This is a genomic window from Arthrobacter sp. GW460-12-1-14-TSB2 (genome assembly GCF_059423525.1).
Window position 1 is genome coordinate 1 of record NZ_JBWKYC010000019.1, and the last position, 52,146, is coordinate 52,146.

The 52,146-nt window shown below is 66.9% G+C and carries 45 protein-coding genes; 20 read left to right on the plus strand and 25 right to left on the minus strand.

Annotation, left to right across the window (positions count from 1 at the left end; all coding sequences use genetic code 11):
* Positions 1 to 116: 116 nt before the first annotated feature.
* Positions 117 to 788, minus strand: a complete 672-nt coding sequence (locus tag AC07YR_RS18830) for a GntR family transcriptional regulator (RefSeq protein ID WP_055798219.1) — start codon at positions 786 to 788, stop codon at positions 117 to 119.
* A 186-nt stretch (positions 789 to 974) separates the two neighbouring features.
* Between AC07YR_RS18830 and glyA the strand changes: the two genes are divergently transcribed.
* From glyA to purU, 7 genes are read left to right on the plus strand one after another with little or no spacing between them, the layout of a single operon-like run.
* The gene (glyA, locus tag AC07YR_RS18835; RefSeq protein ID WP_494734861.1) at positions 975 to 2,330 is read left to right on the plus strand and encodes a serine hydroxymethyltransferase; all 1,356 of its coding nucleotides are present in this window, start codon (positions 975 to 977) and stop codon (positions 2,328 to 2,330) included.
* Positions 2,327 to 3,547 (plus strand): sarcosine oxidase subunit beta family protein, encoded by a 1,221-nt coding sequence (locus AC07YR_RS18840; protein WP_055798173.1) that lies wholly within the window; start codon positions 2,327 to 2,329, stop codon positions 3,545 to 3,547. The genes glyA and AC07YR_RS18840 overlap by 4 nt, the downstream gene beginning before the upstream one ends.
* A gap of 40 nt (positions 3,548 to 3,587) precedes the next feature.
* Positions 3,588 to 4,019, plus strand: a complete 432-nt coding sequence (locus AC07YR_RS18845) for a sarcosine oxidase subunit delta (protein WP_494734862.1) — start codon at positions 3,588 to 3,590, stop codon at positions 4,017 to 4,019.
* The gene (locus AC07YR_RS18850) at positions 4,016 to 6,958 is read left to right on the plus strand and encodes a sarcosine oxidase subunit alpha family protein (protein ID WP_494734863.1); all 2,943 of its coding nucleotides are present in this window, start codon (positions 4,016 to 4,018) and stop codon (positions 6,956 to 6,958) included. Before AC07YR_RS18845 ends, AC07YR_RS18850 begins: the two co-directional genes overlap by 4 nt.
* Positions 6,951 to 7,586 (plus strand): sarcosine oxidase subunit gamma, encoded by a 636-nt coding sequence (locus AC07YR_RS18855; RefSeq protein ID WP_436058847.1) that lies wholly within the window; start codon positions 6,951 to 6,953, stop codon positions 7,584 to 7,586. The genes AC07YR_RS18850 and AC07YR_RS18855 overlap by 8 nt, the downstream gene beginning before the upstream one ends.
* Positions 7,586 to 8,959 (plus strand): L-serine ammonia-lyase, encoded by a 1,374-nt coding sequence (locus tag AC07YR_RS18860; RefSeq protein ID WP_055798163.1) that lies wholly within the window; start codon positions 7,586 to 7,588, stop codon positions 8,957 to 8,959. The genes AC07YR_RS18855 and AC07YR_RS18860 overlap by 1 nt, the downstream gene beginning before the upstream one ends.
* 3 nt (positions 8,960 to 8,962) lie before the next feature.
* Entirely contained in the window at positions 8,963 to 9,868 is a 906-nt protein-coding gene (gene purU / locus AC07YR_RS18865; RefSeq protein WP_494734864.1) for a formyltetrahydrofolate deformylase, read from the plus strand.
* Positions 9,869 to 10,039: 171 nt separating this feature from the next.
* Here purU and AC07YR_RS18870 read toward each other — a convergent pair whose 3' ends face one another.
* On the minus strand, positions 10,040 to 11,629 hold the full coding sequence (locus AC07YR_RS18870; protein ID WP_494734865.1) for a PucR family transcriptional regulator: 1,590 nt from the start codon (positions 11,627 to 11,629) through the stop codon (positions 10,040 to 10,042).
* Positions 11,630 to 11,737: 108 nt separating this feature from the next.
* Between AC07YR_RS18870 and AC07YR_RS18875 the strand changes: the two genes are divergently transcribed.
* Entirely contained in the window at positions 11,738 to 13,273 is a 1,536-nt protein-coding gene (locus tag AC07YR_RS18875; protein WP_055798154.1) for a purine-cytosine permease family protein, read from the plus strand.
* A gap of 14 nt (positions 13,274 to 13,287) precedes the next feature.
* On the plus strand, positions 13,288 to 14,253 hold the full coding sequence (locus AC07YR_RS18880; RefSeq protein WP_494734866.1) for a polysaccharide deacetylase family protein: 966 nt from the start codon (positions 13,288 to 13,290) through the stop codon (positions 14,251 to 14,253).
* Positions 14,254 to 14,426: 173 nt separating this feature from the next.
* Here AC07YR_RS18880 and bcp read toward each other — a convergent pair whose 3' ends face one another.
* The 7 genes from bcp to AC07YR_RS18915 all read right to left on the minus strand — a co-directional run bounded on the left by bcp (position 14,427) and on the right by AC07YR_RS18915 (position 21,910).
* Complete coding sequence (gene bcp / locus AC07YR_RS18885) at positions 14,427 to 14,906, minus strand: thioredoxin-dependent thiol peroxidase (RefSeq protein ID WP_494734867.1); 480 nt, start codon at positions 14,904 to 14,906, stop codon at positions 14,427 to 14,429.
* Positions 14,907 to 14,992: 86 nt separating this feature from the next.
* Positions 14,993 to 15,712 carry a winged helix-turn-helix domain-containing protein gene (locus AC07YR_RS18890; protein ID WP_436058842.1) on the minus strand — a complete coding sequence of 240 codons (720 nt, stop codon included), beginning with the start codon at positions 15,710 to 15,712 and terminating at the stop codon, positions 14,993 to 14,995.
* A gap of 11 nt (positions 15,713 to 15,723) precedes the next feature.
* Complete coding sequence (gene allB / locus AC07YR_RS18895; protein WP_494734868.1) at positions 15,724 to 17,067, minus strand: allantoinase AllB; 1,344 nt, start codon at positions 17,065 to 17,067, stop codon at positions 15,724 to 15,726.
* A complete protein-coding gene (locus AC07YR_RS18900; RefSeq protein WP_494734869.1) occupies positions 17,060 to 18,265 on the minus strand; it encodes a glycerate kinase in 1,206 nt (401 codons plus the stop codon). The genes allB and AC07YR_RS18900 overlap by 8 nt, the downstream gene beginning before the upstream one ends.
* A 2-nt stretch (positions 18,266 to 18,267) precedes the next feature.
* Entirely contained in the window at positions 18,268 to 20,046 is a 1,779-nt protein-coding gene (gene gcl, locus AC07YR_RS18905) for a glyoxylate carboligase (protein ID WP_436058839.1), read from the minus strand.
* 128 nt (positions 20,047 to 20,174) lie between these two features.
* Positions 20,175 to 21,053 carry a 2-hydroxy-3-oxopropionate reductase gene (locus tag AC07YR_RS18910; RefSeq protein WP_436058838.1) on the minus strand — a complete coding sequence of 293 codons (879 nt, stop codon included), beginning with the start codon at positions 21,051 to 21,053 and terminating at the stop codon, positions 20,175 to 20,177.
* A gap of 56 nt (positions 21,054 to 21,109) precedes the next feature.
* A complete protein-coding gene (locus AC07YR_RS18915) occupies positions 21,110 to 21,910 on the minus strand; it encodes a hydroxypyruvate isomerase family protein (protein WP_436058837.1) in 801 nt (266 codons plus the stop codon).
* Between the two features lie 260 nt (positions 21,911 to 22,170).
* Here AC07YR_RS18915 and AC07YR_RS18920 point away from each other — a divergent pair, with 260 nt between their 5' ends.
* Positions 22,171 to 23,028 (plus strand): hypothetical protein, encoded by an 858-nt coding sequence (locus AC07YR_RS18920; RefSeq protein ID WP_494734870.1) that lies wholly within the window; start codon positions 22,171 to 22,173, stop codon positions 23,026 to 23,028.
* An 87-nt stretch (positions 23,029 to 23,115) separates the two neighbouring features.
* On the opposite strand, the gene AC07YR_RS18925 is transcribed toward AC07YR_RS18920, so the two are convergent.
* The 4 genes from AC07YR_RS18925 to AC07YR_RS18940 form a co-directional block, all read right to left on the minus strand.
* Positions 23,116 to 23,292, minus strand: coding sequence for a CsbD family protein (locus AC07YR_RS18925; protein WP_055798117.1), 177 nt, complete (start codon positions 23,290 to 23,292; stop codon positions 23,116 to 23,118).
* 54 nt (positions 23,293 to 23,346) lie between these two features.
* Complete coding sequence (locus AC07YR_RS18930) at positions 23,347 to 24,933, minus strand: sensor histidine kinase (protein ID WP_494734871.1); 1,587 nt, start codon at positions 24,931 to 24,933, stop codon at positions 23,347 to 23,349.
* A gap of 13 nt (positions 24,934 to 24,946) precedes the next feature.
* Entirely contained in the window at positions 24,947 to 25,618 is a 672-nt protein-coding gene (locus AC07YR_RS18935; RefSeq protein ID WP_436058833.1) for a response regulator transcription factor, read from the minus strand.
* A 459-nt stretch (positions 25,619 to 26,077) separates the two neighbouring features.
* Complete coding sequence (locus tag AC07YR_RS18940; protein WP_436058832.1) at positions 26,078 to 26,545, minus strand: hypothetical protein; 468 nt, start codon at positions 26,543 to 26,545, stop codon at positions 26,078 to 26,080.
* Positions 26,546 to 26,986: 441 nt separating this feature from the next.
* On the opposite strand from AC07YR_RS18940, the gene AC07YR_RS18945 reads away from it, so the two are divergent.
* Positions 26,987 to 28,357 (plus strand): cation:dicarboxylate symporter family transporter, encoded by a 1,371-nt coding sequence (locus tag AC07YR_RS18945; RefSeq protein ID WP_494734872.1) that lies wholly within the window; start codon positions 26,987 to 26,989, stop codon positions 28,355 to 28,357.
* On the opposite strand, the gene map is transcribed toward AC07YR_RS18945, so the two are convergent.
* Positions 28,329 to 29,111, minus strand: coding sequence for a type I methionyl aminopeptidase (gene map, locus AC07YR_RS18950; protein ID WP_494734873.1), 783 nt, complete (start codon positions 29,109 to 29,111; stop codon positions 28,329 to 28,331). The genes AC07YR_RS18945 and map overlap by 29 nt on opposite strands.
* Positions 29,112 to 29,177: 66 nt before the next feature.
* On the opposite strand from map, the gene AC07YR_RS18955 reads away from it, so the two are divergent.
* The gene (locus AC07YR_RS18955; RefSeq protein WP_436058829.1) at positions 29,178 to 29,480 is read left to right on the plus strand and encodes a helix-turn-helix transcriptional regulator; all 303 of its coding nucleotides are present in this window, start codon (positions 29,178 to 29,180) and stop codon (positions 29,478 to 29,480) included.
* Between the two features lie 18 nt (positions 29,481 to 29,498).
* Here the strand turns inward: AC07YR_RS18955 and AC07YR_RS18960 are convergent, their stop codons facing one another.
* From AC07YR_RS18960 to AC07YR_RS18970, 3 genes are all read right to left on the minus strand, one after another.
* Complete coding sequence (locus tag AC07YR_RS18960; protein ID WP_494734874.1) at positions 29,499 to 32,150, minus strand: exo-rhamnogalacturonan lyase family protein; 2,652 nt, start codon at positions 32,148 to 32,150, stop codon at positions 29,499 to 29,501.
* Between the two features lie 180 nt (positions 32,151 to 32,330).
* A complete protein-coding gene (locus tag AC07YR_RS18965; protein WP_494734875.1) occupies positions 32,331 to 33,347 on the minus strand; it encodes an aldo/keto reductase in 1,017 nt (338 codons plus the stop codon).
* A 103-nt stretch (positions 33,348 to 33,450) separates the two neighbouring features.
* Positions 33,451 to 34,902 carry an MFS transporter gene (locus AC07YR_RS18970; protein WP_494734876.1) on the minus strand — a complete coding sequence of 484 codons (1,452 nt, stop codon included), beginning with the start codon at positions 34,900 to 34,902 and terminating at the stop codon, positions 33,451 to 33,453.
* Between the two features lie 102 nt (positions 34,903 to 35,004).
* Here AC07YR_RS18970 and AC07YR_RS18975 point away from each other — a divergent pair, with 102 nt between their 5' ends.
* Both AC07YR_RS18975 and AC07YR_RS18980 read left to right on the plus strand, forming a co-directional pair.
* Positions 35,005 to 35,886 (plus strand): helix-turn-helix transcriptional regulator, encoded by an 882-nt coding sequence (locus AC07YR_RS18975; RefSeq protein WP_436058825.1) that lies wholly within the window; start codon positions 35,005 to 35,007, stop codon positions 35,884 to 35,886.
* The gene (locus tag AC07YR_RS18980) at positions 35,883 to 36,041 is read left to right on the plus strand and encodes a hypothetical protein (RefSeq protein WP_494734877.1); all 159 of its coding nucleotides are present in this window, start codon (positions 35,883 to 35,885) and stop codon (positions 36,039 to 36,041) included. The genes AC07YR_RS18975 and AC07YR_RS18980 overlap by 4 nt, the downstream gene beginning before the upstream one ends.
* Positions 36,042 to 36,064: 23 nt before the next feature.
* Here AC07YR_RS18980 and AC07YR_RS18985 read toward each other — a convergent pair whose 3' ends face one another.
* Together AC07YR_RS18985 and AC07YR_RS18990 are read right to left on the minus strand one after the other, a co-directional pair.
* Entirely contained in the window at positions 36,065 to 36,436 is a 372-nt protein-coding gene (locus AC07YR_RS18985; RefSeq protein WP_494734878.1) for a VOC family protein, read from the minus strand.
* A 14-nt stretch (positions 36,437 to 36,450) separates the two neighbouring features.
* Positions 36,451 to 36,852, minus strand: a complete 402-nt coding sequence (locus AC07YR_RS18990; protein ID WP_494734879.1) for a ribonuclease E inhibitor RraB — start codon at positions 36,850 to 36,852, stop codon at positions 36,451 to 36,453.
* Positions 36,853 to 37,021: 169 nt separating this feature from the next.
* On the opposite strand from AC07YR_RS18990, the gene AC07YR_RS18995 reads away from it, so the two are divergent.
* Positions 37,022 to 37,942 carry a 2-hydroxyacid dehydrogenase gene (locus AC07YR_RS18995; RefSeq protein ID WP_436058822.1) on the plus strand — a complete coding sequence of 307 codons (921 nt, stop codon included), beginning with the start codon at positions 37,022 to 37,024 and terminating at the stop codon, positions 37,940 to 37,942.
* Between the two features lie 38 nt (positions 37,943 to 37,980).
* On the opposite strand, the gene atzF is transcribed toward AC07YR_RS18995, so the two are convergent.
* From atzF to AC07YR_RS19020, 5 genes are read right to left on the minus strand one after another with little or no spacing between them, the layout of a single operon-like run.
* On the minus strand, positions 37,981 to 39,852 hold the full coding sequence (gene atzF / locus AC07YR_RS19000) for an allophanate hydrolase (RefSeq protein ID WP_494734880.1): 1,872 nt from the start codon (positions 39,850 to 39,852) through the stop codon (positions 37,981 to 37,983).
* Positions 39,849 to 43,508, minus strand: a complete 3,660-nt coding sequence (gene uca, locus AC07YR_RS19005) for an urea carboxylase (protein ID WP_494734881.1) — start codon at positions 43,506 to 43,508, stop codon at positions 39,849 to 39,851. Before uca ends, atzF begins: the two co-directional genes overlap by 4 nt.
* Positions 43,505 to 44,209, minus strand: coding sequence for an urea amidolyase associated protein UAAP2 (locus AC07YR_RS19010; RefSeq protein ID WP_494734882.1), 705 nt, complete (start codon positions 44,207 to 44,209; stop codon positions 43,505 to 43,507). Before AC07YR_RS19010 ends, uca begins: the two co-directional genes overlap by 4 nt.
* The gene (locus tag AC07YR_RS19015) at positions 44,206 to 45,108 is read right to left on the minus strand and encodes an urea amidolyase associated protein UAAP1 (protein WP_494734883.1); all 903 of its coding nucleotides are present in this window, start codon (positions 45,106 to 45,108) and stop codon (positions 44,206 to 44,208) included. Before AC07YR_RS19015 ends, AC07YR_RS19010 begins: the two co-directional genes overlap by 4 nt.
* 54 nt (positions 45,109 to 45,162) lie before the next feature.
* The gene (locus AC07YR_RS19020) at positions 45,163 to 46,674 is read right to left on the minus strand and encodes an amino acid permease (RefSeq protein WP_055798053.1); all 1,512 of its coding nucleotides are present in this window, start codon (positions 46,672 to 46,674) and stop codon (positions 45,163 to 45,165) included.
* Positions 46,675 to 46,905: 231 nt separating this feature from the next.
* On the opposite strand from AC07YR_RS19020, the gene AC07YR_RS19025 reads away from it, so the two are divergent.
* From AC07YR_RS19025 to AC07YR_RS19035, 3 genes are all read left to right on the plus strand, one after another.
* Positions 46,906 to 47,619: a TetR/AcrR family transcriptional regulator gene (locus tag AC07YR_RS19025; protein ID WP_436058816.1), complete on the plus strand. Its 714-nt coding sequence runs from the start codon at positions 46,906 to 46,908 to the stop codon at positions 47,617 to 47,619.
* Between the two features lie 76 nt (positions 47,620 to 47,695).
* Complete coding sequence (locus tag AC07YR_RS19030; protein WP_055798047.1) at positions 47,696 to 48,022, plus strand: ArsR/SmtB family transcription factor; 327 nt, start codon at positions 47,696 to 47,698, stop codon at positions 48,020 to 48,022.
* Positions 48,019 to 48,852: a cation diffusion facilitator family transporter gene (locus tag AC07YR_RS19035; RefSeq protein ID WP_494734884.1), complete on the plus strand. Its 834-nt coding sequence runs from the start codon at positions 48,019 to 48,021 to the stop codon at positions 48,850 to 48,852. The genes AC07YR_RS19030 and AC07YR_RS19035 overlap by 4 nt, the downstream gene beginning before the upstream one ends.
* Before the next feature lie 203 nt (positions 48,853 to 49,055).
* Here the strand turns inward: AC07YR_RS19035 and AC07YR_RS19040 are convergent, their stop codons facing one another.
* Positions 49,056 to 50,306: an Nramp family divalent metal transporter gene (locus AC07YR_RS19040; protein WP_436058814.1), complete on the minus strand. Its 1,251-nt coding sequence runs from the start codon at positions 50,304 to 50,306 to the stop codon at positions 49,056 to 49,058.
* Between the two features lie 246 nt (positions 50,307 to 50,552).
* Between AC07YR_RS19040 and AC07YR_RS19045 the strand changes: the two genes are divergently transcribed.
* Together AC07YR_RS19045 and AC07YR_RS19050 are read left to right on the plus strand one after the other, a co-directional pair.
* Positions 50,553 to 51,476 (plus strand): hypothetical protein, encoded by a 924-nt coding sequence (locus tag AC07YR_RS19045; protein ID WP_494734885.1) that lies wholly within the window; start codon positions 50,553 to 50,555, stop codon positions 51,474 to 51,476.
* 90 nt (positions 51,477 to 51,566) lie between these two features.
* Positions 51,567 to 52,146 (plus strand): hypothetical protein (locus tag AC07YR_RS19050; RefSeq protein ID WP_494734886.1); only part of this gene is annotated, 580 nt, incomplete at its 3' end.

The window sequence follows — 52,146 nt, forward strand, 5'->3', positions numbered from 1 at the left end:
GAACTAAACGAACGCATAAAACTGCTCCCCGGAAGTCGGAACTGAATTTCTCAGTCCAACTTCCGGGGAGCAGTTCAAAGTGAGAGAGCGTTTCGTCTTTTTGTCGCGGGAGCTGCTTAGAGCACCTTGCGGATGGTCTCTTCGAAGCTCGTGACGTGGTGCAGGGCCAGCTCGCCCGCTTTGTCGGCGTCGCCGGCGGCCACGGCCTTGAGCAGCTCGACGTGTTCGGTGACGTGGCCGCTCACCGAGGGCACCTTGTCCAGGACCAGGCACCAGATGCGGGTGGCCAGGTTGTCGTAGCGGATCAGGGTGTCTTCCAGGTGCGGGTTGGCTGCCGCCTTGTAGATCAGCCGGTGCACGGTCAGGTCGTAGCGCATGAGGTCGCGGGACTCGCTGGGATTCGGATCCAGCCCGGCAATGGTGTCGGCGACGTGCAGCAGCTCGCGGCGCATGGCGGCGTTTGCCCGGGTGGCCGCGCTGCGTGCAGCCAGGGGCTCCAGCAGCTCCCGGACCTCGGAGACGTCGGCCAGTTCGGTGAAGTCCACGTTGGTGGCGAACGTTCCCCGACGCGGATAGGACACCACCAGGTGGTCCACTTCCAGACGCTTGATCGCCTCGCGCACGGGGGTGCGGCCAAACCCGAGCTCGGCCGCCAGCTGTCCGTCATTGATGGGTTCGCCCGGCCGGATCTCCAGCATGATCAGCTTGTCGCGCAGCTGCCGGTAGGCGGCCTCCGCCTGGGACAGGACTTCGTCCTCGGCGGGTGGCAGGGCAGGAAGTGCATTCAAGGTGCCGCTCCGTTCATCGCTACTCAGTTCTTCACCGCTCAGCTTCACCACTGAGCGATCGGGTTACAACCGGAAGCTCAGTGCCACTTTGCTTCCCGCTATTGACTCTCTTGTGATCCCAATCATACCATTGACCTCACACTGATATATCAGTCATAGCAATAGTGGTATTTCAAAGGAGCATCCGTGGTTGAGCAGTTGAACGAGCGACTTTCCGTAGTCGATCCCGAGGTCCAGCAGGCCATTGCCAATGAGCTGGGCCGCCAGCAGTCCACCCTGGAAATGATCGCCTCGGAGAATTTCGCCCCCTCCGCAGTCATGGAGGCACAGGGTTCGGTCCTGACGAACAAGTACGCCGAGGGCTACCCGGGCAAGCGCTACTACGGCGGCTGCGAGCACGTTGACGTCGTCGAGCAGCTGGCCATCGACCGCGTGAAGGCCCTCTTCGGCGCCGAGTTCGCGAACGTCCAGCCGCACTCCGGCGCGCAGGCCAACGCCGCCGCCATGTTCGCGCTGCTGAACCCGGGCGACACCATCATGGGCCTTGACCTGGCCCACGGCGGCCACCTCACCCACGGCATGCGCATCAACTTCTCCGGCAAGCTTTACAACGTGGTCCCGTACCACGTCCGTGAATCCGACCTCCGCATAGATATGGCCGAAGTCGAAGCGCTGGCCCTTGAGCACCGCCCGCGGCTGATCGTCGCCGGCTGGTCCGCTTACTCCCGTCAGCTCGATTTCGCCGAGTTCCGCCGCATCGCCGACCTTGTAGGCGCCTACCTGATGGTGGACATGGCGCACTTCGCCGGCCTGGTGGCAGCAGGGCTGCACCCCAATCCGGTGCCGTACGCCGACGTCGTCACCACCACCACCCACAAAACCCTCGGCGGTCCCCGCGGCGGCGTCATCCTCGCCAAGGAGGAATACGCCCGCAAGATCAACAGCGCCGTGTTCCCGGGTCAGCAGGGCGGCCCGCTGGAGCACGTCATCGCAGCCAAGGCAGTGGCCTTCAAGCTAGCCGGCACCCCGGAATTCAAGGAACGCCAGGAACGCGTCCTGCAGGGATCCAAGCTGCTGGCCGAACGGCTGCTCCGCGACGACGTTGCAGCAGCCGGCATCTCGGTGGTCAACGGCGGCACGGACGTGCACCTGGTCCTGGTGGACCTCCGCAACTCCGAACTGGACGGACAGCAGGCCGAAGACGCCCTGCACCGGATCGGCATCACCGTCAACCGCAACGCGGTACCATTCGATCCCCGCCCGCCGATGGTGTCCTCCGGCCTCCGGATCGGAACCCCGGCCCTGGCCACCCGCGGCTTCGGCGCCGACGAATTCGCCGAAGTAGCGGACATCATCGCGACGGCGCTCATCGCCGCGGCGACCGGCGGCGAAACCGCCGGCTCATCGCTCAGCGAGGACACCGCCGTCGAACTCCGCGCCCGGGTGACCGCCCTTGCCGAACAGTTCCCCCTCTACCCCCACCTCAATAGCGGCACCGACACTGCCGCCTTCGAAGCAGACCTGATTGGAGCAGCCCAGTGAGCACCCAACAGCTTCCGGAGCACCCGGATTTCCTCTGGCGCAACCCGGAGCCTAAGTCCTCCTACGACGCCGTGATTGTGGGCGGCGGCGGGCACGGCCTGGCCACGGCCTACTTCCTCGCCAAGAACCACGGCATGACCAACATCGCCGTCCTGGAAAAGGGCTGGCTGGCCGGCGGCAACATGGCCCGGAACACCACGATCATCCGTTCCAACTACCTCTGGGACGAGAGCGCGGCCATCTACGAGCACGCCCTGAAGCTGTGGGAAATCCTGCCCGAGGAACTTGAATACGACTTCCTGTTCAGCCAGCGCGGCGTCATGAACCTCGCCCACACCCTGGGCGACGTCCGCGAGAGCATCCGCCGCGTCGGCGCGAACAAACTCAACGGCGTGGACGCTGAATGGCTGGAGCCGGACCAGGTCAAGGAACTCTGCCCCATCCTGAACATCAGCGACAACATCCGCTACCCCGTCATGGGCGCCACGTACCAGCCGCGTGCAGGCATCGCCAAGCACGACCACGTGGCCTGGGCCTTTGCCCGCAAGTGCGACGAACTGGGCGTGGACATCATCCAGAACTGCGAAGTCACCGGCTTCGTCAAGGACGGCAACCGCGTGGTAGGCGTCAAGACCAACCGCGGCACCATCAACACCGAAAAGGTGGGCCTCGCAGCGGCCGGCCACAGCTCGGTCCTCGCGGAAATGGCCGGCTTCCGGCTCCCCATCCAGTCCCACCCGCTCCAGGCCCTGGTGTCCGAACTGCACGAACCGGTCCACCCCACCGTGGTGATGTCCAACCACGTGCACGTCTACGTCTCCCAGGCCCACAAGGGCGAACTGGTGATGGGCGCCGGCGTCGACTCCTACAACGGCTACGGCCAGCGCGGGTCCTTCCACGTGATCGAGAACCAGATGGCTGCCGCCGTCGAGCTCTTCCCCATCTTTGCCCGGGCGCACGTGCTCCGGACCTGGGGCGGCATTGTGGACACCACCCTGGATGCCTCGCCGATCGTGGGCACCACCCCGGTGGAGAACATGTTCGTGAACTGTGGCTGGGGCACCGGCGGCTTCAAGGCCACGCCCGCTGCCGGCCTCACGTTCGCCCACACTATCGCCACGGGCACCCCCCACAAGCTGAACAAGCCGTTTGCGCTGGAACGCTTTGAAACCGGAGCCCTGATCGACGAACACGGCGCAGCCGCCGTGGCCCACTAGCCGCCGTCAGCGACCCTGCACTCATAGAAAGAAGACGCACATGCTGCTTATCTCATGCCCCAACTGCGGCTCGCGCGACGAGACCGAGTTCCACTACGGCGGCCAGGCCCACGTGGCCTACCCGGAGAACCCGAACGACCTGACCGACCGCGAGTGGGCCGAGTACCTGTTCTACCGCGACAACACCAAGGGGACCTTCGCCGAACGCTGGCTCCACAGCACCGGCTGCCGCCAGTGGTTCAACATGCTCCGCGACACGGTCACCTACGACATCCAGGCCGTCTACCCGATGGGCACGCCCCGTCCGGCAGCGGCCGGTGCTGCCGCCGTGGCGGCCCCGGACGCAGGAACTGCCAGCACCGCCGCTAACAGCACCACCACCGGCACCGCTGCGCCCAGCACCTCCGCAACCAGCATCTCGCCAACCAGCACCGCCTCCAGCACCACCGCCCCGGAAGGAGCAACCAAGTGACTTCCCAGAACGCCCGCCTCGCCGCCGGCGGACGCATCGACCGCAGCATTTCCTGGCGTTTCACCCTGGACGGCGAGGAATTCTTGGGCCACCCCGGCGACACGCTCGCCTCGGCCCTGCTCGCCAACGGCCGGATCGCCGCAGGCAACTCGCTCTACGAGGGCCGCGCCCGCGGCATCATGTCCGCCGGCGTGGAGGAATCCAACGCGCTGGTACGCGTCGAAGCACGCTTCCCGGGCCACGTGGCCGAGTCCATGCTCCCCGCCACCACCGTCACCCTGGTGGACGGCCTGAAGGCGGACCTGCTCAACGGACTGGGCCGCCTGGACCCCGAGGAGGACCGCGCCGAGTACGACAAGAAGTTCGTGCACACGGACGTCCTGGTGATCGGCGGCGGCCCCGCCGGCCTGGCCGCGGCCCGCGAAGCAGTCCGCACCGGCGCCCGCGTCATGCTCCTGGACGATCAGCCCGAACTGGGCGGCACGCTGCTGTCCGGCTCCACCGCCCCCGAGCTGGCCGAGGCCATCGAAGGCAAGCCGGCCCTGGAATGGGTGGCGGATGTGGAAGCCGAACTCGTCTCCGCAGCCGAATGCACCGTCCTGAACCGCACTACCGCCTTCGGCGCCTACGATGCCAACTACGTCGTCGCGGTCCAGAACCGCACCGACCACCTCTCCAGCCCGGCCGCGCCCGGCGTCTCCCGGCAGCGTATTTGGCACATCCGTGCCAACCAGGTGGTGCTGGCTCCCGGCGCCCACGAACGCCCGCTGGTGTTCGAGAACAACGACCGCCCCGGCATCATCCTCGCCTCGGCCGTCCGCACCTACCTCAACCGCTACGCCGTTGCCGCCGGGCAGCGCGTTGTCATCAGCACCACCAACGACAGCGCCTACGCGGTGGCCGCGGACCTCCGCGCCGCCGGCGTCAAGGTCGCCGCCGTCGTGGACGCCCGCCCCCGCCTCACCGGGGTGGCCGCCGCCGCCGTCGAATCCGGCACCCGCGTGCTGATCGGCAGCGCCGTAGCCAACACGTCGGCCGACGGGGCAGGCCGGCTGAGCAGCGTGACCGTCCGCAGCATCAACGACGACGGCGAACTCACCTCCGGCGTCGAAGAGATCGCCTGCGACCTGCTGGCCGTCTCCGGCGGCTGGAGCCCGCTGGTGCACCTGCACTCCCAGCGGCAGGGCAAGCTGCGCTGGGACGATGAGCTCGCCGCTTTCGTGCCGAGCACCGTTGTCCCGAACCAGCAGACCATCGGCTCGGGCCGCGGCAGCTTCGAACTGGAGGACTGCCTCGCCGAAGGCATCTCCGCCGGAGCCTCGGCGGCCATCGCCGCGGGCTTCGCATCCGAAACCAAGCCCGCCGTCATCGGTGAACCGAAGGCATCCGCCCCCACCCGCCAGCTGTGGCTGGTTCCGGGCCAGGAAGGCACACCGGATGACTGGCACCACCACTTCGTGGACTTCCAGCGCGACCAGTCCGTGGCTGACGTGCTGCGGTCCACCGGTGCCGGCATGCGGTCCGTGGAGCACATCAAGCGCTACACCTCCATCAGCACCGCCAACGACCAGGGCAAGACCTCCGGCGTCAACGCGATCGGCGTCATCGCCGCCGCACTCCGCACGGCAGGCGAAGCGTCCCGCGGCATCGGCGACATCGGCACCACCACCTACCGGGCACCGTTCACCCCGGTGGCGTTTGCAGCACTCGCCGGACGCCAGCGCGGCGAGCTGTTCGACCCTGCCCGCGTCACCTCGATCCAGCCGTGGCACGTTGCCAAGGGCGCACTGTTCGAGGACGTGGGGCAGTGGAAGCGCCCCTGGTACTACCCGCAGGCCGGGGAAGACATGGACACCGCCGTGCTGCGCGAGTGCGCTGCAGTCCGCGAATCCGTGGGCTTCATGGACGCCACCACGCTGGGCAAGATCGAAATCCGCGGCAAGGACGCCGGTGAGTTCCTCAACCGGATCTACACCAACGCGTTCAAGAAGCTCGCCCCTGGTTCCGCCCGCTACGGCGTCATGTGCGGCCCGGACGGCATGATTTTCGACGACGGCGTGACCCTGCGCCTCGACGAGGACCGGTTCTTCATGACCACCACCACCGGCGGCGCCGCGAAGGTGCTGGACTGGCTGGAGGAATGGCTGCAGACCGAATGGCCTGAGCTCGACGTGCACTGCACCTCGGTGACCGAACAGTGGAGCACCATTGCCGTCGTCGGGCCCAAGTCCCGCGCAGTGATCGCGAAGCTGGCGCCCGAACTGGCCGCTGACGGCGGCCTGGAAGCGGAAGCCTTCCCGTTCATGACGTTCCGCGAAACCACCCTGGCCTCCGGTGTTCAGGCCCGGATCTGCCGGATCTCGTTCTCCGGCGAACTGGCCTACGAAATCAACGTGCCGTCCTGGTACGGGCTCAACACCTGGGAAGCCGTGGCAGCCGCCGGGGCCGAATTCAGCATCACCCCCTACGGCACCGAAACCATGCACGTGCTCCGCGCCGAAAAGGGCTACCCGATCGTCGGCCAGGACACCGACGGCACCGTCACCCCGCAGGACGCGGGAATGGAATGGGTGGTCTCCAAGGCCAAGGAGTTCATCGGCAAGCGCTCCTACTCGCGGACCGACGCCAGCCGCGAGGACCGCAAGCACCTGGTCAGCGTCCTTCCCGTGGATGGAACGCTGCGGCTGCCGGAAGGCACCCAGCTCGTGGAAAAGGGCATCACCGTCAACCCTGCCTACGGACCCGTCCCCATGCAGGGCTTCGTGACCTCGAGCTACCACAGCGCCGCCCTGGGCCGGTCGTTTGGCCTGGCCCTGATCAAGAACGGCCGCAACCGCATCGGCGAGACCCTCGTGGCCGCAGCCGGAGACCAGCTGGTTGATGTCGTCATCGCCGAAACCGTACTTTTTGACCCCGAAGGGACCCGCAAAGATGGCTAACACCGCAGCACTCGAAGGCATCAATGGACTCCGGGACATCCGCCGCAGCCCGGCCTCCCACCTGGCCTCCGCACTGGAAGCCGGCTCCGTAGAGGGAACGGTCGTCCTGAAGGAAGGCCCGTTCCAGACCATGGCCGGGATCCGCGTGGACCCCCGCTCCGAGCAGGGCTCACGGATCGCTTCAGTTGCCGGCGGTCTGCCGGCGCGGTGCGGTGAAGTGGGCGGCACGGGCAGCGTCAGCGTCCTGTGGCTCGGACCGGCGGAATTCCTGGTGGTGGCACCGGAAGAAGCCCACGACTCCCTGGGCGGAGACCTGATCGGTTCCCTCACGGCGGCCCTGGGCGACGCCCCGGGCCAGGTGGTGGACCTCTCCGCCAACCGCACCACGTTCGAACTCTCCGGCCCGCGTGCCCGCGCCGTCCTGGAGAAGGGCTGCGCAGTTGACCTGCACCCCCGCAGCATCAAGCCGGGGACAGCCCTGAACACCGAGGTGGGCAACATCCCGGTGGTCCTGCTGAAGTCCGGCGAGGAGAGCTTCCGGCTCTTCCCGCGGGCTTCGTTCGCGGACTTCCTGGGCCGCTGGCTCCTGGACGCCATGAGGGAATACGCCTCCCCCGAGGTGCCCTGATGGCGCTGAGCGCCCTGGACCTCTTCTCCGTTGGCATCGGGCCGTCGTCGTCACACACGGTCGGCCCGATGCGGGCGGCGAAGCTGTTCGCCGAAGGGCTCAAAGGTGACGGCCACCTGAGCGCCACCACGCGGGTCCAGGCCGAACTGTTCGGATCGCTCGGCGCCACCGGCCGGGGCCACGGCTCCGATAAAGCCGTGGTGCTCGGGCTCCAGGGCCTGGACCCGGAAACGGTGGACACCTCCACCGCGGACGACCAGGTGGCTGCCGCCGCGCTCGACGCCGAACTCCGGATCGGCGGGGACCACCGGGTGGACTTCAACTGGGACGAGGACGTGGTGCTGCACCGCCGCAAGTCCCTGCCCGCACACCCCAACGGCATGACCTTCCGGGCGCTGGACCACAAGGGCGCCGTCCTCAGCGAACGGAGCTTCTATTCGATTGGGGGTGGCTTCGTTGTTGACGGTGACGCCGATGCCGGAGACAAAGTGGTGGCGGACGACACCCCGCTGCCGTACCCCTTCACCACGGCCGACGAACTCCTCGAGATCTGCCGCCGCGAAGGGATGTCCATCTCCGACGTCATGCTCGCCAACGAACTGGTGTGGCGCAGCGAAGCCGAGCTCCGCGCGGAGCTGCTGAAGCTCTGGGCCGTCATGCGCGAATGCGTGGACAACGGCTGCGCCGCGGAAGGAATCCTTCCCGGCGGGCTGAACGTCAGGCGCCGGGCGCCGTCGTTGTTCAAAACCCTGACGGCGGACACCGGCGTGACCGATCCGCTCCGGGCGATGGAATGGGTGAACCTCTTCGCGCTGGCCGTGAACGAGGAAAACGCCGCCGGCGGGCGCATCGTCACTGCCCCCACCAACGGTGCCGCCGGGATTGTGCCGGCGGTGCTGCACTACTACACCAAGTTTGTTCCCGGAGCCGACGACGACGGGGTGGTCCGCTTCCTGCTGGCCGCGGCCGCGGTCGGGATCCTGTTCAAGATCAACGCCTCCATTTCCGGTGCGGAAGTGGGCTGCCAGGGCGAAGTGGGCTCGGCCTGCTCCATGGCGGCGGCAGGGCTGTGCGAGGTCCTCGGCGGCACGCCCGAACAGGTGGAAAACGCCGCCGAAGTGGGCATCGAACACAACCTCGGGCTGACCTGCGACCCCGTGGGCGGCCTGGTGCAGATTCCCTGCATCGAACGCAACGCCATTGCCAGTGTGAAAGCCATCAACGCCGCCCGCCTTGCCCTGCACGGCGACGGCAGCCACAAGGTATCCCTCGACAAAGCCATCAAAACGATGCGCGAAACAGGAGCCGACATGAAAACCAAGTACAAGGAGACCTCCCGCGGAGGCCTCGCCGTCAACGTGATTGAGTGCTGAGCCATGACTGCCATTGAGACTGAAACTTCCCTGCCGTCAACCGGTGCGCCGGCCACCACCGTTGAGCACGTCCTGACGCTGGACTGCAGCGAGTCGCCGGGCATCGTCCATGCCGTGTCCGGCTTCCTGCTGGAACACGGCTGTGACATCATCGACAACCAGCAGTTCGGCGAACGGTCCGAGGGGCACTTCTTCATGCGGGTGCACTTTGCGTCCGACGGCGATGCCTCCACCGCGGACACGCTGCGGACCGCTTTTGGCCCGGTGGCTGAACGCTTCGGGATGAGCTGGCGGCTGGAGCCGCACGGCTCCAAGCGCAAGGTGCTGATCATGGTGTCCAAGTTCGGGCACTGCCTCAACGACCTGCTGTTCCGTGCCCGGATCGGCGAACTCCCGGTGGACGTGGTGGCCGTGGTTTCCAACCATACGGACCACCAGGCGCTGGTGGAATGGCACGGCATCCCGTTCTTCCACGTGCCCGTCACCGCCGCCACCAAGCCCGAAGCCGAAGCGCGGCTGCTGGAACTGGTGGACGAGTACGACGTGGAGCTGGTGGTGCTGGCCCGCTACATGCAGGTGCTCAGCGACGGCCTCACCCGCAAGCTGGACGGCAAGGCGATCAACATCCACCACTCGTTCCTGCCCAGCTTCAAGGGCGCCAAGCCGTACCACCAGGCCTACGCCCGCGGCGTGAAGACCGTGGGCGCCACCGCGCACTACGTTAACGGCGAACTGGACGAGGGACCCATCATCGCCCAGCAGGTGGTTGAGGTGGACCACACCTACGGCCCGGAAGACCTGGTGGCCGCCGGCCGCGACACGGAGTGCAAGGCTTTGTCCAACGCAGTGCGCTGGCACTGCGAGGGCCGGGTCATCCTGCAGGGCAACCGGACTGTGGTGCTCCGCTAGGTCCTGTCGGTTTTGCCGGGAGCCGGGACGCTCTCTCACTTCCTGTCGGTTTTGCCGGGACGCTCTATCACTTCCTTGGGGGAAGTGAGAGAGCGTCCCGGCTTTTCCTGCGTTAAGTGAGAGAGCGTCCCGAGGGGCTACGGCGCTTTGGGCGGTCCCGTCCGGGCCGGGCTACGGCGCGGCCAGCCGGGTGGCCAGGTGGAGCGCGGCGAGCCGGCCGGTTCCGCGCGGATCCCCGCCGCACAGCTCAAAGATCCGCTGCAGCCGGTGGTGCATCGACTGCCGCTCCACGTGCAGCTCCCGTGCGGCCTGCGCCGTGTTGCAGCCGGAGTCGAGCCACGTTGCCAGCGTTTCCAGCAGCTGCGAGTTCCGCCGGGTATCGTGATCCAGCACGGGCCCCAGCTGCTGGCGGACAAAATCCTGCCGCGCACGTTGGTCCAGGTGTTGTGCCGCCAGACGTTCCACGGCGAGATTTTCGACGTCGAGCACCACGCCGCCGGTGTCCGACGTCGGCCGCGCCGCAGCGCGGAGTGAACTGTTTACCGCAAGATCCAGTGCGACTTTCGCCTCCGACAGCGACCACGGCGCGTTCTCGATCCCGGCTGCCAGCGGGCCCACCGCCGTCATGGTTCCGGCCTCAACCGGGAGCTCCTCCAGCGCGGCAACGAGTTCGGCCCGCGCCGACGCGGCCCCGTCGAACGGAAGGGCGGCAAGCGCCAGGACCTCCGCATTGTCCACGTAGCTGGCACTCTGCTGGGCCGACTTCTTGAGGATCTTGTCCATGGCCACCCGCAATTGCTGCGACGTGGATGTCCGGACGACGATGGCGACCATCGTCGCCGAGGGCGGAATGCCGGCGGCCGGCGAGAGCTGTTGGAGCCGCCACGGCTGGCTGCCGGAACTGACGGCGCGCAGCAGTGCAGTCCCTGCCACTTCCTTCAACCCGGGCGGCATCCGCTGCAGCAGGGCCAGCGAGAGGATGTCCACGCAGCGGCCGCCGGCAACGCGCGCGAGGTTGATGTCGCCGTCGGCCGGGACGGTGATGATCAGCCTCGCTGACGGCACACCGCGGACCGGCACATCGATGTTGATGACGGTGCCGTCAGTGCCCGTGCCGGCCGTGTGTCCGGGCTCCTCGTCACTGCCGGCGCCGTCGGTCGGAGAGCCGGTGCCCTCCGGCCGGGTGCCGGCGCCGTTGGGGCCGGCATTGCCCAGCGTCACACCGGACACGGACGAGAGCTCGAGTGTCGCGTCAATGATTCCGGCCAGGACGGCAAGGATCTGGTCCAGGCTGCTCCCGTGGGCCAGCTCAACAGCCATCTCATGGCTGGCCTCGTCCGCACGGCGCAGGTGGGCCACGGATTCGCTGACCAGCATCGAATTGATGGCCTGCATGATGCCCACGAACGGCACCACTTTGCGGAATTCGATTAGCGGTAGTCCGGCTTCCTCCGCCGCCCGGACCATGGAGGAGGGAAGCGACGCGAGCCGCTGGCCCGTTTCCACCGCCAGCGCACCGACGCCGCGCTCAGCCAACTGGCGGATGTACTCCACGCGGCGCGCGTCCGAGGCTGTGACCAGGGCGTCGCCGCCGGTGAGGAGCAGTTCGCCGCCGCTAAGTAACGGTGCAATGTCCAGAACCTCACTGGAGTGGACCCAGCGCAGCTGCGTATCGGCCGCTGCGGCCGCGCCGGCGCGGAGCACCGGATCCGCGGCAGTGAAGGTGGCGTGGTTCATGACATCGCTGAGCTTGATCGGCATGACGCTCCGTAATGCAAAGGGTCGTTTTGATGTACACATCGTATCTTGTTGGGTGTGGCCTGCAACACATAATCTGGATATACCCCTTTCCCCCTACGGAGGCCCCCCATGCAACACAACTCCACTGCAGTCCCGGCCGGCCAAACGCCCGTAGCCGGCGAAGACGTCGAAGCCTGGCTTCAGCCCATTCCCGAATCCCAGCGGACCCGGAAGGTATCCGGCCAGTTCTGGATCTGGGCCGGCGCAAACCTCGCACCCATCAACTGGGTGCTCGGCGCCCTGGGCATCCACCTCGGGCTTGGTTTTGCCGACACCGTCACCGTTCTGGTCCTGGGGAACCTGATCGGGATGCTCCTCTTCGGCTGCTTCGTCCTGCTCGGCCAGAAGACCGGGGCAACAGGCATGGTGCTGGCCCGTGCGGCATTCGGCAGGCGCGGAAATTACCTGCCCGCCGCCATCCAGGCGCTGCTGGTCATTGGCTGGTGTGCGGTGAACACATGGATCATCCTGGACCTGGTCATGGCGCTGTTCGGAACCCTCGGCTGGGTTGACCCGACTGCCCAGAACTACGCGTGGAAGATCGGCGTCGCCACCACCATCATGGCTGCACAGGTTGCCATCGCCTGGTTCGGCTACAAGGCCATCGCAGCATTTGAGAAGTGGACAGTGCCGCCCACTATCATCATCCTTGCGGTCATGTCCGCCGTCGCCTGGTTCGGCATGAAGATCAACTGGTCCTACGCCGGACCTGCCGGCAACATCCTTGAAGGCTCGGAGCGGATCGCCGCGATGAGCGCTGTCATGACGGCAATCGGCATCGGCTGGGGAATCACCTGGTTCACCTACGCCGCCGACTATTCCCGCTTCGTCAGCACCGAAGTGCCCAAGCGCAAGGTCTACCTGGCCTCAGTCCTGGGCCAGTTCATCCCCGTCGTCTGGCTCGGAATCCTGGGCGCCAGCCTCGCCACCAACAGCGGCGAGATCGATCCCGGAAAGCTGATTGTCCAGAACTTCGGCGTCCTCGCACTTCCCGTGCTCCTGATGGTCCTGCACGGGCCCATCGCCACCAACATCCTGAACATCTACACCTTCTCGGTCGCCACGCAGGCGCTCGACATCACCATCAGCCGCCGCAAGCTCAACCTATTCGTCGGCGTGTTCTCGCTGGCCGCCGTCGTGTTCTTCATCTTCCAGGAAGACTTCGCCGCAGTGCTGGATGCCTGGCTGATCGGACTCGTGGCATGGGTGGCCGCCTGGGGCGGCGTCATGCTGGTGCACTACTTCTGGGTCGAGAAGCGCTGGCCCAGTGACGCCTCGCGGCTGTTCGACCGCGTGGGTACCAAGCGGCTCCCCGGAGTCAACTGGGCCGGCGTCGTATCCCTCCTGGTCGGCATCTTCGCCACCTGGCTGTTCATGTACGGGCTTGTCCCCGCAATGCAGGGCCCCATCGCCGTGGCCCTGGGCGGCTGGGACCTGTCCTGGCTGGCCGGCGGACTCAGCAGTGCTGCAAGCTACGCAGTACTTGGTCCCCGGGTTCACCGCAAGTTTCTGGCCAGTGCCGCAGCTCAGCAGGTAACCGTCCCGGAAGACACTGCAACCGAAACGTCAGTCCGCCCGGCAACCACGACCGCAGTCTCACTGTAGAAAGGAACCGGACCATGGAATTCCCCGCTTTCCCCGACTCCGCCCATCCCATCACCTGGCCCGAAGGCTACCGGGCGGCCGCGTCCTTCACGTTCGATGTGGACGCGGAGTCCTGCACCATCGCCCACGATCCCACCAGCACGCGCCGGATGTCGCTCATGACCCACCAGTCATACGGACCCAAGGTTGCTGTGCCGCGGCTGTTGCAGATCCTGCAGCGCCAGGATATCCAGGCCACCTTCTTCATCCCCGGCTTCACGGCCGAGAGCTACCCCGACGTGGTGCGGCGGATCGTGGACGCGGGCCACGAGATCGCCCACCACGGCTACCTGCACGAACCCATGCAGGGAATCGACGCCGCCACCGAGGCGCGGTACATCGACCGTGGACTGGAAGCACTGGCCAAGGTGGCGGGCGTCCGGCCCGTGGGCTACCGCGCCCCCTGGTGGGAGCTCAACTGGCACTCGCCGGCCCTCCTTGCAGACCGCGGCTTCCTCTACGATTCAAGCCTGCTCGACGGCGATGCACCGTACCGATTCAGCGTCGCCGAGGGTGACTCCAGGGACCTGGTCGAGATCCCGGTCGACTGGGCATTGGACGACTGGGAGCAGTACGCGTTCTATCCCGGAGTGACCGGCAGCGGCGTCATCGAAAGCCCCGCCAAGGTGCTCGAGATGTGGACGCTGGAAGCCGAGGCGCACCACGCTGCCGGGAGCTGTTTCGTGCTGACCAACCACCCGTTCATCTCGGGCCGGCCCTCCAAGGCCGTGGCACTCGAGCAGCTGATCAGCCGGGTCAAGGCCATGGACGGCATGTGGGTCACCACGATGGCAAAGATCGCCGAGCACACGCGGGACACGGTTTCTGAAGTCCACAGCCACGCGCGGATCGAGGTTCCCGGCTTCCCCGACGCCGGCGCCCGCTTCACTCCGGCGCAGGTCCGCCAGCCAGCGCTGGCTTCCGACCGGCTCCACCGCTAACCCCGGCCAGCCGAACCACCGGACCCTCTCTCACTATCTACCGGAAAAGCCGGAACCCTCTCTCACTATCTTCAAGACAGTGAGAGAGGGTTCCGGCTTTTGGCGCAACAAGTAAGAGAGCGTTGGGGCAAAACGTGCAGGAAGTGAGAGAGCGTCCTGGTAGTGGGCGGGGGCTAGACGCCCAGGGTTTCCTTCAGCGCCGCGACGTGGCCCTGGGCCTTGACCTGGTACTGGGCCAGCTTCACTTTGCCTTCGGGGTCGAGCACCACGGTGGAGCGGACGATTCCTTCAGTCACCTCGCCGTCGCGCAGCTTTTCGCCCCAGGCGCCGTAGGCCAGTGCAACAGCGTGGTCCTCGTCGGCCAGGAGCGGGAAGGTCAGCGCGAAGTCGCCGGTGAAGTGTGCCAGCTTCTCGGGGGCGTCGGGGGAAACTCCGAGCACCTCGTAGCCGGAACCCTGCAGGGACTCGAGGCTGTCGCGGAAATCGCACGCCTCGGTGGTGCAGCCCGGGGTGGCCGCTTCCGGGTAGAAGTACACAATGACGTTCTTGCCGCGGTAATCGGCCAGCGACGTCGGCTTGCCCTCAGCGTCCGGCAGGGTGAAGTCCGGTGCCTGGGTTCCGGGCTGGAGCTTGGTGGTCAGAGTGGGGGTCATGATGATCCTTCGGGAGTCTGATTACTGACAAAGCTTGCGTACTGAACGGGCTGGCTGCGCTGGTTTCTACTGGCACAACCACCGTTTCAGATGCAGTATTCCGCGGGGCCGCGAACTTTTGTGTGCGGGCCCGGGACGAACTGGTAGCCACCGCCGCGCACCGTGGCGATCGCATGCCGGCCGCGGCGCAGCTTCCGCCGCACCCGGCCCACATACACATCGATGGAACGGGAGGCCGCCGCGGGGGAATCGAACGATTCCAGGAAGAGCCGCAGCTCTTCACGGCTGATGGCCCGCGAACAGTTTTCCACGAGGTAGCGCAGCAGCTTGAATTCGACGCCGGTCAGCGCCACCAGCTTGCCGTCCAGCAGAACCTCGCCGGCGGCAAGATCCACTGACACCAGGCTCGCGGGACCGGCCGACGGCGGCAGGAGAGTGGCGCCGTCGTCGTCCACTTCCGGGGAGTCCTCCGGAAGGGCAGACGACGGCACCCGGGTTCCGCTGCCGGCTGCCCCGTGCGGTCCCCCCGGCAGGGCAGCCTCGGCAGCGGAAGTTGCAGCTCCGGCGGCGGGCCAGACGTGGACTTCCGCCTCCGGAGCAATCTTCAGGGCACGCGCCAGCAACAGTTCCGCGGCGCGCGCCATCACGGCGTCGTCAATGTCCTGCCCGCCGTCCGGCGTCACCCAGACGGCCAGGCCGTGGGCCTTGAGCTGCGGACCCCGCGCCGCTGCCCCGGCCTTCGCCGGAGCAGTGCTCGCCGGAGCGGACGCACATATGCCGCGCGGGGAATGTACCTGGACAGCCACGGCGTGGTTCCTCAGACGCCGCCGCGGCGGATGAGCTTGCCGCTGGGGGTCTGGCCGTCGATCTCATGTCCGCGCAGGAATGTCTTCCGGACCACGCCGGAGAGCGCCTTGCCGTCGTACGGCGTGATGGGGTTCTTGTGCTTGAGCTTGGAAACATCCACCACGAAGGCCTCGTCCGGGGCGAAGACCGAGAAATCGGCGTCGAACCCGAGCGCCAGCTGGCCCTTGTTGGACAGGCGTGCCAGGGCGGCCGGCTTCTCGGCCATCCAGGACACAACCTGCTCCAGCGGGATGCCGCGGTGCCGGGCTTCGGTCCAGATGAGCGAGAGGCCCAGCTGCAGCGAGGAGACACCGCCCCAGGCCACGGCGAAGTCGCCGTTCTCCAGGTCCTTCAGATCCAGCGTCGACGGGGAGTGGTCGGACACGATGCAGTCGATGGTGCCGTCCTGCAGGCCCTTCCAGAGCAGCTCGCGGTTGGAGGCCTCGCGGATCGGCGGGCAGCACTTGTAAGCAGTCGCGCCGTCGGGGATCTCCTCGGCCATGAGCGTGAGGTAGTGCGGGCATGTCTCCACGGTGAGGTGGACGCCGTCGCGCTTTGCGGAGGCGATCATCGGGAGCGCGTCCGAGGAGGAGAGGTGCAGGATGTGGGCGCGGGCACCGGTCCACCGGGCACGTTCGATCACCTCGGCGATGGCCTTGTTTTCGGCGCCTCGGGGGCGGGACGCCAGGAAGGTGGAGTAGTGGTCGCCGCCGGGATGGGGTGCGCGGTCAATGGCGTGCGAGTCCTCGGCGTGCACGATCATGAGCGAGTCGAAGGACTTGAGCTCGGCCATGTCCTCTTCCATCTCGTCCGCTTCCAGGTGCGGGAACTCGTCCACGCCGGAGTGCAGCAGGAAGCACTTGAAACCGAACACGCCCTCGTCGTGCAGCGGGCGCAGGTCCGCCTTGTTGCCGGGAACCGCGCCGCCCCAGAAGCCGACGTCCACGAACGCCTGGTCCTCGGCCACTTCACGCTTGAGCTTGAGACCTTCCACGGTGGTGGTGGGCGGAATGGAGTTCAGCGGCATGTCGATCATGGTGGTGACACCGCCGGCCGCTGCGGCGCGGGTGGCGGACGCGAAGCCCTCCCACTCGGTGCGGCCGGGCTCGTTGACGTGGACGTGGGTGTCCACCAGGCCGGGAATCAGGGTTTCGTCGTCGGCGAGCTGGACCACTTCGGTGCCGGCCAGGCCGTTGCCGAGCGGTTCGATGGCCACGATCTTGCCGCCGCGCACGCCCACTTCACGGGGCGCGATGCCGGCCGTGGTGAGGATGCGCTGGCCCCGGATAACGAGGTCAAAGCGTTCTTCAGACATTGAGGGGCTCCTTAGTGCGGGCGCTGTTCACCGGCGTGGTGGGACCGGCCGGGGCGGGGGCCTGGGTCAGGTCCGCCAGTTCCGCGCCGATGTGCTTTCCCAATTGTTCAAGCAGGGGTCCTGCTTCGGCTATACATATTTCTACCTTGGCCTCCAGCGCGGTCAGCGGGTAGACCTGCCGGAATCCGGAATCCTTTTGTTGTTCCGGTGTCAGGGTGGTCCGGCCGCAGACGGCCACCGCCGGAACGCCGGCCTGTTCAGCAGCACGCGCCACGCCCATGGGCGTCTTGCCGAGCAGGCTCTGTTCGTCCAGGCTGCCTTCGCCGGTGATCACCAGGTCGGCGCCGGCCAGCCGGTCGGCCAGCCCGGTGAATTCAAGCACGACGTCGATGCCGGGCCTGCGCGTTGCGGCCAGGACCGCGATGGCGGCGTAGCCCACGCCGCCTGCCGCTCCGGCGCCCGGTGCTTCCGCGGCCTTCAGTGCGCGGGGCCCGATCTCGGCGGCGAGGACGTCCACGAAATGCTGCAACGCCGCGTCGAGGGTTCCGACGTCGTCCGCCGTGGCGCCCTTCTGCGGGCCGAAGATCGCGGGAGCGCCCTCCGCCCCGAGCAAGGGGTTGTCCACGTCGCTGGCCAGGACAAAGCGCGTCTCGTCCAGGCGGGAATCGAAGCCCGAGAAGTCGATCCGGTCCAGCCTGGCGAGGGCCGCGCCGCCCGGCGGCAGTTCGTTGCCGTCGGCGTCGAGGAGTTGCGCGCCGAGTCCCTGCAGGACGCCGGCGCCGCCGTCGGTGTTGGCGCTCCCGCCGACGCCGAGAATGATCTGCCGGCATCCGGCGTCGAGCGCTGCCCGGATCAGTTCACCGGTGCCCAGGCTGGTGGCGCCCTTGGCATCCAGGGTGCCGCCGGGGAGGACGGCGAGGCCGGAAGCCGCTGCCATTTCGATGACCGCTTCGCGGCCGCGGACGGCAAAGTCCGCACGGAGCGGCTGCCCGGTAGGGCCGCTGACCGTGGCGCTCCGGCGGGAGAAGCCGGAGCCGACGGCGGCATCGAGGGTGCCCTCGCCGCCGTCGGCCACCGGAATCCGGAGTACCTCAAGGTTGTGGCCCGTGGCGGACTGCAGCCCGGCAGCCAGGTGCCGGGCCACGTCCGGGGCGGACAGCGAGCCCTTGAACTTGTCCGGGGCGATCACGATCCGCATGGTTAGGCCTGCATCGCCAGGATGGCGGTGGGGGCGTCGGCGCTGGTCTCGGCCAGTTCCTCGAACTCGTTGACCGCGTTGATTTCCAGGCCCATGGAGATGTTGGTGATCTTCTCCAGGATCACTTCCACCACCACGGGAACCTTGAACTCGCCCATGAGCGCCTTGGCCTTGTCGAACGCGGAACCCAGGTCGCTGGGGTCCTCCACGCGGATGGCCTTGCAGCCCAGGCCCTCTGCCACCTTGATGTGGTCCACGCCGTAGCCGTTTGTTTCCGGGGAGTTGATGTTCTCGAAGGCCAGGGACACGTTCTGTTCCATGTTGAAGCCGCGCTGGGACTGGCGGATCAGGCCCAGGTAGGAGTTGTTGACCACCACGTGGATGTACGGCAGGTTGAACTGCGCACCCACGGCCAGTTCCTCGATCATGAACTGGAAATCGTAGTCACCGGACAGGGCAACAACGGTCTCGTCCGGCTTGCCGCGGACAACGCCCAGGGCGGCCGGAGCGGTCCATCCCAGGGGACCTGCCTGGCCGGCGTTGATCCACTTGCGCGGGCCGAACACGTGCAGCATCTGGGCGCCGGCGATCTGGGACAGTCCGATGGTGGAAACGTAGGTGGTGTCCTTGCCGAAGGACTTGTTCATCTCCTCGTACACGCGCTGCGGCTTGATGGGGATGTTCTCGAAGTGCGTCTTGCGGTGCATCGTTGCCTTGCGCTCCGCGCATTCGGCGGCCCAGCCGGAGTAGTCCGGCAGGGATCCGGCGGCCCGGCGCTCACGGGCCAGCTCAATCAGCCCGGCCAGCGCTGCACCGGCGTCGGACGCGATGCCGAAGTCCGGGGAGAACACGCGGCCGATCTGCGTGGGCTCGATGTCGATGTGCACGAAGGTGCGGCCGGCCGTGTAGGTGTCCAGCCCGCCGGTGTGGCGGTTGGCCCAGCGGTTGCCGATGCCGATCACGAAGTCGCTGCGCAGGTAGTTCTCGTTACCGTAGCGGTGCGAGGTCTGCAGGCCCACCATGCCGGCCATCAGCGGGTGGTCATCGGAGATTGCGCCCCAGCCCATCAGGGTGGGGATGACCGGAACGCCCAGCAGCTCGGCCAGTTCCACCAGCTGCTCGGAGGCGCCGGCGTTGATGATGCCGCCGCCGGCCACGATCAGCGGGCGCTCACCTGCGGTCAGCATGTCCAGGGCCTTTTCCAGCTGCTTGCGGCTGGCTTTGGGCTTCTCAACGGGCAGGGGCTCGTAGGTGTCGATGTCGAACTCGATCTCGGCCATCTGCACGTCGATCGGCAGGTCCAGCAGGACGGGGCCGGGGCGGCCGGAGCGCATCAGCTGGAAGGCCTTCTGGAAGGCGCCGGGAACCTGGCCGGGCTCCAGGATGGTCATGGCCATCTTCGTGACGGGCTTGGCGATGGACTCGATGTCCACGGCCTGGAAGTCTTCCTTGTGCAGCTTGGCCACGGGGGCCTGGCCGGTGATGCACAGCATGGGGATGGAATCGGCCCACGCCGCGTACAGGCCGGTGATCATGTCGGTGCCTGCCGGGCCGGAGGTGCCGATGCAGATGCCGATGTTGCCGTCCTTGGCGCGGCTGAAGCCGTCCGCCATGTGGCTGGCGCCCTCAACATGGCGGGCCAGCGTGTGGCGGATCCCGCCGTGGGCCCGCATGGCCGAATAGAAGGGGTTGATTGCCGCACCTGGCAGGCCGAACGCCTCGGTGGCGCCCTCCTTTTCCAGGATCGCGACGGCAGCGTCTACGGTGCGCATCTTGGTCATGGTGTACTCCTAGGGAAACTTTGGGGCCCTCTCGGGCTGTTTTTGGGTGTGGTGGGGGAGCCGCCGTCGTTGATGTACGACGGCGGTTGCCCGGTTTTGCTTGTTGTCCGGCTACTGCCGGAGGTGCTTTACTTCCGGCCGCTGAGCTGGAGGACCTGCTTGAAGAGGCCCGAGTGGTCCAGTGCGCCGTCGCCCTGGTTGACGGTGGCGGCGACGAGTTGTGCGACGACGGCGCCGAGGGGGACGGCGACGTTGGCTTCGCGGGCGGCGGAGGTGACGATGCCGAGGTCCTTGTGGTGCAGGGCCAGGCGGAAGCCGGGGTCGAAGTTGCGGTCCAGCATCTTCTGGCCCTTCTGGTCCAGGACCTTGGAGCCGGCGAGGCCGCCGCCGAGGACCTTGAGGGCTGCGTCGGTGTCCACGCCGTAGGCCTCAAGGAAGGCGATGGCTTCGGCCAGGACCTCGATGTTGACGGCGACGATCAGCTGGTTGGCTGCCTTGACGGTCTGGCCGGAGCCTGCGGGGCCGACGTGGACGATGGTCTTGCCGACGGCGTTGAGGACGTCCTGGGCTGCCTCGAAGTCTGCCGCTTCGCCGCCGACCATGATGGAGAGGGCGGCGTCGATGGCACCCTGTTCGCCGCCGGAGACCGGCGCGTCGAGCGGGCGGATGCCTGCTGCGACTGCGTCCTCGGCCAGGCGCTTGGCGACGTCCGGGCGGATGCTGCTGGCGTCAATCCACAAGGTGCCCTTCTTCGCATTGGCGAAGACGCCCTCGGGACCGCTGACTACGCCCTCAACGTCGGGGGAGTCCGGGACCATGGTGATCACGACGTCGGCGTCCTTGACGGCGTCCGCGATGCTCGTAGCGCCCTTGCCGCCTTCGGAGACCAGCTTGTCGATCTTGTCCTGGCTGCGGTTGAAACCGGTGACGGTGTGGCCGGCCTTGACGAGGTTGATGGCCATGGGCAGGCCCATGATTCCGAGTCCGATGACTGAAACGTTGCTCATTGTGGTTCTCTTTCTGAAGTCTGTGGTGGTGCCGGTGGTTGAGCTCGTCGAAACCGCTACTGGCTGACGCGCTGGCGGATGGCCCAGCTGAAGGCGGTTTCCTGCGGTTCCTTGTATTCGAGGCCGATGTAGCCCTCGTAGCCGAGTTCGCGGCTGCGGGCGATCCATTCGCCGAGGGGAAGCTCTCCGGTTCCGGGAGCCCCGCGGCCGGGGTTGTCGGCGATCTGGATGTGGCCGAAGTCCTTCGCGTGCTTTTCGATGACGGCGGCGACGTCGTCTCCGTTGACGGCCAGGTGGTAGAAGTCGGCGAGGAGCTTGATGTTCTCCGCGCCGGATTCCTCCTTGACCCGGGCAATGACGTCAAGTGCGTCCTGGGCTTTGAGGAGCGGGTACCTGGGGGCGCCGCTGACCGGTTCCAGCAGGACGGTGCCGCCGATGCGGGCCACTCCTTCGGCTGCGGCGGCCAGGTTCCGGGCGCCCAGTTCGTCCTGCTCCTCCGGGGTGAATTCGTCCTGCCGGTTGCCGTACAGGGCGTTGAAGGCTTTGCAGCCGAGGCGCCCGCCGATGCCGGCGACGACGTCGATGTTGTCCTTGAACTCGGAGCAGCGTCCCTTCCAGGAGACCAGTCCGCGGTCGCCGCCGGGCATGTTGCCGGCGTTGAAGTTCAGGCCGGTGAGCTGCACGCCGGCGTCGGTGATGGCGCGCTCGAAGGCCGTGGTCTCGGCGTCGGTGGGGACGGAAGTTTCAAAAGGCCACCAGAACTCGACGGCGTCAAAGCCGGCGGCCTTCGCGGCGGCGGGCCGCTCGAGCAGGGGCAGCTCTGTCAGCAGGATGGAGCAGTTCACTGTGTACGTCATCGTAGGTCCTTCCGAGGAGGGGGCTTTGATCTAGCTTCCTAAGCTTCTCGCCGCTTCGCGATTCCGCTAGGCGATTCTGCGAGATATTTTCACTTGGTGGAAATTAGATTCTGCTTTATGAAAAGTGTAGGGAAGGATGGGGGCGGGAGTCAAGGGCTGACGATGCTGGCACTTTTCGTGGAATCCGGCTACCGTCCCCGACCCGAAAGCCTTAAGCTGTAAATCGTAAGCATGCTTCGTATCTTGAAGGAGTGGTTCAAGTGGGCAAAGTACCGGTTCTCGGATTGGCAGCAGCGGTCCTCGCATTAGCGGCGTGCACGGGTGGTGGAGGCGGCACCGCGAGCCCCGCGGCGACGACCGCCACCACCGAGGCGGCCCAGGACAAGGTGTATACCGAGGACGAGCTCCGCGAATTGATCTCCGGCATAAAGGACGCCGAAGGCAACGAGCTCAAGCTCTATTCCAAGGACCAGGTGGACCAGGGCGGGCGCATTGCAAGCCTGCTCATGAGTGCGGCGAAGACGGACCCCGAGGGCTGCAAATCCATCGCCACCGCCGGCCTGCTGGACACGGTGGACAAGGGGGAGGTGGCAGTCGCCATTTCAGAGAGCAAAGAGCCGCGTACTGTCTCAGCCCAGTCCGGCAGCGAAGGGCCCGACGCGGTCGGACTGCTCCAGGAGCTCAGCGGCAAGATGGATCAGTGCGACAAGTTCTCCCTTGACGTGCTGGGCCAGAAATACGAAGTCTCCAGCAAGGAACTGCAGGCCGAGACGGACGCCGAGGAAACTTTCGCCACCGTCAGCACGCGCGGAACCGGCACCGCGGACATGCTGATGCAGGTCTCCGCCGCCGAGGGCAGGCTCCTGGTTGTTGCCACGAAGGGCGGCGCGGACCTTGGGAGCAGTGATCAGAAGGAGCTGGAAGAGGTAATCAACCGGGTCCTGCAAAAGGCTGAAGGCGGAACGGCGAGTGCCAGCCCGACCTCAACCGGCACCGCCTCGTCCACGGGCACGGCCACGGTCACCGTGACTCCTTCGGAATCGTCGACGCCGACGGAAACGGAGTCAGGGGACGGCGCCACTTCCTCGCCGTCGCCTACGTCCACCGTGACCCCGTAGCGTCGCAAGCCGCCGCCATCGGTCAGCCGGCGGCGGACACATCAAGGGCTGGCTCCTTACGGAGCCAGCCCTTGATCCAGCCGGATACTAGTGCCGCTTGAAGGCATGCCTGAACTTTTCGCCGGCCTGCTTGAGGTCGGCCCTGATGGCGCGGCCTTTGCCTTCGGCCCTCATGCGGCGGTCGCCGCTGGCTTCCCCGGCGGCTTTCTTTCCCTTGCCGTGTAGTCGCTCCGCGGCGTTGTGGATCCTGTCACCCAAACTCATTGCGGTCCTCCTTGTGGTGCGGCCGATGCGGCTGGTTGCCGCAATTCCCGCCACTTAAATTGTAGGAACTCTGGCTGCTACTTCGCGATGGCCTGATGCCGAAATCCTGGCGGCACCCGACACGGCGGAGACCGGGACGTCCTGAGTCTGCAGCGGAATCCGGATGATGAAGGAGGATCCAAGGCCGACGTCGGAGTGCACCGTTACCGCTCCGCCGTGGGCCTGGGCGATGGCGGATACGATGGCCAGCCCGAGCCCGGATCCGTGGTCTCCGCGGCCGTGGGCCGCACGGCCGAAACGTTCGAAGATCCGCTGCTGGTCCTCGGCGGCTATGCCGGTGCCGGTGTCCCGCACCCAGATCAGCAGGGTGCCGGATTCCGGGGCGTAGTTCTCCTCGGATTGCGCGGTGTGGTCGATCCTGCTGCCCAGGGCGATGGTGGACGTGCTGTCGGTGTACCTGACGGCGTTGGCGGCCAGCTGCGCCACCGCCTGCGTCAGCCGCTGGGGGTCCGCCTCGATGGTGCAGTCCGCGGTTTCGTCTATGACCCACGTGCGGTCCGCCAGCACGTGGACCTTCTCCATAACGTGGCGCAGGAATTCCGGCACCCTGACGGGCTCATTCCGGACAAAGTCCGGGTGGCTGGCATTGGCGAGCATGAGAAGGTCGTCCACCAGCCGCTGCATGCGGTCCACCTCTTCGAGCAGCACATCCCTGGTGGTGGCGACGTCTTCCGGGTCATCGATGGAGACCAGTTCCAGGTGCCCGCGCAGAATCGTCAGTGGTGTGCGCAACTCGTGCCCGGCGTCGTCCAGGAACTGCTGCTGTTGCCTCGCGCCCTCATCCAGCCGTTCGAGCATAGTGTTGAACGTCTTGGCGAGCAGGGTCACGTCGTCGGATCCGTCTCGCACTTCAACGCGCTGGGTGAGGTCCTCGTGGCTGACCACCTGGGTGGCTTCGCGGAGGCGGCGGAGCGGGTTCAGGAGGCGGCCGGCCACCAGGCTTCCCAGTGCTGCAGCGCCCAGGAGCGTGCCGGCCGCAACCAGGGTGTACGTGTGCACGGAAGAGACGGTGTGCTCGCGCTGGTCGGCGGTCTCCTTGCCCACCAGGAAGTAGGTCAGGGTGGGTTCGTTGGCTGCCGGAACGGGCAGGACCACAGTCCGGAGCCGTCGTCCTTCAAAGTTCAGGTCGCCGAAGGCGGTTCCGGAGGCATTCGCGAGCGCGGCGGCCGCCGGGTACATGTCCTTGGCCAGCAGTCTTTCGTCCGATGCGCCTTCGAGGGTCCACGTAACCTTCCCGTCCCGGATGGTTCCCATGACTTCATTGCTGCGGGGCTCGATGTCGTCCGCGGCATCGCGTAGCTGCTTCGTGAAGGTCTTTGTAGCTGCAGCGTCACTCGTCCTTGCGAGCTTGATGACAGCCTCTGCCTTGTCCAGGAGCGCCTGATCCACCCGGGCGTCCGCCTCCTGGAACTGGACGGCAAAGGTAATCAAGCCGGCAACGCACAGCCCGGCGGCCATCATGGCCAGCATGGCGGCCACAACGCGGAACCTCACGGAGGAGATCTTGGCCTTCCAGCTGGAAGTGCCTGGGTCGTTCACTGTGGCGCTTTCGCCCGGTTTCCGGGCCGTTGGATCGCTCATGGCGCTGGATCCTTCATGACGTTGCCAGCCGGTAACCAGCACCGCGGGCGGTCACAATTCGTTCGGCCCCGATCTTCTGGCGGAGCTGGCGCACGTACACATCCACCACGTTGGAAGTGCCGTCGAAGTCGTAACCCCACACCTGGCTGAGGAGCTGTTGGCGGCTCAGGATCTGGCCGGGGTGGTGCAGGAACATTTCCACCAGGGCGAACTCGCGGGCCGAAAGTTCCACTGTCTTGTCGCCCACCCGGAGCGTGTGGGTGTGGAGGTTCAACTCCAGGGATCCGTAGCGCATGGTGTTGCCCGCCAGTGCGTCGGTGGTGTCGGACGGGCGCAGGCGCAACCTGATGCGGGCCAGGAGCTCATCGAACCCGAACGGCTTGGCCATGTAATCATCCGCGCCGCCCTCCAAGCCTGCCACCGTGTCCGCGGCCGAGTCCCGCGCGGTCAGGAAGATGACCGGAATGCTCAGGTGGTCCCGCCGCAGCACACTGAGCACGGTGAAACCATCCAGGCGGGGAAGTCCGACGTCGAGAAGCAGGAGGTCGTACTCTCCGCTGGAGGCGTAGTCGATGGCGGTGACCCCGTCCGAAACCACGGTGGGGGCGTAGCCGGCCGCGCGCAGGCCCTTTTCGATGAACCTGGCGATGCGCTCTTCGTCTTCGGCAACCAGTATGCGGATCACGGCTCACCTTCGGAGACGTGGCATCCGGGCCTGCGCCGGCTCGTGGAATCGCATGTGTACGCTCCTGGCGACATTCCGGGGAATTCGACGTCCAAGAATCCCTGGGGGTCTCCTGGGTGATTCTTGGAGGGGTCCGGGGGAGCAGTGGTGGCCGATCCGCCGAGACAGCGAGCATGTTACGGACCCCCGTATATAACCACTTGTCGGCAAAAAATACACGAGTGGTGATTACTTGTTTAGGGAGGGCGACCAGTGCCGGAGTACTCAGATGTACTTAGATTCACGCCGGATCCGTGGGCGAAAGCGGACGACGGCGGCGGGCTGGTTAAGTTCGACCCACCCTGCCAGCGCTCCCGGCAAACGTCAATCCCCTAAAACATTCCTGCCGTTGGACGGAGAAGCCGCCGGACGGAAGAGCCAGGGGCTGCTTCGCCCCTGGCTCGTGGAACTGCTGAACGGTCAGCGGATAACGGCTACGTCGCTCTTCTCCCAGCGGGTCCAGTCAGACCAGTTGTTGCCGGACCTCACGCGGAAGGAAACTTCCTGGAACACCCTGTCGCGAGAAGGGTCCCTCTTCACGTTGTCCCTGCTGTGGATAATGACGCGGCCATCGTGCCTGTCGAAACGCTCGGTGAACGTGCTGCGGCCCAGGAACGTGTCATGGCGGCGTGAATCCTGCTCAAAGCGCCGCTGGCGGACTTCCACGGTCTTGTTGCCGTTGCAGTCGACGCTGATCCTGAAGTCCGCCCGGTTGTAGCGCAGGTCCGTGGGCTTCAGCGGATCAACGGTACAACCGCGGAGGGACGTCGAGGCGTCCGCAGGCGCAGCCAGCGCGACAGGTCCGCCGACAAGCCCCAGGGAAACAGCCGAAATCAAGGCAAAGCGGGTTCCGAAGGGGCGGGTTTTGGTTGAGGGGATGATGGACATTTCTCTTGCTCCTACAAAAAGGATGCGAGTGATTATTTTCGGACAAGGCTAGCCAGCCGCGTGATCACTCCCCTGTGAAGCGGTAACCAGTTCCGTCCGCTTTCAAACAGCACACCCGGCCTCCGCGGGGGCTTGACTCCGGGCTTGTCCCACGTAAATTCGTGGCCCAGTAGTACAATCGTCCGCCTGCTTTTGCCGCGGCGCCAGAGCCCTTGCGCACCTTTTTTCCGCGAATTGACGGGGAAATATCGGGTTTATTCCGGATGTTCGGCATCCGGATATGTCGGCCCTCTGGGCATGGAACCACCCACCGTGGGAGTTTCCATCTTGCGGTTAAACAATTCCGCAGTATGGATTTAGCATTCCGGAAACACGAGGTCCCTAGCGTTGCCCGTGACCTGAAGGCGTCCAGCGCCTTATCCCCGTTGATTGGCAGCCCTGATGAAACTCGCCTCGCCCCTACCGTCCGACACCAGCAGCACGCCCCCGAAGAAGCCGCTCTACAAGTCGCTCTTCTTCCAGATCCTCGTGGCCGTGTGCCTGGGTATAGGGATCGGCCACTTCTGGCCTGATCTCGGCTCGGCCCTGCGGCCGCTGGGCGACGGTTTCATCCAACTGATCAAGATGATCATCGCGCCACTGATCTTCCTGGTGATCGTCACGGGCATCTCCGCCGTGGGTGACGTGAAGGCCGTGGGCCGGGTGGGCGTGAAGGCGCTGGTGTACTTTACCGGGGCTACGCTCTTCGCCCTGGTGTTCGGGCTGGTGGTGGGCAACATTGTCCAGCCCGGCGCCGGCCTGAACATCGATCCCAGTACCCTGTCCCAGGATGCCCTCAACGCCAAGACCGGCACGGCACCCCCGAAGGACGCCGGCGCGTTCCTGCTCGGCATCATTCCCACCAGTGTGGTGGGGGCCTTCGCCTCCAACAGCCTGCTGCAGGTGCTCTGCTTCTCGGTGTTCTTCGGAGCTGCCATCGTGGTGGTGGGGCGGGAACGCTGCCTGCCTGTGGTGACCCTTCTGGAGACGGTACTGGAGCTGTTCTTCAAGATCATGGGCTGGGTGATGCGGGTTGCCCCGGTGGGAGCATTCGGTGCCATGGCGTTCATCATCGGCCAGTACGGGCTCGGCTCGCTGAGCACCTACGCGCTGCTGATCGCGGCCTGCTACGGGGCGGCCATCATCTTCATCGGGCTGCTGTTCGTGGTGGCCTGGGTGTATCCGCGGGTCCCGCTGTGGCAGTTCATCAAGTACAGCCGCGAAGAATTCCTGCTGGCTCTGGGCACGGCGTCCACTGAGTCCGTGCTGCCGCGCATCATGACCAAGCTGACCAACGCCGGATGCTCGCGGGCCACCACGGGACTGGTGGTGCCCACCGGATACTCCTTCAACCTTGACGGCGCCGCGCTGTACCTTTCCATTTCCCTGCTGTTCCTGGCCCAGGCCTTCGGGCACAACCTCGACCTTGGCCAGCAACTCGCCGCCCTGGGCATCCTGATGCTGACCTCCAAGGGCATGGCGGGCGTCCCCGGTTCGGCCTTCCTGGCGCTCTCGGCAACCGCAGCCGCGTTGGGCATCTTCCCGGTCGCCGGCGTGGCCCTGCTCCTGGGCGCCGACCGCCTGATGGACTCCATGCGTGTCTCCGTGAACCTGTTGGGCAACTGCGTGGCCACGTTCGTGGTGGCCAAATGGGAGGGCCAGTTCGACCGTGATGCCATGCTGCGCGCCTTCAGCGGGGAGCTCCCGGAAGTAGCGGTAAACGCTGAAGGCACGATGGCGGACCTTACGGTTGCGCCTGCACCGGCAAGGTAAGGATTTCGGCGCCGTCCTCGGTGATGGCGATGGTGTGCTCGCTGTGTGCTGTCCGGCAGCCTGTCGCACTCCGGAGCGTCCACCCGTCGGCATCTGTGACGAGCTTGGCGGTGTCCGCCATGACCCACGGCTCCAGTGCCAGCAGCAGCCCGGGGCGCAGCTGGAATCCGCGGCCGGGGCGTCCGGTGTTCGGGACGTGCGGGTCCTGGTGCATCGTTGATCCGATGCCATGGCCCCCGAACTCGGTGTTGATCGGGTAGCCTGCCTCGCTGAGGACGGCGCCGATGGCATGGGAGATGTCGCCGATGCGGGCTCCGGGGCGGGCGACGGCTATCCCTGCGCTCAATGCGCGTTCGGTCGCGCTGATCATCGCGACACTCTCCGCAGGTTTTGAGTCGCCCACGATGAAGCTGATGGCGGAATCTGCGGCGACTCCGTCTTTGGAGACGGCGAGGTCGAGTGTCAGCAGGTCGCCGTCGGAAAGCGTGTAGCGGTGCGGCAGTCCATGAAGCACGGCGTCGTTGACGGCCGTGCAGATGTAGTGGCCGAACGGGCCGCGCCCGAAGGACGGCTCGTAGTCGACGTAGCAGGACTGCGCGCCGGCTTCGGCGATCATGGCCTTGGCCCACCGGTCGATGTCCAGGAGGTTTGTGCCCACCGTGCTGCGGCTTTTGAGCGTCTGGAGGATGTGGGCGACCAGGGCGCCGGCCTCCTTCGCCCGGTGCAGTTCGGTAGGGTTCAGGATCTCGATCATGCGGCGCCTTTCTCTGGAAACCAATAACTATACCGGCCATATTATCCCGGTATTAGAATTGGAGCCATGGTCAGGTTGCCCCTCACACCCGTCGAAGTCGAGCGCGGACAGCGTCTCGGCGCCCTGCTGCGCCTCGCCAGGGGAGAGCGCTCGATGCTCGATGTCGCGCTCGATGCCCGCGTCTCGCCGGAGACACTCCGGAAGATCGAGACGGGCCGCATAGCCACTCCGGCATTCCCCACCATCGCGGCGATCGCCGATGTCCTGGGCCTCTCTCTCGATGCGGTCTGGGCCGAGATCAACCAGCCCGAACGTGGCATTGAACCGGCCCGCCCCGGTCACAGGGAACGGGAGCGGTTGGCCTCGTAAGCTCTCAACCCCGGCCGCTCAGCGGACCCGCTGGAGCGCCGGGAGATGCTCCCCGATCAGTGCCAGGTTCTGGATCACCGCCAGGCCGAACTGGGCGGTGTCGTTGGTGGACACCGTAGGGGCTTCGTCCACGGCTGTGAGGACGTAGGGAGGTTCGATCCTCTGCAGCGTGAAGGCTTCCGCGTGGTTGAGGTGTTCCCCACCTTCCGCGAAGCTGGTCCAGGCCCTGCGTGCCAGTTCAGCGTCCCCCAGCCGCGACGCTGCATAGGCGCTGAGCCGGCTGTGGGCCTGCGTCAGGTGGATTCCGTCCAGCGGCTGGCCCACCTCGGCAACCTGTTCTTCAGGTGATGCCAGGAAAAGGCGGCAGTACTGCAGCCACGCCCGCTCAAAGCCGGCGTCCGGCACCAGATCGATGAGCTCGCTGCAGATTTCCACCAGCCCGAACACCGCGGAAAGGTGAGAAACCAGGATCATGTCGCGTCCGGCGTCGAACCGTCCGGTGTCCAGGTTGTACAGCGCCTCGCCCGTGAGGAAGCCGTATTTCAGCGCGCCGATGTCCGCCATGGTGCCCAGCAGCCTGTCCCGCGACCGCGGGTTACCGGTGCGTTCCCAGTCGGTGAGCCAGGTGGCGGCCAGCGATCCCCAGTCCGTCCCCAGTCCCACGGCAAGGGCGCTGCGGTCCGGACGGTAGGTGGCGCTGTCCGTGCGGACTTTCCGGGTGGGGTCCAGGCCGAGGAAATTGCGGTCGCTGTCCACCAGTTCCGACAACAGGTCGCCGGTGCGTTCGTCCGCCGTCAGGTAGTAGTAGAAGCGCCGGTAGGCCGGGGTGCTGATCCGCAGCTGCTTCGCGCTGCAGCCCCAGTGCTGGACGTTGTGCCGGGAACCCAGGCCGCGCCACTCGCCCAGGTGGTAGACATCCACCTCGCCGGTGTGCCGCGTCATGGCCTCGGCAAGGCGGAACACGTCGCTGCGGCCGGTGCGAAGGTACGTGTACCAGAGCCACAGGTCGGGGGATAGCTCCGAGTTGTCCCAGGCGTAGCCGCCCACGTCGTACCGCCACGCGTGCCGGTCGAAGTCGTAGGTGTGCATCACGTCGCCGTAGTTCCAGAACCCGTACCAGCGGCGCTGTTCCACCTGGCCCTGGTAGAAGTCGACCAGGAAATCCAGCTTGTCCTCGAGTGCGGCCCGCTCCGGGGTGCTGCGGTCCACGGGCGCCCAGTCGCCGAACACGCCGGCCGAGTGCAGGTGCCAGGGCGTGGCCTGCAGCATCGCGGGGGTCGACGCGGCGCCGGCATCGGCGGCGAGGGACGCGGTGTCCGGCGTGGAATCGTAGGCAAAGAGCGTCAGTTCGTGGGTGCGGGCGATGCCGTGCGGATTGCCAAAGCCGGGCTCGTAGTCCTCGTAGGTTATTTCCAGGCCCTCGAGCTGGTCCTCGAAAGTGTCCTGCCCCAGGCCGTCGTGGTAGAACCGCAGGTCCATGGGCTTCGCCTCGGGGGAGTAGAGCCAGGCCGTCACCGAGGCCCGGGCCGTGGCGGCGCCGCGGATGTCCAGCTGGCCCGGGTGGGACTGCCAGAAGTCACGGATGCCGATGCCGAAGCCGCCGCGCGGATCGCTGAGGGAGCAGAAACCGGAGGCCCGCGTACCGCCGGAGATTCCCACCCAGCCGTGGCCCTCGCCGGTCCGCTTGCGGAGCTCGAAGCCGTCAGCGCTGAGCTGGGTGAGCGTGTAGTCGTTCCATGCCGGGATCAGGCGCAGCCGCCCGGACACCAGCTCGCTCCACTCCTCCAGGGGCGGCGTCGGCCGTCCGTCGATCTGGGCGCGCCGGACCTCCTCGCCGGGGTCGCGGCGCAGGCCGGTCAGCCCGCGCACCGCTTCGGTGAGGAAACCGCCGTCGGCCCCTGCGATGCGCACATGCCGGTCGTGCAGCTGGCCCTCCAGCGGCACCGTGAAACGGACGCCCAGGCCGGCCAGGAAGTCACGGTCCGCGTCGCCGTCCCAGATGAACGAGTGGACCATGCGCACGCTGCGGGCACCGGCGTGGAAGTAGAACCGGACCACGAACGGCAGCCAGCTTCGCCGCTTCCCGTCCGCGTCCGCGTGGTCCGGCCGGTGGGTGCCCTCCAGCCGCACCACTGCGCGGACCGGGCCATGTTGTTCAAGCACGACGGCGGTTACCTCGCCGGTGAACGACTGCCGGCTCACGCTGCCGGGGCCGTCCGGGACGCAGCCCTGGAGGAGGCTGACCAGCCGGGCGTCTTCTGCCACGACGGCGCCGCCGCGGGACAGGGAGGTGAACAGGGTGTCACCGCGGCGGTTGATGACCATGGCCAGAATGCCCGTGGAGACTGTGAGGCTATCTTCCGACTCCGTCACCGTAATCAGTGGTGACGGTTCAGGCGCCGGCGGGGCGCCGCCGTCGGACGTCACGCGGTAATGCGCCGAGGGCGAATCGATTGCCGGCAGCGCGATGCCGGCCCATTTCAGCGATCCGTCCGGCCAGGTGGCGAGGGGCCAGGCCTGCGAGGGGACAGGCCGCCCGTCCGCGTCCGAAACGGTGATCCCGTCGACGCCGGTGAGAGACCCCCGGGTGAACGGCATGCCCCAGGTGGTGCCGCCGGGAAGCTCCGCGGGGGCCTCTACGTCGAGCCAGTTGAGTATGGCGTCGGTCATCGTTGTCCGTCTCCTTCGACCTGCATTTGTATCGTTTCAATCGTGCCGCCGAACCCACCCCTCGGAAGATGAGGGGCGGGGTTTGGTGGGAATAAGAAAACGCTTTCCCATTATGTCTAACAGTCAACGGAGGTACAAGTCAACGGTTGCAGGCGGTTGCAGCCGGTGCAGTCGAGTCGGTCACCGTCGTCGTGCCACCGGCGTCAGTTCGTTCGCACCGTAACTGTTGTCGTCGGGGTTGACGGTGACGCCGGGGGCCACGAGCTGGTCGATGCGGTCCAGCACGTCGGTGCCCAGTGTGATGTCCGCGGCGGGCAGGTAGGACTCGAGCTGTTCCATGGTGCGCGGTCCGACGATCGCTGCCGTGACGCCTGGGTGGTTGATCACGAACGCGATGGCCAACTCGATGAACGTCAGCCCGGTTTGTTCGGCGAGCCGGGCCAGTTCTTCGACGATGTCGAGTTTTCGCTGGTTGGCCGGGCTGGTCATGTCGAACCGGGCGCTCGGACGTGCGGACGAGGTGGGCGCGGATGCTGAGTCTTTGCGCCAGCGCCCGGAGAGCCAGCCGCCGCTGAGCGGGCTGTAGGTGAGGGTGCCCATGCCGTGGCGCTGCGCCGCGGGGAGGATGTCTTCCTCGATGCCGCGGACCAGGATCGAGTAGGGCGGCTGCTCGGTGACGAACCGCTCGAGGTTGCGTTCCCGGGATGCCCACTGGGCTTCGACGATCTGGGATCCGGAGTACGAGGAGGAGCCGATGTAGCGGATTTTTCCTTGGCGGACGAGGTCGGTGAGGGCGCCTAGGGTTTCCTCAACGTCCGTGTCGGGGCTGGGCCGGTGGACCTGGTAAAGGTCGATGTAGTCGGTGTTCAGGCGGCGGAGGGAGTTTTCGACTTCGCGGATGATCCAGCGCCGGGATCCACCGCGCTGGTTCGGGTCTTCGCTCATGGGCATGAAGAACTTGGTGGCCAGGAAGACGTCATCGCGCCGGCCTTCGAGCGCCTGCCCGACGATTTCTTCGGATGCCCCGCCGGAGTAAACGTCGGCGGTGTCGATGAAGTTGATGCCCGCGTCGAGGGCGTGGTGGATGATGCGGATGGAGTCGGCGGTGTCCTTGTTGCCCCAGGGGCCGAACATCATCGCACCCAGGCACAAGGGACTGACCTGCACGCCTGTGCGGCCGAGGGGACGGTATTCCATGGTGGTTCCTGCTCTCTGTCTTAGGTTGCTTTCACGGTATTCAGGCGTTCGGGATTGTGGGAGGGCACGCCGTTACCTCCTTGTTGTGGATTGCTTGTGCTGGTCAACGGACCTGTTGGAGCTGGGGCGCAGTGGCGGGCCCGGACAGTTTCATCGTCCGGCGGGCGGCAAGATCGGCGGGCAGGATGAGGGCCGCGGTCACGGCCAGGGCAAGGAACAGGAGGACAGTGCCTGCGGTGAGGGCGGTGCTGACCTCGGCGGCCAGGTGGTCTACAGCAGAACCCGTGGCCGGGACGGTCGCCGCGGCTGCGACAGCGATGCCAAGCCCGAGGCAGGTGCCCACCTGGTGGAAGGTGTTCACCAGGCCCGATGCCGCGCCGGCGTCTGCCGCGGGGGCGCCGATGATGCCGAACGAGGTCAGGGGCGCAAAGGCCAGGCCTTGACCGGCGCCGATGAGGATCATCGGCAGGGCCACCGCAGTCAGGTATGCGGAGTCGACTCCGACCCGGCTGAGCCAGAACATCCCTGCAAGAGTGACCAGGATGCCTGCCGCGAGTGGAATGGAACCCGGCAGCCGCCCTAGCAGCCGCGGGATGCTCATGGCGACGGCGAAATTGACCGCCGTCATGGGGAGGAACCCGAGGCCGGCCTGCAGCGGGTCGAAGCCCAGCACTTCCTGCAGGAACTGGGTGGTGAAGAAGAAGAACCCGATCATCGCGCCCAGGTACAGGAAGCGGGCGACGTAGGCGCCGGTGCGCCGGCGGCTCCTGAAAAGGCGCAGGGGCATGATGGGCTGGGCCGCCCTGCGTTCGATCAGGACGAACACGGCGAGGAGTACGACGCCGGCACCGACGGCTGTGACCGTGACCGGCGAAGTCCATCCCGCATCCACCGTGTTGATGATGCCGAACACGAGAGCGCCGACACCGAGTGTGGCGCTGAGCGCGCCGAATACGTCGAAGCGGCCGCTGGCCCGGCCTGTTTCCGGGATGAACCGGGGAGCGAGAAGGATCATCGCGGCGCCAATGGGTACGTTGACGAAGAACCCGGCCCGCCAGGAGATCCAGTGGGCCAGCGCCCCGCCGATGACCAGCCCCAGGCTGGCACCAATCCCTGCGGTGGCGCCGAACAATGCGACGGCCCGGGTGCGCTCACGGCCCTCCGGGAAGCTCGCCGTGAGCAGGGACAGCGAGGCGGGCGCGACGATCGCAGCCCCGATGCCCTGAACGGCGCGGCCTGCGATCGCCCACCAGCCCGCCGGGGCCAGCCCGATGAGCAGCGACGCGATCGAGAACACCACCAGCCCGAACACGAAAACCCGCCGGCGTCCCAGCAGGTCTCCGGCCCGGGAGCCGAGGAGCAGCAGGCCGCCGAAGACCAGAGTGTACGCATCCTGAACCCAGGAGAGCTCGCCGGTGGTCAGCCGCAGGTCAGCCTGCAGGCTCGGCAGGGCAGTGAAGATCACCGAGTTGTCCAGCAGGATCATGAAGTAGCTGGCGAGGATGATCGCCAGGATCGCTGCCGGGTGGGGAGCGGGTGTGGGTTCAGGTTTCATGCCTTCAATGCAACCTTGGTTCCTTACGGGCCGGGAGTCACTGTCCTTCCGGGTAATGACAGTCCCTCCCTCGTTCCCGGGCCGCCGCGTAGCGTGGTTGCCATGACACACAGCGACGACGTGCGGAAGTTCCTGACCTCCCGCCGTGCAAGGATCACGCCCGAGGAGGCCGGTCTGCCGGTCTATGGGGGCAACCGGCGTGTTGCCGGGCTGCGCCGCGAGGAAGTCGCGATGCTCGCCGGGATGAGCATCGATTACTACATCCGCCTGGAGCGGGGAAACCTCTCCGGCGCCTCGGACAGTGTCCTTGAAGCGCTCGCCCGCGCTCTCAAGCTCGACGACGCCGAAACAGCCCACCTTTTCGATCTGGCCCGCGCCGCCACCGCTTCCCCGCGGGTGCGGCGTAAGCGCAGCCCGCAAACGGTGCGGCCGAGTGTGCAGCGCGTCATCGATGCGATCACGACGGCGCCGGCCTGGGTCCGCAACGACCGCGGGGATGTCCTGGCCGCCAACGAACTCGGCCGCGCGCTGTATCTGGACTTGATGGCCGAACAAACCACTCCGCCGAACAGCGCACGGTTCACCTTCCTGAACCCGAAGGCCAGGGAGTTTTTCGCTGATTGGGAACGCGCTGCCGATGACATCGTCGCGGTCCTGCGGTCTACCGCCGGGAAAAACCCGTACGACAAGGACCTCACGGACCTGATCGGTGAACTCTCGACCCGCAGCGAGGAGTTCCGCACCCGGTGGGCCCGGCATGACGTGAAGTACCACCGCGCCGGCCGGAAGCGGCTCCACCACCCGATCGTCGGGGATCTTGACCTGAGCTTCGAAGCGCTGGAACTGCCCGCAGACCCGGGACTGCGCATCAACGTCTACACAGCCGATCCCGAGACACCCTCCGAGGACGCACTGAAGGTCCTCGCCAGCTGGGCCGCCACCCAGCGTGAAACGCCAAAGCCGTCGGTCAAGGAGACTAAATGAACCAGCGTCCCTCCACCGTGCTCATCCTGGGTGCCTCCGGCAGCATGGGCCGCTTGGCCGTGGCTCAGGCGGTGCAACAGGGCTACGCGGGCCGGGCGCTCGTCCGATACGACCTCGCCGCAATCACAGCAGGGAGCCTCAACGCCCGACGCTAAATCGGGGCTCCTACGTCGTATGACTAGTCCGTCTGACGGCGGCCGGCCGTGTCGATAACGCAGAAGCGGTTGCCTTCGGGATCTGCCATGATCACGTAGTCCGCGTCCGCGGGACGTTTGCTCCACTCGACGCGGGTGGCGCCGAGCCCGAGTAGCCGCTGCACTTCACCGCTCTGGTCCTCCGTGTAGAGGTCGAGGTGGATGCGGGGCGGCAACTGGACCGACGACCGGACACGGTCCAGCGAGATGCAGGTGCCCTTGCCGCCCGGTGGCTGCAGGATGACGAAGTCGTCCTCGGGTTCATGCCGCGGCTCGAAGCCGAGGGCGGCCTGCCAGAAGGCCATCTGGGCCTGGAGGTCGTTAACGCGGATCACGATCGAGCCAATGCTCAGCATCCGGCCAACCTCCTCTAGCCTTGGGGGCGCAGGAGCCGCCATAGCCATGAGCGACGCGGGGCGGCGGTAGCAGGCGAAGAGTCGACCACGGGCGCTCCCCACCCGTCATAGTCGCCACCGAACCGATGGAAGATGGTGAGCACCTCTTCGGTGAACTTGTGAACAGCTTCCGCGTCGACAGCGGAGACCTTCTGGGCTTCCAGGAGGACATATCCCTGATCGTCACTAATGTGGGTGCCGTACCCCGAGCTGACCAGCTCACGGCTGGCTTCAGAGGCTGATTTCCTGTCTGGAAATACTCCGCTGTGGTCGACAGGACGGGGCACGCCCAGTTGGTCTGACATGCTGCGTCGCTGTTCCAACTGTTGCATTGCGAGCTGCCTCTGATGGGCCAACTGCTCGGGAAGGGTCGTCATGCGTCCAAGACTAGTTGTCTGTAGGAGCCATTGATTCGCCGTTCGGCCGGAGGCTGCGGCTCGAATCACCTCGCGTCCCTCCACTAGGCTGGCAGCAAAGACCCCCTTTCCGGCAGGCCGCACCGCACCGCATCAGCCTGCCCCGAGCCGACGGAGCAGTTGGAGAACCATGACCCGGAAGATCACTGTCAGCCTGCCCGATGACGTACTTCGCCAATACCTGACGCCGCACCCGGACGTCACTGTCCTGGAGTGGGACTTCACGGGCGAGCCTCCGCAGCCGCAGATCGACATCGTGGTCCCGCCGTACATGGGCGGCACGCGGGTCCTCCGGAATCTTGAGGCCGTAGAGACCGCCTTGGTGCAGAGCCAGTCGATCGGGTACGACGGCGTGGCGGACTCGCTTCCGGCGGACCGGGTGTTCGCCAACGCAGCAGGCGTGCACGAGACCTCGACTGCAGAACTGACGCTGGCGATGATCCTGGCAAGCCAGCGGGAGTTCCCCCGGCTCATGAAGAGCCAGCGGGACGGTGTCTGGGATGCCCGGCCCACCGCCAGCCTGGCCGACCGCCGCGTCCTCATTGTGGGCTACGGCGGCGTGGGCAAAGCGATCGAGCAGCGGCTCATCCCGTTCGAAACAAGCGTCACCAGGGTTGCCAGCCGGCAGCGGACGGATGAGAGCGGCGTCATCCACGGAATCGATGAGCTGCCGGAGTTGCTGCCGGAGCACGACATTGTGGTGGTGGGCGTTCCGCTCAGCGACGCCACCCGCCACCTCATTGACGACGATTTCCTTGCGGCAATGCCCGACGGCGCGTTGCTGGTCAACGTGGCCCGGGGCCCCGTTGCGGACACGGAGGCACTGGTCCGCCACACGGCATCCGGCCGGATCCGCGCCGCGCTGGACGTCACCGATCCCGAGCCGCTGCCGCAGGACCATCCGCTGTGGGGCACGCCCGGCGTGATCATCACCCCGCACGTGGGCGGAGCAAGTTCCGCGATGCGTCCGAGGATGGGCCGGCTCCTGCAGCGCCAGATCGACCTGATGCTGGCAGGGGAGCCGCCGGTCAACGTGGTGCTGGGCGGCTGAGCAGTCCATGGGTGTCGGGGCCGGTTCCTCACCCTGGCCTACCCCCGACCGCGCTGCAGACCCGTCAGTAAGGCCTTGCCGGTCTGCCTCCAGATGCCCTGACCGGTCTTGTCCGTGGAATGTTCGGCCGCATCTTGAGCCACGAGCCAGTCCCCGAAGTGCGTGATGTCCCTGCCGTGGGACGCCGCCACGGCATCGCAGGCGAAACCCACGGCCGTTGAACCGTCATTGAGCAGCACCGACCCCAGCAGCATGGGTTCGGGGAGCTCCGCGAGGAAGGACCCCAGCGCAGCCTCGGACAGCAGCCAGCGCTCCGCCGCCAGTTCGCCGCCGTCATCGGAGCGAACGACGCCGGGTTTGGGCGGCTGCGTGTCCAGCGCCACCATCCGGTAGCGGGGTGCCAGGGTGACGGGACCGTCCCAGAACGCGCCCCGCTTTTCCAGTTCGTCCGCCAGCGGCTGTCCCTTGCGGTGCGCGCCCACCACTACAAGCGGCACTGCCGCGGCGCCGGCGGCCACGGGCCAGGGCAGCCGTTCGCCTGGGGCACGGCTCGGCGCTGCCCCGGCGGCAAACAGGGCCGGGAGGCCGGGTGTCGCCTCAATCCTGCGGGCGATGTCCGCCACCACGCCGTCGTCGAACGTCCTGCCCACAACGGTGAGGCCGAACTGTGCGACTCCACCGCCGTCGGACTCCTCGACGCTGCCGGCCGGAACCGCGACTGCGCACATATCGAAGAGGTTGCAGAAGTTGGTGTAGGTGCCCATTCGCGAGTTGATCCCCACTGGGTCCGCCGCGACCTCGGCCAGCGTGGGGTGGAAGGGCGTGGTGGGCACGATCAAGGCATCAAATCCCTCAAGCCGGTCCATGGCTTCGCGTCTCAGCTCGTTCAGCGCCGCAGTGTCGCGGACATACTGATGGGCGGGAACGCGGCCTGCCGCGGTGATGATGCCGGTGACCGTCGGGTCCAGCCCGATGGCCGTGCCGTTTCCGGACTCGTCGCCGGCCATCGCGGCGTCGATGAACGATCCGACGGCGGCGTGGCGCTCGGCCACGAGGGCGCCGTCGTACAGTAGCCGGGCCGCCTGCAGGAAGACGTCCAGTTCGATCGGCTCGGCGTCCACACCGGTGGAACGCAGCCGTTCGAGCTGGGAGCCGAACTCCGCAGCCCAGGCATCCGGCAGTGCCGGGAGCGACGCCGGATAGGCCACCCGCGGCCGCGACGGTGCCGCCAGGCGTACGTCCGCAGGCCAGGTCCGCGATTCCCCTGCCATGATCCCCATGGCCAGCTCGGCGGTGTCGAGGTCGCGGGCCAGGATGGTGGCGGTGTCCCACGAACGGCAGGCAGGCACCATTCCCGCCGTGGACACCACATTGAGGGTCGGCTTGATGCCAACGAGTCCCTGCAGCCCCGCCGGAACCCGGCCCGAACCGGCTGTGTCCGTTCCGATGGCAATGTCCGCCAGCCCCAGGGCCACAGCCACGGCGGACCCTGAACTGGACCCGCCCGAGATCCGGTCCGGCCGCCGCGCATCGCGGACTGCGCCGTACGGGCTGCGGGTTCCCACGAGCCCGGTGGCAAACTGGTCCAGGTTGGTCGAGCCCAGCACCAGGGCGCCGGCGGCTCGCAGCCGCGCCACTGCCACGGCGTCTTCGGCGGGCTTGTAGCCGAAACCGGGGCACGCCGCCGTCGTGGTGACCCCGGCGACGTCCACGTTGTTCTTGACCGCCAGCAGGAGTCCGGCCAAGGGGAGTTCACTGCCGGACGCCGCGTCGGCGTCGATGCGGGCGGCCTCGGCCAGCAGGTCCTCACGGCCCCGGACCTGGATCCAGATTTCGGGACGGTCGACGGCGTCGATCGCGGCGAGTGCCGCCGTCACCCGGGCCGTGGCTGATCTGCTGATGCCGCTCATGCCGCGCTGCCTTCGAGGACGAGCTCTTTTTCGTTCAGTTCCGCCGCTTCGAGGATCACCAGCGGCTCACCTGCCACCACCTGGGACCCTGCGCTGGGCAGCACCCGGTGCACGATCCCGTCGCTGGGCGCGGTGAGGACGGTTTCCATTTTCATGGCTTCGATGGAGACCAGCGGCTGGCCCGCCACCACCTTGTCCCCGGGTGCCACGTCCACCTTCCAGACGCTCGCCGCGAAGGGCGAGCTCACCAGGGTTCCGCCGTCGGGAACCACCACGTCCTCTGAGGGCGGCGCGATGGCGACGGCCTTTTCCGCGCGGTCGAACTCGCCGGCGTCTTCCCAGGCCTGGCGTTCGATGGCGAAGGCTTTCTCCTGCCGTGCCCGGAAAGCGGCGATCGAATCGCTGTTCTCATCGAGGAAGTCCTCGTGTTCGGCCAGGGAGAAGGTTCCGTCCTCGATGTCCACGCCCCGGCCCCGGCCGGCCGCCATGTCCGCCCGCAGGTCCAGGAGTTCCTCCGGGCTGACGGGGTACCAGGAGATCCGGTCGAAGAACCTCAGCAGCCACGGCGAGCCCGGCTCGAACGGGGCGGCGGTGGCGTGCCGGGACCAGACCTGCGTGGTGCGGCCGACGAACTGGTAGCCGCCCGGACCCTCCATGCCGTAGATGCACATGTACGCGCCGCCGATGCCCACGGCGTTTTCCGGGGTCCAGGTCCTGGCGGGGTTGTATTTCGTCGTGACCAGGCGGTGCCGCGGGTCCAGCGGCGTTGCCACGGGAGCACCGAGGTAGACGTCGCCCAGCCCAAGCACGAGGTAGTCCGCGTTGAAAACGGTGTCGAAGACGTCGTTCACGGAGTCCAGCCCGTTGATCCGGCGGATGAACTCGATGTTCCACGGGCACCACGGAGCGTCGTCCCGGACGCCCGCCATGTACCGCTCGATTGCCTCACGCGTGGCAGGATCGTCCCAGGACAGCGGAAGCCTGACGGTGCGGCTCGGAACCACCAGTTCGGAACTGGCGGGCAGGGCGGCGTCGATTTCACGAACTATCCCGAGCAGGCGGGAGGCGGGGAGGACGGACGGATCGGCCTTGACCTGGAGCGAGCGGATGCCGGGTGTCAGGTCCACAATGCCGGGAATCCGCAGCTTCTCGAGCTCCTGGTGCAGGGCGTGGACCCGGGCGCGGAGGCCGAGGTCAAGCACCATGTCGCCGTATTCCACCAGGAGGTTGTCGTCGCCGGAGCGGCGGTACGTCACGGCCGGGCGACCGTCGCCTTCCGGCACGCGGCCCAGCACGCCGTCGTCGCCGTCGCCCTTGGAGCCGTCGCCCTTTGAACCGGGGAGGATCAGGTGCTGCCGGGCCGGTCCGAGTTCTTTCGCGGACGGCGCCTGGACGGTCTTCACCGGAACGAAGCGGACCGTGTCGCCGGGCCGGAGCTGGCCGAGCTTCCAGCGCTCGCCGGTCACCACAGTGACCGGGCAGACGAAGCCGCCCAGGCTGGGACCATCGGGGCCGAGCAGGATGGGGGTGTCCCCGGTGAAGTCCAGGGCGCCCACCGAGTAGGCGGTGTCGTGGATGTTGGAGGGGTGCAGGCCGGCCTCGCCGCCGTCGTTCCGTGCCCAGCGCGGCTTGGGGCCGATCAGCCGGACGCCGGTCCTGGCCGAGTTGAAGTGCACCTCGTAGGAGGCTGCGAAAAGTTCGTTGATGTCCTCGCGCTGGAAGAACTCCGGGGCCCCGTGCGGTCCTTCCACCACCATGAGCTCCCACTGCCTGGTCAAGGCGGGGCGGCTTTCGGCCGGGACCGGGGCGGGCACCGTGTCAGGTGCCGTTCCGCCTACGGTGCGGAGCACGTCGCCGGCGCGGAGCACGCGGCCGCCGTGGCCGCCGAACTGGCCCAGGGTGAAGGTGGAGGCGCTGCCGAGGTACTGGGGAATGTCGAGGCCGCCCTCGAAAAGGATGTAGCCGCGCAGCCCGGCACCCTCGGCCGATCCGACGTCGAGCACGCCGCCGGCGGGAACTGTGACCGGTTCCCAGACAGGGACGGCTTCGCCGTTGACGGTCACGGCCACCTCGGCGCCGGTGACGCAGACGGTGGTGGCGTGGGTGACGCGCAGCGCCGGTCCGGCCATGGTGAATTCGAGGCCGGGCGCACCTTCCGGATTGCCCAGCGCCACGTTGCCCAGCCGGAAGGAGAGATCATCCATGGGGCCGCTCGGCGGCACGCCCACCTGCCAGAGACCGGTCCGTCCGGGCCAATCCTGCACGCTCGTTTGCAGGCCAGGGCGCTCCACGGTGAGGCGGGGTTCGGGGTCGCCCACGCTGTCCAGCGTGCTGGTGGAGTGCGCGGCGGCACGGACCACGTCCAGGCCCGTGACGGAGCGCAGCATGCCGAGGTTGGTTTCGATGCCGTCCATGCGGGTTTGCGCCAGGGCGTCCGCCAGGGAGTCGAGGGCTTCGTCCCGGCTGGCGCCGAAGGAGATGACCTTGCCCAGGAGCGGGTCGTAGTTGGTGGACACTTCGCTGCCGGTTTCCACCCACGCGTCAACACGCACGACGTCGGAGCCCGGGTACTGGGCGTTGGTGACGGTTCCGGCGCTGGGCTGGAAGTTGCGGGCCGGGTCTTCGGCGTAGATCCGTGCTTCCACGGCGTGCCCGGTCACCGGAAGGCTGTCCGGGAGGCCGTCCAGCACGGGCTGCTGCTGCGCCAGGTTGAGCATCCATTCCACCAGGTCGACGCCGGTGACGGCTTCCGTGACCGGGTGCTCCACCTGCAGGCGGGCGTTCACTTCGAGGAAGGACGCTACCTGCCGGACGGGGTCGTAGACGAACTCCACGGTACCGGCGGAGCGGTACCCCACCGAGGCGCAGAGCGCACGGGAGCTGCGGTGCAGTTCCTCGCGCAATCGGGCCGGAAGGTCCGGAGCCGGCGCTTCTTCGAGAACCTTCTGGTGCCGGCGCTGCAATGAGCAGTCCCGGTCCCCGAGGCTGACCACGCGGCCTTCGCCGTCGCCGAAGATCTGAACCTCCACGTGGCGGGCGTGTTCTATGTAGCGCTCGGCAAAGACGCCGGCGGTGCCGAAGCTTGAGCTGGCGAGCCTGGCCACCCTTGCGTAGCTATCCGTCAGTTCGGCCTCGTTGCGGCAGACGGCCATGCCGATGCCGCCGCCTCCGCCGGTTGCCTTGAGCATCAGCGGGAAGCCGATCGTGGCGGAGGCGGCGAAGGCTGCGTCGAGGTCCTCAAGCAGTCCGGAGCCGGCGATCATGGGCACTCCGGCGCGCTGGGCGGCGTCCCGGGCGGTGTGCTTGGTGCCGAAGATCCGCAGCTGGTCCGGAGTGGGGCCCACGAAGACCAGCCCGGCGGCCTCCACGGCTTCAGCGAATCCTGCGTCCTCGGAAAGGAATCCGTAGCCGGGGTGGATGGCCCCGGCGCCGGTAGCTGCCGCGGCGGCCAGGATGGCGTCGACCCGGAGGTAGGACTCCTTGGCAGGGGCCGGTCCCAGCAGGACGGCTTCGTCGGCGAGGCGCACGTGCTTGGCGCCGCGGTCCGCCTCGGAGAAGACGGCCACGGTGCGCAGCCCGATCTTCCGGGCGGACTCGATGATGCGGCAGGCGATTTCGCCGCGGTTGGCGACGAGCAGGGTGTCGAAGCGGTTCATCGGGAGACCTCCGGGCGGGTGACGATCATGCGCACGGGCGTGGGGTTGAAGCCGTTGCAGGGGTTGTTGATCTGGGGGCAGTTGGAAACCAGGACCAGGGTGTCGGCCTCGGCGCGGAGTGCCACGCGTTTGCCGGGGGCGGAGAGCCCGTCCACGATGCCGAGGGCACCGTCCGGGTCCACGGGTACATTCATGAACCAGTTGATGTTGGAGACCAGGTCCGGCTTGCCGAGGCCCCATTTAGAGCCTTCGATGAGGAAGTTTTCCACGCAGGCGTGCTGTTCGTGGGTGTGCTGGCCGTAGCGCAGGGTGTTGGATTCCTGCGAGCAGGCGCCGCCGATGGTGTCGTGGACACCCACTTCATCGGCCACGACGGTCATGAGCGCTTCGCCGCTGTCAGCCCTGAGCACGGATCCGGTGGTGAGGAAGATGGAGCCCTGCGCGGCGATAGTTGCGGCGGCGGAGTATCGGGCGGCGGTGTCTCCGTCTGCGTAGAGAAGGCAGTCCACGGCCTGGTTGCCCTCAAGGTCCACGATGGTGAGGACGTCCCCGGCTTCCACCACGGCGGACCACGGACCGCGGGCTTCCACATATTCGTCCAGGACGACGAGCCCCGGGACCAGGGCGGCAGTAGCGGGGTCCGGCTGGATTGTCTGCGGCTGGATTGTCTGCGGCTGGACGGTCAGTGTGGTGGTGTTCATGCGGAAGTCCTTGCGGTGAAGTCGTGTTCGGTGTTCTGGAGGGCGAGCAGGTGCTCGGGGCCGGGCGTGAATCCCAGGTTTCCGGCGGCAAGGGCTGCGAGGTCTTCGGGCGCCTGCCATGCAACGATGTCCACGGTGCTGCCGGTGAAGACCGGTCGCGGGTCCAGCGGGTGGGCCGTGTTGGCCAGCACCAGGACCGCGTCCATGTGGAGGAGAAGTTCGACGGCGGTGCCGGCACCGGCGCTGCCGGTGAACCTGATGCCACCGTCCGGGTCCACGGCGGTGCCTTTGAAGAAGGAAATCGACGGCGGCACTTCGCGCTGGCTGATGCCGTGCTTGAGGGCGCCGAGGGTGAGCAGTTCGCGGCCTGCGGGTGACGCGCTGTGCGCGGAGCCTGCACCGTATTTGGCCTGGTTGCCTGCGAGGCTGGTGGTTCCGGTGAGGGCGTCGTGCCGGCCGGAGGAGTCTGCGACGAGGGTGGCCATCAGCCGGCCGGCGTCGGAGAGCAGCGGATGCCCGGTTCCGAGGTAGGCCTGCCACGGGACTTTGACGGTATCGGCGACGTTGATCCGCTCGTAGCTTGCTCCGGCCCGGAAGAGCACGGCATGGACGCAGGCGTCGCCGTCAGTATCGGTGAGCCTGATCCTGGTCCCGCGGGCCAGTTCCAGGTGGGTGTAGCGCCCGAACGCGAGCGATTCTGCCCAGGTGAGCGAGGCGGCGGCTCCCGCCGGCAGTCCGGCGGTCAGGCGTTGGGGTGCTGCGCTCGCGGGCACATGGATCATGGTGTCCGCGGTCCGTCCGTGCTGGGCGCGGGCATGGTCGCGCGCACCCGCTGTGGTGGCGGTTCCGGCGGCGTCGGTTCGGGCGGCGGGCTGTGCGGATTCGAGGGTCTGTGTCATGTCAGTCATTCCTTGGCGGTGTTGGCTGTGGTGATGGTCATCAGTCGCGGGTGCCTACGCTGCGGGCACGTCGGAGGTCTTGCGGCTGCGCACCCAGATCCCCAGGAGCAGCACGGCCCCCACCATGAGCGGTGCGGAGAATAGCAGGAGTCCGTTTTCGCCGCTGGGGTCGTAGACCTCGGGGCGCGGCCAGGCGAGGTTTACCACCATCACGGCGCCGTAGAGGACGGCCAGGATGTTGACGGGAAGCCCCCAGCGTCCCAGCGAGAACAGCCCGGCCGGCATGGTCTGGCCCACCCGGTCCCAGTCTCCGCGCAGCCGGCTGAGCAGTTGTGGAACAGTGACCAGGAGGTATGCGAGGTACACCATGACGATGCAGACGCTGCAGAGCGTGGTGAAGAGGGCGGCGTTGCCGATATTGATGGCAAGGACTCCGACGGCGAGGCCGCCGATGGCGATGGACGGCCACATCGGGGTGCCGCGTTCCGGGTGGACGGAGGAGAGCAGCGCCGATGCGGGGAGTTTGCCGTCGCGGGCCATCGAGAACACCAGGCGGGATCCCGCGGTCTGGATGGCCAATGTGCAGACGAAGATCGCGACGGCGACGTCCACCAAAAGGACCTTGCCCCAGAAGGTTCCCAGGACGGCGGTCAGTACGTAGGGCAGGCCCTCGGTAGCGAGGCGCCCGTCGTCGAGGCTGGGTGCGGCCATGAGTGCGGTAATGATCATGAGCCCGCCGCCGATACCGGAGATGATCAGGGCCGAAAGGATGGTGCGGGGTGCTGTCTTCCGCGGGTTCTTCGTCTCTTCCGAGAGCTCCCCGGCGGAGTTGAAACCGACCATGACGTAGGCGGCCATGAGGCCGGAGACGAGGAACGCGCCTACGGCACCGAGGTCCGAGCCGGCCACCACGCTGACGTCCGCCACTACGTCGGGTCCGCGCTGGGCGGCGGAAATCAGGGCGAGGATGACGGCGGCCACACCAACGATTTCGCACGTCACGCCGATGGAGTTGACGTGGGACATGAGCTTCACGCCCAGGCAGTTGATCACTGTTGTGACCACCAGGAGTGCAGCGCCGAGGACTACCGCGTTGGCGGCGCCGGTGACGGTGGCCAGCGCAGGGTCACCGCCCACCACCTGGAAGCCGTCCCACAGCTGCGGGAGGACCACTTGGAGCGCGATGGCGGCGGCGGCCGCAGTGACGACCTGGGCGATGGCCATGAACCAGCCGGCGAACCAGCCCACCACTTCGCCGCCCATGCGGCGGGCCCACTGGTAAACAGCGCCGGAGAGGGGGTAGCGGGCGGCGAGTTCAGCGAAATTCAGGGCAACGAGCAGTTGGCCGATAAGTACCACCGGCCAGGTCCAGAAGAACGCCGGTCCGGCAAAGGAATACCCGAACGCAAAGAGCTGGAAGATAGTAGTCAGGATGGAAACGAACGAGAATCCTGCGGCAAAGGAGGCGTAGCGGCCAAGTTTGCGGTGCAGTGACGGCTGATAGCCGAGCGAGGTCAGGTCTGCATCGTCTGCGTGGGCGGACGCCGTCGAAATGGTGGAAGTCATCGGTTTCTCCGTGTCTGGAACGGGGGCTGGTGACCACATCTGGGTAGCCGCTGGATGGCCCCTCCCGAAATACCGGTCACTTGATAGTTTTCCAGTGCCGTGTCCCGGTTCCGTTTCACCCGTGTAAAAGCTGGATTTCGAGGTGTTTCAGTTCTGTGAACAAAAACTCACCAGCACTCGGACCTGCTCGGGCGGCGCATTCTGCACTCGCAGGCGGTGTAAGAATGTGGGGTGACTTCAGCCGGACCGGGACGACCCCGCAAGCAGCAGCCAGTGCGCCCGGGGGCCACCGCCCGGGACGAAATCCTCGATGCGGCCGCCGAACTCTTCACGAGCCAAGGCTTCGCGAACACGTCCACGCGGGCGATCGCCGATGCGGTGGGCATGCGCCAGTCGTCGCTCTACCATCACTTCGGCACGAAGGATGACATCCTCGGCGAGTTGCTGAAAGGGACCGTGGCCGGTGGCTTGGACTTCGCAAGGGCTGTCTGCGCAGCTCCGCGGCCGGTCGGCGCAGTGGCGGCGGCCGCGGCTCTCCATTCGGTGGCGCTCTATGACGGTGGTTTGCTGTGCAGTGCGCGATGGAACCTCGGCGTCCTGTACCACCTGCCGGAAGCACGCGCCGAGCGTTTCGAGCCGTTCATGGCGGACAGGCGCGAGCTGCGGCAGCTGTACCGGGACCTGGGCCAGAGGGTCGTGGAACTGGTCCCGGCACCCGGCGGCGCCGGCAGCGCGCCCCTCGGTGAGCTCGCGTTCCGGATGGTTGAGTCACTGATCAACCTGCGTGCCGACGGGCTCGCGGACGATCACTCAGCTTCGCAGACTGCCGATGCAACCATTGTGCTGGCAGGCCTCTCGGCCGAACTGGATGAGGTTCGCGCACTCAGCCGGAACCTGATCTCGGAACATGGTTGTGAGCCCATAGGGCCGCAACCCCTCCCTTGAAAATGGGCTGAGGAAAGAAGTGTCCCGTTCCTAATACACGTTTGTGTGAATACATCCCTGGATGTACTTTGGTCGTATGGAAACGCTCGCCCAGGCTCCCGTGCTGGCCCGGTTCGGCTACGCGGTCTCGGACCCTACCCGCGCCCGGGTCCTCCTGGCCCTCTCAGGCGCCCCGTCCTATCCTTCGGATCTGGCCGACTCCCTGGGGGTGTCCCGGCAAAGCATGTCCAACCATCTGACCTGTCTGCGCGGCTGCGGACTCGTGGTCGCTGTCCCGGACGGTCGTCGCAGTCGGTACGAACTCGCTGACGCCCGGCTGGGTCACGCGATCAGGGACCTGATCGGTGTCGTCCTCGCGGTGGATCCCGATTGCTGCGCTCCGGACGGGGAATGCTTCGCATGACGACTCTGCTACACACTCCAACCCCGGAACGCCGTGCGGTACTCAGCCTCAGGATCCGACTATTCGCGGGAGCGACAATTACCTACAACCTCGTCGAGGCGGTGGTGGCCCTCTGGGCCGGCGGCGTAGCGGACTCCTCAGCCCTGATCGGCTTCGGACTGGATTCGGTGATTGAGGTCGCGTCCGCGCTGGCGTTGTCCTGGCAGTTTTCAGCCAAGGACCCGGAACGGCGCGAGCATCTGACGCTGCGGATCATCGCTGTGTCCTTCTTCGCCCTCGCGGCATTCGTCACCCTCGACGCGGTCAGATCCCTCACCGGAGGGGGAGAGGCCCAGCACTCCACGCCCGGTATCGTGATTGCGGCCCTGAGCCTGGCCGTGATGCCGGTCCTTTCCTGGGCCCAGCGCCGCGCGGGCCGGGAACTTGGATCCAAGACGGCGGTCGCTGACTCTAAGCAGACATTGCTTTGTACATATCTGTCCGCGGTGCTGCTCGTCGGCCTGGTCCTGAACAGCACGCTGGGCTGGTGGTGGGCGGACGCCGGCGCCGCACTGGTGATCGCGGGTATCGCCATCCGGGAAGGCATCAGCGCCTGGCGCGGCGATGTCTGCTGCACCGTCCCGAACGCCGCCGCTGCCCACGGCACCGACACGGACGACTGTTGCGCACCGCCGCCTGCATCGGCAGAAAATGCACCTGAGGTACAAGCGCATTCGGTAGAAGCCCGGGACGGTCGCGACGATGCTGCATCCCAGCCGGGCTGCTGTGCCGGGTGTGAATCCGAGAACCGGCCGCAGGCCCTGACGCTGAACACCCGCCGGGAGGACTGACCCCAAGGCCGTCGTGTCCCTGCTGATCGGCGCGTGATCATTCGCCGCTCCCTGACCTTCCAGATCGAACCCGCTGCCCACCGCGACCAGGAAAGCATGCCGCACTAATCTCCCTGGGTGTGCACGCAGCGGACGCCCTGTGGGTCGTGCCCTGCCACGTGCAGCGCTGACAGAAACCGGACAGGCGCGGGTATGGTGCCTGGTTAGGACTGCCCGGTGATCGTCAGGACGATCAGGACACAGTTCAGGCCGACGATAAGCGTCGCACTGGTCCACCCGGCGAGTTTCAGCGCCAGGGAGTCGGTGTGGATGCCCATGACGTCCCGTTTTCCGGTCAACCGGATCAGCGGAATCAGGGCGAACGGTATCCCGAAGCTGAGCAGAACCTGACTCAGCACCAGAGCCAGGGTCGGCTCAATTCCCGCGCCGAGAATGATAAGAGCCGGTATCAGCGTAATCACCCGCCGGGTCAGCAGTGGCACCCGGATCTTGAGCAGACCGCCCATGATCGTCGCCCCCGCGTAGCAGCCAACCGAGGTGGAAGCCAGACCTGAGGCCAGCAGCCCGATCGCGAACACCACGCCGATAACGGGGCCGAGTGCTGACGTCACGGCGGCGTGGGCGCCGGCAATGGTGTCTGTTCCCGCGATGCCCCGCAGGCTGGACGCGGCCAGCAGGAGCATCGCGATGTTCACGACACCGGCCAGCATCAGGGCCCCGGCCACATCGAAACGCGTGGCACGGATCAGCCGGGTTCGTACCGCAGGGTCCTCGGAGAAGCCGTGCCTGTCCCGGGCCAGAGCCGAGTGCAGGTAGATCGCGTGCGGCATCACCGTTGCGCCGAGCATGCTAGCCGCGAGCAGGACCGTGTCTGTCCCCTCAAAACGGGGCACAAGACCTGACAGGGCACCTCCAGCGTCCGGGGGATTGACGAATAGCCCGGAGACGAATCCGACGGCGATGACACCGAGCAAAATCAGGATCGCGTATTCGAAGGATTTCTGGCCGCGGGCGGACTGCAGTGCCAGCAGTAGCATGGACGCGAGTCCGATAATGAGACCGCCGGCCAGCAGGGGAAGCCCGAAGAGCAGGTTCAGGGCCACGGCCCCGCCGATGACTTCCGCCATGTCCGTGGCCCCGGCGACAACCTCCGCCTGGACCCAGTACAGCCGGCGCCGGCGGGTGCCCAGGCGCTTGCCGAGAATTTCCGGGAGGCTGAGCCCTGTCGCCAGACCCAACTTGGCCGACTGGTACTGCACCAGGACCGCCATGGCATTCGCTGCCACCAGCACCCAGACCAGCAGGTAGCCGTAGTTCGCCCCGGCGGTGAGATTTGCCGCGACGTTACCCGGATCAACATACGCAATGGCGGCCACAAAGGCCGGTCCCATCAGCAGCAGCCGCGACCAGCGCCGGTTCGTGGCCGGGCGGGCCGGGGCAGTTGTGGTGGTCATCGTTGTTCCTCGCCTTCGGGGTCCTGTTAGGACGAGGATAGCGTTAATTTAGGCGTGCCGAAAAGATACATTTCGGTAGGCCACACGGACCGGACCTAAGCTTCTGCGACCACCGGGCCGGCAGCCCTGACGGAGGCGCCGGCCGGCCATTTTCGAGCTCCACCCATCCGCCGCCCTTGCGGCGTCGAATGGTTTGTAAGTCCTGCGGTAATCGATGACGTCCGGCCACGATCGGGAGGTGAAGCAATGCGCGAAAATGCATCATGGCTTCCCTCCGCCCTGCGGTCCCTCGTCCTGGCAACACTGCTCGCGGCTGCCTGGCTTATCTTCGGAGCCGTTTCGGCTCAAGCTTCCAGCCTGTTGCCGCCCGTCACGGACACCATTGCCTCTGACACCGGCACCTCTGACACTGCCACGGCTGATGAAGGTCCTCTGGCCGCGCTGACTGGACCCGTTGCCACTGTGGCTGCGCCGCTGGCGACGCAGGTTCAGGCCATCGCCGAACCGGTTGTCGCGCCGGTGGACACCGCCGTGGCTCCCGTTTCGGCGCCGGTGACCGCCGTTGTCGAGCAGGTCACCACCGCGGTGGCGCCGGTAACGGCGCTCGCTTCCGGCGCCGTCGCACCCGTCACCGAAACCGTCTCCGGAATCACGGCGCCGGTCACCGGTCTGGTCGCTGATGTCACGGCGCCCGTGCTGGCTCCGGTGGGTTCCGTTGCCGGCAACGTCGCCGACGCCGTCCCCGCGCTTGGCGACGTTCGCGCCCTTCCGTCCACGGCAGAGTCCGTCCCGCAGGAATCTGCACCGGCCGACGCCGCAGAGTCGCTTGCCGCTGCACCTTCTGCGGGCATGGCCCGGACCGTCCTGACAGTCACGCCGGACCGGGGATTCGGGCCGGCGGCAATGTCCGACGGCGGCAGCCCCGTCGTCGTATCAGCGGGAACACCCGCTCCGGAACGTCCGGCAACACCCGCTCCCGACTTGCCGGCTACGGCGCCGGCGGGCTCCGGTTCGCTGCTTCGGACGGGCGGAGACGGCGGATCCGGCGTGGCAGCCGACGTTCCGGCCTTCCAGTTTTCCTTGGCGCAGATCTCGCTCAAGGATGTCAGCAACCCCTCCGACGAGCTGCCCGGTTCGGTCAGCCTGGAGCACGGCTTTTCCCCCGACTAGCGACGCCGGCACCGCGCCTTTCTGCGCGGACGGCACCTAGCCACGCACCAACCCTGCCTGGCTCAACTCACTAGTAAGGAACTAATTGTCATGAAATCTTTCGTACGCACCACCCTGTGCAGCGCCGTGTTCGCCGGCGGAGTGCTCATCCTCGGCGCCGGCGCAGCCTCCGCCTCCGATTCCACCACCACGACGTCGGACCTGGGCCTCGGCTCGGGAAGCCACATCAGCCTGAACCTTGGCGCCAACCTGGACGCTGCGGCTTCCGCCGTGTCTGAGGGTTCGGTAGTGAACGACTCGGTAGTAAACGACGGCGGGTCCTCCACCTTGGGGCACGGCACCGGCAACTCGACGGACACCAGCGCCGTCACCGACCTTGCCGTTGGCCTGGGTGTGAACCTGGACGCCGACGCCAGCCTTGATGCTGCGGCCTCCGCGGTGTCTGAGGGTTCGGTTGTGAACGACGGCGGCAGCTCCTGGACCGAGGGTTCCACTGAGGGCAGTGTTGTTTCGGACCTGAATGCGGGTCTGAACCTGGATGCCGACGCCAGCCTGGATGCTGCGGCCTCCGCGGTGTCTGAGAGTTCAGTTGTGAACGACGGCGGCAGCTCCTGGACCGAGGGTTCCACTGAGGGCAGTGTTGTTTCGGACCTGAATGCGGGTCTGAACC

What these genes read in the sequence shown, in the direction of transcription:
- AC07YR_RS18845 (WP_494734862.1), top strand. Translation starts at nt 3,588, where the DNA reads ATGCTGCTTATCTCATGCCCCAACTGCGGCTCGCGCGACGAGACCGAG.
- AC07YR_RS18855 (WP_436058847.1), top strand. Translation starts at nt 6,951, where the DNA reads ATGGCTAACACCGCAGCACTCGAAGGCATCAATGGACTCCGGGACATC.
- AC07YR_RS18860 (WP_055798163.1), top strand. Translation starts at nt 7,586, where the DNA reads ATGGCGCTGAGCGCCCTGGACCTCTTCTCCGTTGGCATCGGGCCGTCG.
- purU (WP_494734864.1), top strand. Translation starts at nt 8,963, where the DNA reads ATGACTGCCATTGAGACTGAAACTTCCCTGCCGTCAACCGGTGCGCCG.
- AC07YR_RS18870 (WP_494734865.1), bottom strand. Translation starts at nt 11,629, where the DNA reads ATGCCGATCAAGCTCAGCGATGTCATGAACCACGCCACCTTCACTGCC.
- AC07YR_RS18875 (WP_055798154.1), top strand. Translation starts at nt 11,738, where the DNA reads ATGCAACACAACTCCACTGCAGTCCCGGCCGGCCAAACGCCCGTAGCC.
- AC07YR_RS18880 (WP_494734866.1), top strand. Translation starts at nt 13,288, where the DNA reads ATGGAATTCCCCGCTTTCCCCGACTCCGCCCATCCCATCACCTGGCCC.
- bcp (WP_494734867.1), bottom strand. Translation starts at nt 14,906, where the DNA reads ATGACCCCCACTCTGACCACCAAGCTCCAGCCCGGAACCCAGGCACCG.
- allB (WP_494734868.1), bottom strand. Translation starts at nt 17,067, where the DNA reads ATGTCTGAAGAACGCTTTGACCTCGTTATCCGGGGCCAGCGCATCCTC.
- AC07YR_RS18900 (WP_494734869.1), bottom strand. Translation starts at nt 18,265, where the DNA reads ATGCGGATCGTGATCGCCCCGGACAAGTTCAAGGGCTCGCTGTCCGCC.
- gcl (WP_436058839.1), bottom strand. Translation starts at nt 20,046, where the DNA reads ATGACCAAGATGCGCACCGTAGACGCTGCCGTCGCGATCCTGGAAAAG.
- AC07YR_RS18910 (WP_436058838.1), bottom strand. Translation starts at nt 21,053, where the DNA reads ATGAGCAACGTTTCAGTCATCGGACTCGGAATCATGGGCCTGCCCATG.
- AC07YR_RS18915 (WP_436058837.1), bottom strand. Translation starts at nt 21,910, where the DNA reads ATGACGTACACAGTGAACTGCTCCATCCTGCTGACAGAGCTGCCCCTG.
- AC07YR_RS18925 (WP_055798117.1), bottom strand. Translation starts at nt 23,292, where the DNA reads ATGAGTTTGGGTGACAGGATCCACAACGCCGCGGAGCGACTACACGGC.
- AC07YR_RS18930 (WP_494734871.1), bottom strand. Translation starts at nt 24,933, where the DNA reads ATGAGCGATCCAACGGCCCGGAAACCGGGCGAAAGCGCCACAGTGAAC.
- AC07YR_RS18940 (WP_436058832.1), bottom strand. Translation starts at nt 26,545, where the DNA reads ATGTCCATCATCCCCTCAACCAAAACCCGCCCCTTCGGAACCCGCTTT.
- AC07YR_RS18945 (WP_494734872.1), top strand. Translation starts at nt 26,987, where the DNA reads ATGAAACTCGCCTCGCCCCTACCGTCCGACACCAGCAGCACGCCCCCG.
- map (WP_494734873.1), bottom strand. Translation starts at nt 29,111, where the DNA reads ATGATCGAGATCCTGAACCCTACCGAACTGCACCGGGCGAAGGAGGCC.
- AC07YR_RS18955 (WP_436058829.1), top strand. Translation starts at nt 29,178, where the DNA reads ATGGTCAGGTTGCCCCTCACACCCGTCGAAGTCGAGCGCGGACAGCGT.
- AC07YR_RS18960 (WP_494734874.1), bottom strand. Translation starts at nt 32,150, where the DNA reads ATGACCGACGCCATACTCAACTGGCTCGACGTAGAGGCCCCCGCGGAG.
- AC07YR_RS18965 (WP_494734875.1), bottom strand. Translation starts at nt 33,347, where the DNA reads ATGGAATACCGTCCCCTCGGCCGCACAGGCGTGCAGGTCAGTCCCTTG.
- AC07YR_RS18970 (WP_494734876.1), bottom strand. Translation starts at nt 34,902, where the DNA reads ATGAAACCTGAACCCACACCCGCTCCCCACCCGGCAGCGATCCTGGCG.
- AC07YR_RS18975 (WP_436058825.1), top strand. Translation starts at nt 35,005, where the DNA reads ATGACACACAGCGACGACGTGCGGAAGTTCCTGACCTCCCGCCGTGCA.
- AC07YR_RS18980 (WP_494734877.1), top strand. Translation starts at nt 35,883, where the DNA reads ATGAACCAGCGTCCCTCCACCGTGCTCATCCTGGGTGCCTCCGGCAGC.
- AC07YR_RS18985 (WP_494734878.1), bottom strand. Translation starts at nt 36,436, where the DNA reads ATGCTGAGCATTGGCTCGATCGTGATCCGCGTTAACGACCTCCAGGCC.
- AC07YR_RS18990 (WP_494734879.1), bottom strand. Translation starts at nt 36,852, where the DNA reads ATGACGACCCTTCCCGAGCAGTTGGCCCATCAGAGGCAGCTCGCAATG.
- AC07YR_RS18995 (WP_436058822.1), top strand. Translation starts at nt 37,022, where the DNA reads ATGACCCGGAAGATCACTGTCAGCCTGCCCGATGACGTACTTCGCCAA.
- atzF (WP_494734880.1), bottom strand. Translation starts at nt 39,852, where the DNA reads ATGAGCGGCATCAGCAGATCAGCCACGGCCCGGGTGACGGCGGCACTC.
- uca (WP_494734881.1), bottom strand. Translation starts at nt 43,508, where the DNA reads ATGAACCGCTTCGACACCCTGCTCGTCGCCAACCGCGGCGAAATCGCC.
- AC07YR_RS19010 (WP_494734882.1), bottom strand. Translation starts at nt 44,209, where the DNA reads ATGAACACCACCACACTGACCGTCCAGCCGCAGACAATCCAGCCGCAG.
- AC07YR_RS19015 (WP_494734883.1), bottom strand. Translation starts at nt 45,108, where the DNA reads ATGACACAGACCCTCGAATCCGCACAGCCCGCCGCCCGAACCGACGCC.
- AC07YR_RS19020 (WP_055798053.1), bottom strand. Translation starts at nt 46,674, where the DNA reads ATGACTTCCACCATTTCGACGGCGTCCGCCCACGCAGACGATGCAGAC.
- AC07YR_RS19030 (WP_055798047.1), top strand. Translation starts at nt 47,696, where the DNA reads ATGGAAACGCTCGCCCAGGCTCCCGTGCTGGCCCGGTTCGGCTACGCG.
- AC07YR_RS19035 (WP_494734884.1), top strand. Translation starts at nt 48,019, where the DNA reads ATGACGACTCTGCTACACACTCCAACCCCGGAACGCCGTGCGGTACTC.
- AC07YR_RS19040 (WP_436058814.1), bottom strand. Translation starts at nt 50,306, where the DNA reads ATGACCACCACAACTGCCCCGGCCCGCCCGGCCACGAACCGGCGCTGG.
- AC07YR_RS19045 (WP_494734885.1), top strand. Translation starts at nt 50,553, where the DNA reads ATGCGCGAAAATGCATCATGGCTTCCCTCCGCCCTGCGGTCCCTCGTC.